The organism is Pseudomonas persica (genome assembly GCF_900291015.1).
Lineage (GTDB): Bacteria > Pseudomonadota > Gammaproteobacteria > Pseudomonadales > Pseudomonadaceae > Aquipseudomonas.
The window spans coordinates 112,877-170,547 of sequence record NZ_OLKL01000048.1 but is presented as its reverse complement, the minus strand read 5'-3'; the positions used below and the strand labels follow the sequence as shown (position 1 = coordinate 170,547).

The window sequence follows — 57,671 nt, the reverse complement described above, 5'->3', positions numbered from 1 at the left end:
GTATCGGCCGCTGTGTCCTGCGCGCGCTGTTCGAGCGGGGGGCAAAGGCCGGTTTCGAGATCGTCGCGTTGAACGACCTGGCCGACCAGGCCAGCTTGGAATACCTGACACGCTTCGACTCCACCCACGGGCGTTTCCCCGGTGAGGTGAAGGTCGACGGCGACTGTCTGCATATCAATGGCGACTGCGTGAAGGTGATGCGCAGTGCCACCCCCGAAGGCATCGACTGGGCCGCCCTGGACATCGACCTGGTGCTGGAGTGCTCCGGCGCCTACCACACCCGTGCCGATGGCCAGCGCTTCCTCGACGCCGGCGCGCCGCGGGTGCTGTTCTCGCAGCCGATGGCCAGCGAGGCCGACGTCGATGCCACAGTGGTCTACGGCGTCAACCAGGCCTGCCTGACCGGCAGCGAACGCCTGGTGTCCAACGCCTCGTGCACCACCAACTGCGGCGTGCCGCTGCTGCGCGTGCTGGACCAGGCGTTCGGCATCGAATACGTGCAGATCACCACCATCCACTCGGCGATGAACGACCAGCCGGTGATCGACGCCTATCACCACGAAGACCTGCGCCGCACGCGTTCGGCCTTCCAGTCGGTGATCCCGGTGTCCACTGGTCTGGCACGTGGCATCGAGCGCCTGCTTCCGGAACTTGCCGGGCGAATCCAGGCCAAAGCGGTACGTGTACCGACTGTCAACGTCTCGTGCCTGGACATCACCCTGCAGACCGCCCGCGATACCAGCGCGGCCGAAGTCAACCGGGTGCTGCGCGAGGCGGCGCTGGAAGGCCCGCTGAAAGGCTTGCTGGCCTACACCGAGTTGCCCCATGCCAGCTGTGATTTCAACCATGACCCGCATTCGGCGATCGTCGATGCCAGCCAGACCCGTGTTTCCGGCCCCCGCCTGGTGAACCTGCTGGCCTGGTTCGACAACGAATGGGGGTTCGCCAACCGTATGCTCGACGTTGCCGAACACTATCTGCACGTCGTTCAACCAACCCGCAACAAACAGCCCTGAAGGACTGCATTCATGACCGTGTTGAAGATGACCGACCTCGACCTGCAAGGTAAGCGCGTACTGATCCGCGAAGACCTCAACGTGCCTGTGAAGGACGGTGTGGTAGCCAGCGATGCGCGTATCCTGGCAGCGCTGCCGACCATCAAGCTGGCCCTGGAGAAGGGCGCGGCGGTAATGGTCTGCTCGCACCTGGGCCGCCCGACCGAGGGTGAGTTCTCTGCCGAAAACAGCCTCAAGCCGGTCGCCGACTACCTGAGCAAGGCCCTGGGTCGTGACGTGCCGCTGGTTGCCGACTACCTCGGCGGTGTCGAGGTCAAGGCTGGTGACCTGGTGCTGTTCGAGAACGTGCGCTTCAACAAGGGCGAGAAGAAGAACGCCGACGAGCTGGCGCAGAAATACGCCGCCCTGTGCGACGTGTTCGTCATGGATGCGTTCGGCACTGCGCACCGTGCCGAAGGTTCGACCCATGGTGTTGCCAAGTTCGCCAAGGTCGCCGCTGCCGGCCCGCTGCTGGCAGCCGAGCTGGATGCCCTGGGCAAGGCGCTGAAGGCACCGGCCAAGCCGATGGCGGCCATTGTTGCCGGCTCCAAGGTCTCCACCAAGCTGGACGTGCTGAACAGCCTGAGTTCGGTCTGTGACCAGCTGATCGTTGGTGGCGGCATCGCCAACACCTTCCTGGCCGCAGCCGGCCACCCGGTGGGCAAGTCGCTGTACGAGCCTGATCTGGTCGATACCGCCAAGGCCATCGCCGCCAAGGTCAGCGTGCCTCTGCCGGTCGACGTGGTGGTTGCCAAGGAGTTCGCCGAGAGTGCCGAAGCCACGGTCAAGGCCATTGCCGACGTTGCTGCTGACGACATGATCCTGGACATCGGCCCGCAAACCGCAGCCAACTTCGCCGAGTTGCTGAAGTCGTCGCAGACCATCCTGTGGAACGGCCCGGTCGGTGTGTTCGAGTTCGACCAGTTCGGCAACGGCACCAAGGTGCTGGCCAAGGCCATCGCCGACAGCGCCGCGTTCTCCATCGCCGGCGGCGGTGACACCCTGGCAGCCATCGACAAATATGGCGTTGGTGCCGATATCTCCTACATTTCTACCGGTGGTGGCGCCTTCCTCGAGTTCGTCGAGGGCAAGGTCCTGCCAGCCGTGGCAATCCTGGAAGAGCGGGCCAAGGCCTGATGACCTCGGCGCTTGGCAAAGGGAGTGGCCTGATGGTCAAGCAATTGCCTGTGATGATGCTGGCTGGTCTGCTGAGCGCATGCGCCGGCAGCCCGGCCTCGGATGCCGACCCGGCGCGGTCGCCCAAGGGCGGTTGCTACCAGTCCGAGTGGCAGGCCGAGACCGTGCCGGTCATCAGCAAGCGCGTGGGCCCGGAAGGCCTGGAAAAGTACGACGAAGACCACCAGCGCAAGGCGCCGGGTTGCCCTTGAGCCCGCATTTCGTCGGGCCGGGCAACCAAGCGACCTCTTCGTGGTCATCTAGAGGATATTCAATGAAAGCGCTCTTGGCCGTTACGGCCCTGGCGACACTGGCAGGATGCTCACTGCTGCAGCCGGCGCAACCCGCCCCGGCAGACGACTGGACCCGATGGGTCTGCGACACCCAGGCTGAAGTGCTATGGCGTTTCGCCGATGCGCAGCGCGACCAGGTCGATGTGCGCCTTGGTGGTGGTGATCAGGTCTATCGGCTCAAGGCCGAGCCGGGCGCCTCGGGCGCGCTGTACAGCGATGGCATGCTGGCCTTCCACACCAAGGGCGAAGAAGGCCTGGTGTACTGGGTGGCAACCAACGATCTGATTGGGCGGGGCTGCAAGGCACCGTGACTGGCCGGGCCGCGAGGGTGGCCCACACTACTTGAACAGCAACCGCCCCTGCGGCAGGCTTGCACGAAACAGACGACGCTTGTCGGGAGAGAGATACACAATGGCACTCATTAGCATGCGCCAGATGCTGGACCACGCCGCCGAGTTCGGTTACGGCGTACCAGCTTTCAACGTCAACAACCTCGAGCAGATGCGCGCCATCATGGAAGCGGCCGACAAGACCGACTCCCCGGTGATCGTCCAGGCTTCGGCCGGTGCCCGCAAATACGCTGGCGCCCCGTTCCTGCGTCACCTGATCCTGGCGGCCATCGAAGAATTCCCGCATATCCCGGTGTGCATGCACCAGGACCATGGCACCAGCCCTGACGTTTGCCAGCGCTCGATCCAGCTGGGCTTCAGCTCGGTGATGATGGACGGCTCGCTGGGTGAAGACGGCAAGACCCCGACCGATTACGAGTACAACGTCCGCGTTACCCAGCAGACTGTTGCCATGGCACACGCCTGCGGCGTTTCGGTAGAAGGCGAGCTGGGTTGCCTGGGTTCGCTGGAAACCGGCATGGCCGGTGAAGAAGACGGTATCGGCGCGGAAGGCGTGCTGGACCACAGCCAGATGCTGACCGACCCGGAAGAGGCCGCCGACTTCGTCAAGAAGACCCAGGTCGACGCCCTGGCGATCGCCATCGGTACCAGCCACGGTGCCTACAAGTTCACCAAGCCACCAACCGGTGACGTGCTGGCCATCGACCGCATCAAGGAAATCCACAAGCGCATCCCCAACACCCACCTGGTGATGCACGGTTCGTCCTCGGTACCGCAAGAGTGGCTGGCGATCATCAACCAGTACGGCGGCGACATCAAGGAAACCTACGGTGTACCGGTCGAGGAAATCGTCGAAGGTATCAAGTATGGCGTGCGCAAGGTCAACATCGACACCGACCTGCGCCTGGCTTCTACCGGTGCCATGCGCCGCCTGATGGCGCAGAACCCGAGCGAGTTCGACCCGCGCAAGTTCTTCGGTGAAACCGTCAAGGCCATGCGTGACGTGTGCATCGCCCGTTACGAAGCCTTCGGCACCGCTGGCAATGCCTCGAAGATCAAGCCGATCTCCCTGGAAGGCATGTACCAGCGCTACCTGAAAGGTGAGCTGGCCGCCAAGGTCAACTGATCTTCTGGCATAAATGAAAAAGCCCGCAGCGATGCGGGTTTTTTCATTTTCGGGTGATAGAACCTTACGCCTGTGCCGGCCTCTTCGCGGGTAAACCCGCTCCCACAGGGTACTCACTGGCCTGGAAAACAGTGATGAACCTGTGGGAGCGGGTTTACCCGCGAAGAGGCCGGCACATATTCCCGGCAAACCGACCGTTAGTCGGCTACCGTACAGTTGAGGCACTGATAGCGTTCTGATTGCATTGCGTGTTATCCGCTCAGGTCTAGAGTACTAGTGGATCCAAGCGTACCTTGAAGTCGGTCACATAACAGAGAAGCAGCATGGATGGCGCTCACCCTCACCCTCAGCCACTGGATGGCAACTCGGTTCTTCTGGTGGTAGATGATTACCCCGAAAACCTCATCAGCATGCGGGCATTGCTGGCCCGTCAGGATTGGCAAGTATTGACGGCAAACTCGGGGATGGAAGCCCTGAGCGCGTTGCTCGAACACGATGTCGACCTGGTCCTGCTGGATGTACAGATGCCGGAGATGGACGGCTTCGAAGTCGCCCGGCTGATGCGCGGCAGTCAGCGCACCCGGCTGACTCCGATCATTTTCCTCACCGCCAATGAACAGTCCGAGGCGGCCGTGCTCAAAGGCTACGCCAGCGGCGCCGTGGACTACATGTTCAAACCGTTCGACCCGCAGATCCTCAAGCCCAAGGTTCAGACCCTGCTCGACCAGCAGCGTAACCGACGCATGCTGCAGCGCCTGACCCGCGAGCTGGAAGCGGCCAGGGCGTTCAATGCGTCGATCCTGGAGAACGCCGCCGAGGGCATTCTGGTGGTGGATGCCCTCGGCGTCATCAGTTTTGCCAATCCGGCCATTTCCCGTTTGTTGTCAACGCCGGTGCAGCAGTTGCAGGGCGCCCATCTGCTCGACCTGGTGCAACTGAGCGGTGCCAGCCTGTGGAACGAATCGGATTTCTACCAGGCCTATCTGGCGCGGCGCATCTTCCGCGTGCACGATGCCCAGCTGCGCACCCTTGGCGGCGAGCTGGTGCCGGTGGCGTTGTCCTGTGCGCCGCTGCCGGCCGACCAGCAGGCCATGGTGGTCACCGTGCTGGACATGTCGGTGGTGCGTAGCCTGCACCAGCAGCTGGAATACCAGGCCGTCACCGACCCGCTCACCGGCCTGCTCAACCGCCGCGGTTTCTACCAGGCCGCCGAAGGTGCGCTGCTGCGCAACGAGCGCTCGGACAAGTCGCAGGCACTGATGTACATGGACCTGGATGGCTTCAAGCGCATCAACGACTCACTCGGCCATGACGCGGGTGACCGGGTGCTGCACTGGGTGGCCGAACAGCTCAAGGATTGCCTGGGCAGTGAAGCGTTGCTGGCGCGCATGGGCGGGGATGAGTTCACCGCGCTGTTTGACAGCCTGCCTTACCCGGAGCAGGCCGGGCGCTATGCCGAGCGGTTGCTGGAACGCATTTCCATCAGCCACCAGGTGGAAGGGCTGGATGTGAGCCTTGGGGTGAGCATCGGCATCGCCACCTATCCGGACTGCGGGGCCAATGTCGAAGGCCTGCTGCGCGCGGCCGATGCGGCGATGTACGCGGCCAAGCAGGCCGGGCGCCAGCAGTATCGCTTCTACGATCAGGAGCTCAACGGCCGGGCGCGCTCGCGGCTGATGCTTGAAGACAGCGTACGCACGGCCGTCGAGCAGCAGGATTTCACCTTGGTTTACCAGCCGCAGGTTGGCTTCAACGATGGCCGCCTGCGTGGCTTCGAGGCCTTGCTGCGCTGGCAGCATCCCAGTGTTGGTGATGTACCGCCGGGGCTGTTCATCCCGTTGCTGGAAGAGGCGCGCCTGATCAACCGCCTGGCCAGCTGGATCTACCGCCAGGGCGCGGCCCAGCGCCAGGCCTGGTGCCAGCGTTTTCCGGCGGACCTGGTGCTGGGTATCAGCCTGAGCCGCGCGCAGTTCGCCATGCCCAGCCTGGTCGACGAACTGCATCGGGTCATCCAGCTTTACCAGCTGGACCCGGCGCAGCTGGAAGTGGAAGTGGCGGAAACCTCGCTGATGTACAACATTGATGCGGCGGTGAAACAGATACACCGCTTGCGTGAGCTGGGCGTGCGGGTGGCGCTGGATGATTTTGGTGCCGGCGACTGTTCGTTGCGCATGTTGCGCGATCTGCCGATCGATACCCTCAAACTCGACCGCCACCTGGTGGCGCGCCTGCCCGACTCGGCGGTGGATGCCGCGTTGGCGCGCAGCGTTATCGGCCTGTGCGTCGACTACCGTATCACGGTGATTGCCGAGGGCGTGGAAACCCCGGCCCAGGCAGCCTGGCTCAAGGCCAATGGCTGCGAGTACGTGCAGGGTTTTTTGGTGGCTTACCCGATGACTGCGACGGATGCCAGTGGCTTCCCGGCGATTTTCTCCTGGCCTGGGCCATGATTGGCTAGAATCGGCATTCGTTACACCGAATGCAGCGCCATGACCGTATTACGTTACTTGCAAGCCTACCCCCCGCACCTGCAACAGCAGGTGCGGCAGATGATCGATAGCGACCGCCTGGGCGAGTACCTGCAGCGCCGCTACCCTGACCGCCATGACGTGCAAAGCGACAAGGCGTTGTACGGCTATGCCCAGGATTTGCGCCAGCAATACCTGCGCAGCGCGCCGAACCTGGACAAGGTGCTGTTCGACAATCGTCTCGACCTGACCCATCGGGCCCTGGGCCTGAACACGGCGGTATCAAGGGTGCAGGGCGGCAAGCTCAAGGCGAAGAAGGAAATCCGCATTGCCTCGCTGTTCAAGGAGGCCGCGCCGCAATTCTTGCGCATGATCGTGGTGCACGAACTGGCGCACCTGCGCGAGCGCGAGCACAACAAGGCGTTCTATCAGCTCTGCCAGCACATGGAGCCGGACTATCACCAACTGGAATTCGACCTGCGCGTCTACCTGACCTATCGGGAGCTGCCGGGCAACTGTTAAGGACCACGCAGCATGGAAGTGAGCAAGACCAAGAGCAGCTTCTACCGCCGCCTGTACGTAGCCTGGCTGATCGACAGCCAGACCGCGACCAGCGTGCCGGCCCTGATGGAGGCCACCGGCATGCCCCGGCGCACTGCCCAGGACACCATTGCGGCGCTAGCCGACCTGGATATCGTCTGCGAGTTCGAACAGCAGGAAGGCGCGCGCAACCACGCCGGGCATTACCGCATTCACGACTGGGGGGCGATCGACAAGCAGTGGATCATCCAGCACCTGCGGCAGATCCGCGAAGTGCTGGGTTATCCATGAGCAATCTGCGGCGGCGGCCAAAATAGAGGCAAAATGACACTATTGGCCGCTGCCCTCGGCAATGGCTTTGTGTAATCTCATCGGCAGTGTGTGCCCTCCATATGCGAAAGGACGTGAGCATGCGGCCACTGCTTTGTGTTGTGGGATTTCTGGCATTGATGCTGGCAACACCTGTCCTGGCCAAGGACAAGTTGCGCCTGGTGGCGGACAACTGGCCGCCGTTTACCGATGCCAGCATGCCGGGCGGTGGCCTGGCGACCAGCATCGTCACTGCGGCGCTGACCCGGGCCGGCTACACCTGCGGGTTCGAAGAAGTGCCTTGGGCGCGGGCGTTGCGGGGGGTGAGTGAAGGGCGCTACGACGTGCTGATCAACGCCTGGTACAACGACTCGCGCGCCCGCATCGGGCAGTTTTCCTCCGCCTACCTGACTAACCGCATTCGCCTGCTGCAGCGCAAGGGTGAGGCGTTCCGCTACAAGCGCCATTCGGACTTGTATCCCTACAGCATCGCCGTGGTGCGGGATTATGCCTATTCCCCCGAGTTCGACCGCGACACCCGTCTGCACAAGGTGGCGGTGCGCAACTTTTCCTCTGCGGTACGCATGCTGGCGGCAGGGCGGGTGAAGCTGGCAGTGGAAGACGAGTACGTGGCCCGTTACAACCTGCAGCGCGAGCCTCAGAATGTGCGTGATGGGGTGATGTTGGTGGAGCCGCCGCTGGGGGAGAACACCCTGCATATCCTGGTCAGCCTGAAGCATCCCGAGCATGAGCGGATCGTCGAGCAGTTCGAGCGGGCGATTGCGGCGATGAAGGCCGATGGCAGCTATGCGCGGCTGCTGCGCCAGCACGGTTTCTGACCGTTAGCGCCTGTACCGGCCCTTTCGCGGGTAAACCCGCTCCCACAGGGACTGCGCAGGTCTCAAGCTGTATGTAATCCTGTGGGAGCGGGTTTACCCGCGAAGAGGCCGGTACAGGCGAGAGTACAACTCAGGCCGGTGCACCTTCCTTGATCAGGTGTGCAGCCAGGGTCCGCAACGGCCCCAACTGTCGGCAGATCAATGCCAACTGCGTCTGTACCAGCCGCTGATGCTCGTCCAGTTCTTCAGGCATCTGCTCCAGGGCATTGGCCAGCGCCTCTTCGGCATCACTGTGAATCGCCACCGGCAGCCGCGCGGCCAGGCCGTTGGCTATCTCGTCCAGGCTGCTGGCCAGGCTCTGCCCGGCGCCTTCGATCAACTGCTCCTGCACCTCCGCCGGCAAGGCCGTGTCGCGGTGCGCGCCCAGTCCCGAGAGATAGCTGAGCAAGGTGTGCGACAGCACCAGGAAACGGAAGCCGACGTCGGCCTCCTTCCGGAAATGCCCCGGCTCCATCAGCATGTTGGCCAGGGTGGTGGACAGCGCCGCGTCGGCGTTGTGGGCGTTGCGCCGGGCCAGGCGGTAGGCCAGGTCATCGCGCTTGCCGTGGGCGTACTGCTGCATGATCTGCCGCAGGTACACGCTGGCGCAGGCCAGGGTATTGGCCAGCGCCTTGTTCAAGCGCCGCCCCTGCCAGTCAGGCAGGAACAGGAATACCGCGAGGATGGCGATCAGGCTGCCGACCAGGGTATCGAACAGGCGCGGCAGGAACAGGCCGTAGCCATCGCCGATCTGGTTGAAGCAGAACAGTACCATCAGGGTGATCGCGGCCGTGGCCAAGGTGTAGCGGGTGGTGCGGTTGACGAAGAACACCACCCCGGCGACCACGGCGAACAACGACTGGATGACCGGGTTGGGGAACAGGTCGAACAACGCCCAGCCGACTGTCAGGCCAACGGCCGTGCCGAAAATTCGCTGCACCAGCTTGCGCCGGGTTGCGCCGTAGTTGGGCTGGCAGACGAACAGTGTGGTGAGGATGATCCAGTAGCCTTGGGTCGGGTGGATCAGGTGCACCATGCCGTAGCCGATCGATAGCGCCAAGGGCAGGCGCAAGGCATGGCGGAACAGCAGCGAAGTGGGTGTGAGCTGGGTGCGCAGGCGGGTCCACACGTCCTTCAGCGAGCGTGGCGAGCGGTCGAGCAGGCTGCTATCGCTGGCGTCGGCCAGGCTGTCCGGGTTGCTGGCGGCGCTGAGCAGGCGGTCCAGCGTGGCCAGGTTGGCGGCCAGTGCCCGCAGCGAGCGCAACAGGCCGCGCCAGGCCGGGTTGCTCTGGATGCGCAGGTGCTCCAGCGAAGCGTTGAGGTCTTCCAGGGCTTCGGGGTAGCCGCTAGCCAGCACGAACGGCTGGCGCAGGCGGATCGAGCGGGCCAGTTCCTGGCAGGATGAGCCTTGCTTACGCAGCAGGCGCTGGCAGCGGAACATCACATCGCTGTGGAAAAAAGCCTCGGTCAGGGCGTTGTAAGGGTAGTGCGAAGCACTGACCCGTTCATGGATGTCCTGGGCCAGGAAGTACAGCTTGAGGTAGCGGCTGACCTTGGAGTTCGGCTGGCTGTTGCCCACCCGGTGCAGGATGATTTCCTTGGCCGCGTTGAGCGCTGCCACCACCTTGCCGTTCTGCTGGGCCAGTTCCAGGCGCCGGGCTTCGACGTCAAGGGTGCGGACGGGTTCGAACAGGCTGGCCTTGAGCTTGAGGTAGCTGCCCAGTTCGAAGAACAGCTTGGCCAGGCTCTGTTGTACCGGCTGGTTGGAAAACAGCGCCTGCCACAGCACCGACAGCAGCCCGTACCAGGCCGCCCCCGCCACCAGCAGCAGCGGTTCGTGCCAGAAGTCGGTGACCTGGCCGCCGCGCTGGTCCACGCCGATCATGGTGTATACCGCGGTGATCAAGGTTGCCGAAGCGATGGCGCCATAGCGCTCGCCCAGGGCACCGAGCATGGTCAGGCCGAAGGCAGCCAAGGCCAGGGCAATGACGAAGATCCAGGGGTAGGGGAACAGCAGCTCGACCGCCAGCGCGGCGATGGCAAAACACCCCAGGGTAACGGCCAGGGCGCTGAGACGGCCCTGCCAGCTATCATCGGTTTCGGCCAGGGCGCTGGCGATGATGCCGAGGAACAGTGGAATCAGCAGGGCCATCTCGTTCTGGTACCAGCACAGGGCCAGGCTGCCGGTGAGGGCGATGGTGACCCGGATGCTGTAGCTGAACTTGTCTTGGCCCCACAGGCGACGCAGTGACTGACGGAACGAGCTCGATGACATGATGGCCTGCTAGGCAGTGATCAGAGAAATACCGTTCAAGGCCGTGTCATTGGGGCGCGGCAGCGGACCCAATGCTTTTCCGGCACTCCAGCACGGGCCAGCAAGAAGCGTTCCGTGCTGCTGAATGGATTCTACTCTACACGAACTGCGCAGCGGCGTTAGCGGAGGCCCAGGCCCACTGGAAATTGAAACCGCCCAGGTGGCCGGTCACATCCAGCACTTCGCCGATGAAGTACAAGCCGGGACTTTTCAGCGATTCCATGGTTTTGGACGACACCTCGCGGGTGTCCACGCCGCCCAGGGTCACTTCGGCAGTGCGGTAGCCCTCGGTGCCGGCCGGCACTACTTGCCAGTTCGCCAGTTTCTCGGCGATCTGTGTCAGTTCCGCCGGGGTGTACTGCTTCATGGGCCTGGACTCGAACCACTGTTCGGCCAGCAGGTTGGCCAGCTTGCGGGTAAACACCTCGCCCAGCACGGTCTTCAGCTCGGCGTTGGCGCGTTCGGCCTGCATCTGTTGCAGCCAGGTCAGTGCATCACGGTCGGGCAGCAGGTTGATCTCGACCGTGTCACCGGCTTCCCAGAACGACGAAATCTGCAAAATCGCCGGGCCGCTCAGGCCGCGGTGAGTGAACAGCAGGTTTTCGCGGAAGCTGGTGCCGTTGCAGCTGGCGGTGCAATCCAGCGAGGTACCGGACAACTCGCTGCACAGTGCCTTGAGTTGGGGCTCGGTGATGGTGAAGGGCACCAGCCCGGCGCGGGTCGGCAGCAGGGTGTGGCCGAACTGGCGGGCCACCTGGTAGCCGAAGCCGGTGGCACCCAGGGTCGGGATCGACAAGCCGCCGGTGGCGATCACCAGCGACTGGCAGGCGAACTGGCCGCCGCTGGTCTGCAGCAGGTAGCCGCCTTCGGTCTTCTCGATCTGCTCGATGCTGGTGTGCATGCGGATCTCGGCACCGGCCTCGTCGCATTCGGCCAGCAGCATGTCGAGGATGTCGCTGGCCTTGTTGTCGCAAAACAGCTGGCCGAGCTTCTTCTCGTGGTAGGCCACGCCGTGCTTGCACACCAGCTCGATGAAGTCCCACTGGGTGTAGCGGGCCAGGGCCGACTTGCAGAAGTGTGCGTTGTGCGAGAGGAAGTTGCCCGGCTCGGTGTACATGTTGGTGAAGTTGCAGCGGCCGCCACCGGACATCAGGATTTTCTTGCCCGGTTTGTTGGCGTGGTCGAGCACCAGTACCCGGCGGCCACGGCGGGCGCTGAGCTGGGCGCACATCAGGCCGGCGGCGCCGGCGCCGAGGATGATCACGTCGGTGGAGTGCACGGTGTAAACCTTATGAGAAAGAAACACAGAACCCTGTGGGAGCGGGTTGATCGGAGCGCCGAACCGCCGCGAAGACGGCAGTGAGCCCACCATCGCATTCGCGGGTGAACCCGCTCCCACAGGTTAGGGTTATTGCCTTAGATAATGCGGACTTTCAAGGCGCGGCCCTTGATCTTGCCGCTGTTCAAGCGCTGCATGGCCTGCTTGGCCAGCGCCCGTTCCACGGCCACGAACGCCTGGAAGTCGAAGATGGCAATCTTGCCCACCTGCTTGCCGGGGATCCCGGCATCACCGGTCAGCGCCCCGAGGATATCGCCCGGGCGCAGCTTGTCCTTGCGCCCGGCGGCGATGCACAGGGTGCTCATCAGTGGCAGCAGCGGCTCGCCGCCCTTGTGCTTCAGGCTGTCCAGCTGGTCCCAGCGCAGCGGGCTCTTCTGCAACTCTTCGATGGCTTGGGCGCGGTGCCCTTCGGCCGGAGCCACCAGGCTGATCGCAATACCTTTCTCGCCGGCACGGCCAGTACGGCCCACGCGGTGCACATGGATTTCCGCATCGCGCGCCAGTTCGACGTTGATGACCATGTCCAGGCCATCGATATCCAGACCGCGCGCGGCCACGTCGGTCGCCACCAGCACCGAGCTGCTGCGGTTGGCGAACATGGTCAGCACCTGGTCGCGGTCGCGCTGTTCCAGGTCGCCGTGCAGGGCCTGGGCAACGATGCCCTTGGCGGTCAGGTGGGCGACCACATCCTCGCACTGCTGCTTGGTGAAGCAGAACGCCACGCAGGACTGTGGGCGGTAGTGGCCGAGCACGCGGGTGACGGCTTCAAGGCGTTGTTGCGGGTCGATCTCGATGAAGCGCTGCTCGATCTGGTTGTCGGCGTGCAGGCTCTCGACCTTGACCTGCTGCGGGTTGCGCATGAAATCAGCGGCCAGTTGCTTGATGCCGGCCGGGTAGGTGGCCGAGAACAGCAGGGTCTGGCGGCGCGACGGGGTCTTGCCGATGATGCTGGCGATGGCGTCGAAGAAGCCCATGTCGAGCATGCGGTCGGCTTCGTCCAGCACCAGGGTGTTCAGCCCGTCGAGTACCAGGGTGCCCTTGTCCAGATGTTGCTGGATGCGCCCCGGGGTGCCGACGATGATGTGCGCGCCGTGCTCCAGCGAAGCGATCTGCGGGCCCAGCGAAACGCCGCCGCACAGGGTCAGGATCTTGATGTTGTCCTCGGCGCGGGCCAGGCGGCGCAGCTCCTTGGCCACCTGGTCGGCGAGCTCGCGGGTGGGGCACAGCACCAGTGCCTGGCAGCCGAAGTAGCGCGGGTTGAGCGGGTTGAGCAGGCCGATGCCGAAGGCGGCGGTCTTGCCGCTGCCGGTCTTGGCCTGGGCGATCAGGTCCTGGCCCTTGAGGATGACCGGCAGGCTCTGGGCCTGGATCGGGGTCATCGAGGCATAGCCGAGGGCGTCCAGGTTGGCCAGCATGGCAGTGGACAGCGGCAAGGTGGCAAAGGCGGTGGAATCGGTGGTCACGAGGCGGGCCTGCGGTGCGAAGCGAAAAATGTCGCACAGTCTACCAGCCTCATGGCCGTTCGCCCTACGACTCCATGTGTTGTTCCGGACGACGGGCACGCCTTCCGTCCGTCGGCGCCAGCTGCAGGAAGATCGCCGCCGCCAGCATGGCCATCACGCCGATGGTGACGAAAGTCAGCTGGAACGCGCCCAAGGTGGTTTCCACGCCTTCGGCGCTGCCCGCTGCGGTAAAACCGCCGAGCAATGCACCCGCACAGGCCACGCCGAGGCTCAGGGCCAACTGCGCGACCACTGATAGCAGGCTGTTGCCGCTGCTGGCGCTGGCGTCGTCGAGGTCGATGAGCGTAACGGTGTTCATTGCGGTGAACTGCATGGAGTTCACTGCGCCCAGAAGACCGAGTTGCACCAGCAGCAGCCAATAGGGCGTCTGCTCGTCCACCAGCCCCAGGCTGGCCAGCAGCACGCCCAGCAGCAAGGTATTGCCGGTGAGGATGATGCGGTAGCCGAACCGTTCGATCAGCGGCCGGGCAATGGACTTGGCCAGCATCGCCGCCGCCGCCAGCGGGATCATGCTCATGCCGGCCTGGGCCGGCGAGTAGCCCAGCGCCACCTGCAGCAGCAACGGCACCAGGAACGGCAGGGCGCCACTGCCCAGGCGGGCGAACAGGTTGCCGAGGATGCCGATGGCGAAGGTGCGCACACGGAACAGGCTGGGCGAGAACAGCGGCTCCGGGTCGCGCCCGGCGCGCAGCCAGTAGGCCGCCAGGCAGGCCATGCCGGCGAACAGCAGCAACATCACCCGCAGGTGCGGCAGGTGCAGTTCGCCCAAGCCTTCCATGGCAATGGTGATCAGTACCATCGCGGCGCCAAACAGCAGGAACCCGGGGCCGTCGAATGTGGTGCGCTCGGCGCCGCGCAGGTCGGGGATGAACTTCCACACGGCATAGCAGCCGACCAGGCCAACCGGCAGGTTGAGCAGGAAGATCCAGTGCCAGCTCAGAATTTCCACCAACCAGCCGCCAACCGTTGGGCCCAGTAGCGGCCCGAGCAGGCCGGGGATGGTGATGAAACTCATGATGCGCACCAGCTCGGTGCGCGGGTAGGCGCGCAGCACCACCAGCCGCCCGACCGGCAGCATCAGCGCCCCGCCCAGGCCCTGCACGACGCGGGCGAAGATCAGCAAGCCGAGGCTGTTGGCGGCGGCGCACAGCAGCGAGCCGAAGCTGAACAGCAGGATGGCACTGAAGAAGATGCGCTTGGTGCCGAAGCGGTCGGCGATCCAGCCTGAGGCGGGGATCAGCAGGGCCACGGTGAGCATGTAGGCGATAATCACCCCCTGCATGCGCAGCGGGTCTTCGGCCAGCGAGCGGGCCATGGCTGGCAATGCGGTGTTGAGGATGGTGCCGTCCAGGGATTGCATGAAGAAGGCGATGGCCACCACCCAGGGAATCCAGCGGGCGGTGACGGGGTCCAGCGGGGTTCGTTCGGGCATGACTTCCTCGTTTGTCAGTGCCGGCCTCTTCGCGGGTGAACCCGCTCCCACAGGGATATCACTACATTCAAGGGCAGTGGAGTTCCTGTGGGAGCGGCTTTAGCCGCGAAAGGGCCGGCAAGTCCAGTCACAATGTCAGAGTCAGGCCTTTGACCAGTGCACCTGGCAAATGACTCGACCCGGTACTGCGCTGTCCATAGGTGCTGGTCGACAGGATCATCTCGCGCTCGCGGGTCAGGTCTTCCAGCTGGCTACCCAACAAGCTGTAAAGGCTGTCATCGAAGCGCATGGTGCTCACCGGCCCCTGGATCTGCCCGTTCACCACCCAGAAGGTGGCGAAGCGGGTCAGCCCGGTCATGCGCGCGGCCGGCAGGTCAGAGTAGTTCAGGTACCACAGGTTGCTGATGTACAGCCCGGTGCCGAGCCGCTCAAGGACCTGCTCGCTGGGCAAGCTACCCGGTGCAAGGCTTAACGCGCACGGCGATTCGTAACTGTCGGCACCATTGGCCAGCAGCTCGAATTCGGCCGCACTGCGCGCACTGATAAGCCGTTGCCGGGCCTCGCCTTGCTGGATCAACGGCACATCCAGGCGCGGTGAGCCTTCATCGGAAAACGCCGGGCTCAGCGAGCCGCTGACCTGCTCGGTGAAACTGACCAGCGGACTGAGCCGCGCATCGCCGTTGTACAGGCGCTGCAGGGCGCTGTTGCCAGTGGCCAGGGCCTGTGCGGAAAAACCGCCCCAGCACAGCATGCCGGCTATTTCGTCCATGGCCGCCGGGGCCAGGTAGGCGCGGTAGCTGCCAGGTTTTAGCGTGACTGCCGGGCGGCCAAGGAAGCCCAGCAGTTCCCGCGCCTGGCGCAGGCGTGCGGTGAAGTCGTCGGCGCTCCACTGCTGCCCGGCGTAGTTGGCCTTCACCGCCTCGCCGTTTTCGTGGAACAGGCTCCAGTCGAAGTTGAAGCTGTTGGCCTGGTGCCAGCCGAAAGCCCCGAACGAGCTGGCGAAGCCCCGGCAGATAGGGCCGGCGGCATAGATGCCGACCAGGTCCAGGTCACCGGCCTCGCGGTCGAGCAGGGCCAGTACTTCGCTCAGTTCGGGCAGCGGCTGCTCCTGCTGGCTTTGGCTGTGCCAGGCAGTTTCGTCCAGGCGCAGGTACGGGTCGACAGCCAGCAGCGGCAAGGTCTGGCGCAGTTGCTCCAGGGCCGCGATCAGGCGCTGACTGTCCAGTTGCGCGTCACCACTCAAGGTCAGCTGCTGCTCTGCCTGGCGGCCATCGCGTATCAGCCGCAGTTGTGCGCTGGCCTGGCTTACATCGCCAGCCTGGCGCACCTTGGCGTGGTTGAAGCGTACGAACTGTGACTGTTCGGCGCTGTAGCCGAGAGTGAACTGCTCGCCCGCTTGCAGGGCCTTGCGTACATCCCCGACCAAGGTTTCGAAAGCGTTTTTCATCAGGCGTCTCCTCCGAATACGTCGATCTGGCGGAATACGCAGGCCGGCGAGGCGTGGCCAACCCGCACCACCTGGTTGGGTTCGCCCTTGCCGCAGTTGGGCGTACCCAGCACCTGGAAGGTACTGCGGTCACCGACCGCCGCCAGGTTGCGCCAGAACTGCGCGGAGATGCCGCGGTAGTTGGGGTTCTTGACGATGCCCTTGAGCTGGCCGTTTTCGATCAGTTGGCCCCATTCGCAGCCGAACTGGAACTTGTTGCGTGCATCGTCGATGGACCAGGAGCGGTTGGTGCGCATCAGGATGCCGTGCTCGATGCCCTGGATCAGTTGATCCAGGCTCTGGTCGCCCGGCTCGATGTTGAGGTTGGCCATGCGGTCGATAGGCGCACGGTTCCAGCCGCAGGCACGGCTGTTGGCCACGCCATCCAGGCCGGAGCGGAACTGCGATAGCGCACCGCCCAACGGGCGCAGCAGCAGGCCGTCGCGGATCAGGAACTGCTTGCTGGCCGGGGTGCCGTCGTCGTCATGGCTGTAGCTGGCCAGCTCTTCGCCGATGGTCGGGTCGAAGGTCACGTTCAGCAGGCTGGAGCCGTATTGCAGGTGGCCGAAGTCGCTGGCTTTGATGAAGCTGGTGCCAGCGTAGTTGCGCTCGTCGCCGAGGATGCGGTCCATCTCCAGCGGATGGCCGATGGATTCGTGGATCTGCAGCATCATCTGGTCGGGCATCAACAGCAGGTCACGCGGGCCGCTGGGGGTGTTCGGTGCCAGCAGCAACTGCAGGGCCTCGTCGGCTACCCGGTGGGCAGCGCCGACCAGGCCGCAGCGCTCGATGATCTCGAAGCCGCCCTGCTGGCCGAAATTGTCGCGGCCCAGGCTGCGGCTCTGGCTGTCCTGGCCGTCGCTGGCGGTCACGCCCAGGCCCGGGAACAGGAAGCGCTGGGCGTGGCGCAGCTCGGCGCCGGCCGAGTTCAGGTAGGTCTGCTCGACCAGGCTCAGGCCCAGACTGGCCTGCCAGTCCACCAGGCGGCTGTCCTTGGGCACGCTGGCCGATTCGGCGGCGAGCAGGCCGAGGCAGTCGGCGAGGGTAGGTACGGGCTGGTCGAAGTTGGGCGAGATATGGTCGTGGCGTGCGCTGGTCACTGGCTGGTTGCGCAGGTCCAGCAGGCTGTGTCGGGCAATCTGCCGGGCCAGCGCCTCGGCTTGCTCCAGGGCGCGCTGCAGGCCAGGCTGGGACAGGTCGGCGGTGGCTGCATAAGCCTCCACGCCATTGACCCGCACGGTGAGCATGGCGCCTTCGTCCTGGCTGAAGCAGGGCGGTTCGGCGACGTTGCGGCGCACCGACAGCGCCTGGTGCGACTGTTTCACATGGCGCAGGGAAAACAACTCGGCCGTACTGCGCAGCGCGGCAAAGCGCTGGCGCAGCAGGGCGCTGGAATCGAACATTCGGAAGCCTCCGTGTACACGGTGGCTCCCCCTAGAACCACCCGTCTTGCATGGCGAGGCAGGTATCGTCGCGCGCCTCGGGCAATGCCAGCTCATTATGGCAGCCTGGTACTTCCCAGGTCAGGAAATAACGTGCGGCGGGCAACGATCAGGCGTTGTTCCCCCCTCTTTCTGGATGGCGGTCTTCAACATCCCGTTCAGATGCAACGCGACATGGTGAGAGGTATCCGTCAGCAGGTAGACATGATGCTCGGCAAGATCGGGCAAGCCCATCCCCTCCACGAGCGTGAGCGATGCATCACCGTTCTCCAGCCCTTCGACAATACCGACTGCCAGGCCACTCCTCATGCAGGCCAACACCGCATGCCAGTTGGCGCTTTCCAGCAGGATACGGTACGCAATGCCGTGGGCCTTCAGGGCCTGCAAGGCCGCCTCCCGGTACGGGCAGCCCTTCAACTGCAGTGCCAGCGGCAAGGGGCGGCCAGGATCGTGGTGGAAGCCAGGGGCCGCCGCCCAACGAGGTTTGGTCGAACGAAGCCACTCCCCTTGTTCCCAGGCCTCGCTGCTGACCGCCACTGCCAGGTCCAGGCGCTGTCGCGCAAACAGGTCGATGAGCTCTGCGCTGGACCGCGCCACGGCCTCCAGCTCCAGTTTCGGATTGCTGGCGACGAACACGGGCAAAAAGTCGCTCATGAGGTTGGCGGCATAGCCGTCGGGTACCCCCAGGCGCACCTTGCCGGTGATCTGCTGTGGCGACAGCGTAGCCAGCAGCCGGTCATGGGCCATCAGGAAGCGGGTCGCCTCGCCCAGTAGCTGCCGGCCTGCCGGGGTCAGCTCCACCGACTGGTTGCTGCGGGCGAACAGCTGTTGCCCGACCTTTTCCTCCAGCTTCTGGATTTGCGTGGTCACCGCCGACGGGCTGCGATGGACATAGTCGGCGGCATCCTTGAAGCGGCCCAGCCGGGCTACTGCCTGGAAGGTTCTCAGTACGTTGATGTCGAGGCCTTTGCCCATTGAGCCACCTGATTTAGCTGGATCGAACCAGCGCTTCGATTTATTCAACTGTACAGGCTTTATACCCCCTCTTACTGTGTGGGCAAGGCATAGCTCCCCCCGAAATTGCAAAGGAATGATACGGATGAGCCTGAACGACTTCGTTGTAGATGCACTTGCGCGCACCCCCTCGTACCAGCACGCTCGCTTATGGACTGTCGAGAACCATGAGAAGTACTCGACCCTGGCCCAGCCTGAGCCCCACCTTGAAGATGGGCATCGTTTCAACCACGAGATATTTCTGCTCATGCGTGCCTTGAATGAACAAGGTGTGGGTGAGGACGGGCTTTGTGCCGACGCGCGGGGGCAGGGTGCGCTCAAAAGTGTCATCGACAATGTTGCCGAGCGGTTGGCGGCGTTGAGCAGTGGGCGCCGACTGCACTACGTCGAGCTGGGCCCCGAGCCGATCAAGAGCACCTGCTTGCTGAAGCGAATAGCCCAGACTTCAAGCTCCATCCGCTACACCGCCATCGATATCAACCAGACCTCGGAACCCGCGATGAGCGAAGCTGTGCGTCCCATCGTGCAAGCCGATGGCAGCTTCAATTACATCGCCGCCGATTATCGCACCGTTACCCATGACGCTTTGCGTCATGATCAAGAGCTCACCCTGATCACCCTGCTTGGTTTTCAGGAGGGTAATGAGCTGCCGGTGAGCACGGGGAGACTGATCCGTAACCTTGCCGGTGACACCACCTACATTCTTTCGGAAATGCAGGTCTACGAGGAAGGTCTGGAGCGGCCCATTCTTGAGTTCTACGCCAACCCCAACATGCTGCAGTTCTCCCGAATGGTTGCGCTGCAACAAGGCTTTACCCCGTCGGGCGAGCACGAAGCCATCCTCGTACCTCTACGAATCCTGGATGAACCGATCCATGTGGCCGTGACCCTGCAGCCTGTGCAGCGCCTGCGGCAACAGGGGTACCTGCTGACCAACATCTGCCTCAAATACACGGCCGAACAGTTCCGTCGCATCAGGGCCCGACACTGCAACTGCAGTGTAGTGGACGAGTTTGTCAGCGGGGACGGCTCGGTGCGCTATCAAATCGCGAAGTACCTCCAGTAGCGACCACCCACAGGGACTGAACATCATGAACAACTCGGATACCTTACCCTTGTTCGAGCGCGGCGTAGGCCGCGTGAAGCTGGCGCTCAAGTCAACGTTGAGGCGCACGCCGCGAGCGTCGTCGCTCTGCCTGGGCGAGCAGTTTGCCTGGCGGGATGATCTGCTTCGACGACAAGGGCCCACCGTCACGGACACCCGAACGCTGGGGGAACTGGGTTATAGCCAAAGCCCGCACGCGAAAGTGGCGGTGGATACCATTACCGGGGTCGCTGTCGTCCATCGGTTGTTCACGCCCGAGGGTGTCGCGGCCTTGCAAGACATCTGCACCCGCCTGGAGGAAGGGGCGGGCGACAGCGACTGGATCATTTCCCGGCGCACACGAGGGGTGACGAGGTTGTCGTCGTTCATCAACGACATGATGTGCAGTCGCTCATTCCTGCTGGCCATCTCGCGCATCGCTGGCGTGCCGCTCGTGCCTTACCCCATGCTCAACGCCCGCTCGCAGATCAACTACTACTACCCCAAGCCTGTCGAGCAACAGCAGCAACTGGGCATGTGGCACACGGACGGCACCAATTATGTGCTGAACATCGTGCTGTCGGGGCCTGCCGACTACAGCGGTGGCGAGTTCCTGTTCCACAACGGTACTGTCGATACCTTTGATGCCCTGGATTACCGCACCTTCGAAGCCGCACGCCAGGACGAGCCCGGCGATGCCTTGTTCATCTATGGCAGCCGCCTGTTCCACGGCGTTCGCCCGGTGCTCAGCGGGCGGCGCATGTCACTGGTGCTGTCCTTCCATTGCCCTTACTTCGGTGACGACTCCAACCGTTTCTGGCACCTGGCCTCCGACGACGGCATTCCCGCGACCATCCCCAACTGGTTGGGGTTGCGCTGGGCCCTGCACCGCTCGGCTGCCCGACACTATGCACGTATAGGCATCAAGCCGATTACGTTCGAGGAATTGCATCACACAGGGGCGTGAATATGCCAAGCAGTGCGCCATACCTGATCCTGCTGCAAGTCATCTTTGTCCTTTCCTGGAGTTCCGGCTTCATTGGCGCCCGGCTGGGCACGGAGGACGCTGGTGCGATAAACCTGCTGTTCTGGCGTTTTTTGCTGGTCTGCATCTGCCTGCTGCCCTTTGTCTTGCACCGACTGCGTGTACTGTCATGGGCGCAGATACGTTACAACGCCGTGATCGGTTTTCTGGCCCAGTTTGCCTACCTGGTAAGCGTTTACATCGCCATCCGGGGCGGCCTGCCGGCGGGGATTGCTGCCATCATTTGCGCCTTGCAGCCATTGATCACGGCATCGATGAGCAGCAGGGACCACGGTGAACGCAGTGGCCGTCAGGAGTGGCTGGGGCTTGTGCTTGGGTTTGCGGGCGTCAGCGTAGTCATTCTGGGGGAGTACAGCCTGTCGACGGCCCGGCTTGACCTCTGGCTGTACGCGCTGCCGCTGATCGCTGCCATCACGCTGTCCATCGCCACGCTTTACCAGCGACGGCAGTCGGTTCTGGAGACAGACCACAGCAAGGATGGTTTGCTGATGCCACTGTTTCTGCAATCGACCGCGACGCTGGTGCTCCTCACCGCTACAGGCTTGCCGTTGGGCTTGATCGAAGTGCCTGCCAGCACCCAGGCCTGGGTGGCTGTCGCCTGGCTGACACTGTTCTCAACGTTCATCGCCTATTTGAGCCTGTGGATGTTGCTGACCAAGCTGACGGCGACCCGCGTGTCGGCGCTGGTTTATCTGGAACCACCAGTGACGTTGTTATGGGCTGCGTTGATGTTCGGCGACGCGATCCATTGGACAACCTACCTGGGCATTGCGGTAGTCGCTGCAGGAATCGCTATTGCTCGCAACCCCCGCAGTTCGGCATCGCCCGCCAAGTGTGCTCAGTGATGCAGTTAACAGGCGCGGTCTAGAACCACTCGTCTTGCATGGCGAGGCAGGTGTCGTCGCGCGCCTCGAGCAAGGCCAGCTCATTGTGGCAGCCCGGTAGTTCCCAGGTCAGGAAATAACGTGCGGCCTGCAGCTTGCCAAGGTAGAAGTCGCGGTCGGCGGGGGGGCCCTTGAGCAGGCCGAGTTCGGCTTGAATCGCCTGCTCCAGCCAGCGCCAGCCAATCACGCAGTGGCCGAAGGCTTTGAGGTACAGGGCCGAGTTGGCCAGGGCGTCGGCGACTTTGCCCTGGGCCAGGTCACCCAGCAGGGCCAGGGTCACAACTTGCAGGCGGTTGACCAGTTGCTCCAGCGGCTGGCGCAGCGGGTCGAGGTTCGGATGTTGGCTGGCGCGCTCGCCGGTGGCGGCGATTGACCGGATCAACTGCTTGAGGCCGGCGCCATTGTTCTGTGCCAACTTGCGGCCGAGCAGGTCGAGTGACTGGATGCCCTCGGTGCCTTCATGGATCGGGTTCAGGCGGTTGTCGCGATAGTACTGCTCCACCGGGTACTCGCGGGTGTAGCCGTGGCCGCCAAGGATCTGGATCGCCAGTTCGTTGGCCTTGAGGCAGAACGCCGAGGGCCAGGATTTGACGATCGGGGTCAGCAGGTCGAGCAGTTCCTGCGACTGTTTGCGGGTGCTTTCATCGCTGGCGGTCTGGGTGTCGTCGAACAGGCGCGCGGCATACAGGCCGAGGTCGAAGGCGCCTTCGACATAGGCTTTCTGGGCCAGCAACATGCGTTTCACATCGCTGTGCTCAATGATCGGCACTGCTGGGCTGTGCGGGTCCTTGTTGTCCGGTAGCCGACCCTGCGGGCGTTGGCGGGCATATTCCAGCGAATACAGGTAGCCGGCGTAACCGAGCATCACCGCGCCCATGCCGACGCCGATACGTGCCTCGTTCATCATCTGGAACATGCAGGCCAGGCCCTGGTGCGGCTGGCCGACCAGGTAGCCGACGCACTGGCCGTTGTCGCCGAAGTTCAGCGCGGTGGAGGTGGTGCCGCGCCAGCCCATCTTGTGGAACAAGCCGGCCAGCAGCACATCGTTGCGCGGGCCACGGCTGCCGTCCGGGTTGACCAGGTACTTCGGCACGATGAACAGCGAAATGCCCTTCACCCCGGGTGGTGCGTCCGGCAGCTTGGCCAGCACCATGTGCACGATGTTTTCCGACAGCTCGTGGTCACCGCCGGAGATGAAAATCTTGTTGCCCTTGAGCCGGTAACTACCGTCACCGGCGGGTTCGGCGCGGGTGCGGATATCGGCCAGCGACGAGCCGGCGTGGGGTTCGGTCAGGGCCATGGTGCCGAAGTAGCGGCCTTCGATCATTGGTTGCAGGAACAGACGCTTCTGTTCTTCGCTGCCGAAGCTCTCGATCAGGTTGGCCGCGCCCATGGTCAGGAACGGGTAGGCCGTGGTGCCGGCGTTGGCGGCCTGGAAGTGGGCGAAGCAGGCCTGTGAGACCAGGCTCGGCAGCTGCATGCCACCGACCTCGAAGTCACGGTTGGCGTTGAGGAAGCCGGCTTCGAGAAAGGCGTCGACGGCGGGTTTTACTTCGGGGATCAGCTCTGCGCGGCCGTCGACGTAACGCGGCTCGTTTTCGTCGGCCTTGCGGTTGTGCGGGACGAAGAACTTCTCGGCAATGGTGCGGGCAGTTGATAGCGCCGCATCGAAGGTTTCGCGGTTGTGCTCGGCGAAGCGTGGGCGCTGGGTCAGGGCCTCGGCGTCGAGGACTTCGTAGAGTTCGAAGGCGAGGTTGCGGGGGCTGAGCAGGGTCTCGGGCATGGTGGCGGTCCTGAGGCGGGATGCTGCGAGTGTAGGAGCGTCGTGGGTGGTAGGGACAGGTTAATTGGTTTGGGTGATATGGGTTTAGAAAAGGCGCTGCAACTGTCTTCGCGAACACCTGCCAGCCCCACCGCATTCCGGTCAGCATCCCGGCAGGTTTTTAGGTTTTTGCCTATTCCATGTAGTCCATTTCCCAAACATACTCCCAACCCCTCCTGGCCATTGCGCGGCTCTGGGTAGGGCCCTAGTCTCGGGTGGTCGCTGCCAAATCAGTGACCGGCTTTGACAGGCCGACCAGAAAATTCTCATGGCTTTCGCTTTTATGGCGGCTGTGTATGGGGCACCTCGTGTGCGCCGGGTTTTTTGGATTTTTCTACCGGTCTGTCAACCCATGCACAGCTGCCACCCTCCTGTTTGACAGCAGATGGTGGTGGCCCTTACCGAGAAAAATACCAATGCTGAAAATTGTCCCCGATCCACCCCTGAACACCCATTCACTCGAGATGCCCTCATCCAGGCCACGGACTACGCACTGAGGCTTATTGATGTGTCGCCTCGGCCGGCCCTTTCGCGGGCATGCCCCCTCCCACAGGTACGGTGCAAGTCTTGAAGCCTGTGGTGATCCTGTGGGAGCGGGCGTGCCCGCGAAAGGGCCGGTCCAGGCAGTCGAGAACTATCAGGGGATTGAACAATGACAACAGAAGACACCCAATTCACCGTCGGCAAGACTACCTCCTACCAGGGCGAGAATGGCACACACCCGCTTTTCCGCATCGAGCCCGGTATCCCGTGCAGGGACGCCCGCGAGCAGTCTTCGGAGTTGATGGGGTATGTCCGTGAATTGACCATTACCGGGCTGATGGATGAGAAGCCGATGATGATCTGGGCTGCCCATTACCTGAGTGCGATGGCCAAGGCACTGATGGATGATGCTGAGTTGGGGATGAAGCAGTGAGGGATTGGCTTCAGGTCGAGTGAAGGCCGCGAGGTGTTCGCCACAAAATTTTCTGCGCTTGGGAGATCGAGCGCCGCGCGGGCGGCGCTCGATCTCCCAAGCGCAGAAAATATTGTGGCAAAAACCTGGCAAACCACCCCAAATCTCAAGCCAGGCACCCATAAAAAAAGGAGAGCCAAAGCTCTCCCTTTTCTTCAACAACCTTCAGCCTCAGCCAATGGTCATCAGGCTGGCGTTACCACCCGCCGCAGCAGTGTTCACACTCACTGCCCGCTCGATCACCAGACGCTCCAGCGCAATCTGATGATCGCCGCTGGACAGCCCGTGCACACCCACGATCGCCCCGGCACGCTTGGCCACCTGCTGGCACACGCCGCGCAGCTGGTCCGAGTCGCCATGGTGGATCACGGCGTCGAACGCCACTTCATCCTTGTTCCAGTCCGCCACCAGCTTGACCTTGGCCTGCAGCTCGCGCGGCAGGCGGGCACGCAGGGCCTTGCCCGGCTCGCCGTCAGCCCATACCGCCGAGCTGCCAACCGCCAGCACTGCGGCGAACTGCGCCAGCAGATCGGCCTCGTTGTCGGCCAGGCACAGCACGTGCTCGCGCGGCAGGATGGTGTAGCTGTTGCGCTCGCCGGTCGGGCCAGGCAGCAGGCGGGCGATACCGCTCTGCGACTGGCTGGCGAACTGGCTGCACAGTGCGGCCAGGTCGGCCAGCTGATTGCTTTCGGCCCAGGCCTTCAGGCCGTGCAGCGGCTTGATCAGCTGCTCGTGCAGGGCGCGGTCAGGCTTGCCTTCGCCGTCCTGCTGCTGGAAGTGGCGGCCAATCGCGTCGGCCGGGCGGGTCGACAGCAGGCGGTACAGGTACAGCGGGCCGCCGGCTTTCGGGCCGGTGCCGGACAGACCTTCACCACCGAACGGCTGCACGCCCACCACCGCACCGACGATGTTGCGGTTGACGTACATGTTGCCGGCATTGGCGGTTTCCACCACCTTGGCGATGGTCTCGTCAATGCGGGTGTGCACGCCGAGGGTCAGGCCATAGCCGGAGTTGTTGATCTGCTCGATCAGCTGGTCCAGGTTGCGGCGGTTGTAGCGCACCACGTGCAGCACCGGGCCGAAGATTTCACGCTTCAGCTCGTCGAAGCTTTCCAGCTCGATCAGGGTCGGCATGACGAAGGTGCCGCGCTTGATCTCGGCAGCATCGGCAATGGCCACCTGGTAGACCGAGCGGCCTTTCTCACGCATGCCCTGGATGTGCTTCTCGATGCCGGCCTTGGCTTCGGCGTCGATCACCGGGCCAATGTCCACGGCCAGACGGTCCGGGCTGCCCAGGCGGCTTTCGGCCATGGCGCCCTTGAGCATTTCGATCACGCGGTCGGCGGAATCCTCCTGCAGGCACAGCACGCGCAAGGCCGAGCAACGCTGGCCGGCGCTGTCGAAGGCCGAGGACACCACGTCGATAACCACCTGCTCGGTCAGTGCCGAGGAGTCGACGATCATCGCGTTCTGGCCACCGGTTTCGGCAATCAGCGGGATCGGGCGGCCCTGGTTGTCCAGGCGGCCGGCGACGTTGCGCTGCAGCAGGCGGGCCACTTCGGTGGAACCGGTGAACATCACGCCTTTGACGCGCTCGTCACCGACCAGGCCGGCACCGACAGTTTCACCGCGGCCTGGCAGCAGTTGCAGTACGCCTTCCGGAATACCGGCCTCCAGCAGCAGGCGCACGGCCTGGGCGGCGATCAGCGGGGTTTGCTCGGCCGGCTTGGCCAGTACCGGGTTGCCGGCGGCGAGCGCTGCGGCCACCTGGCCGGTGAAGATCGCCAGCGGGAAGTTCCACGGGCTGATGCACACCACCGGGCCCAGCGGACGGTGGGCGTCGTTGCTGAAGTCGTTGCGTGCCTGCACCGCGTAGTAGCGCAGGAAGTCCACGGCTTCACGCACTTCGGCGATGGCGTTGGCGAAGGTCTTGCCGGCTTCGCGGATCAGCAGGCCCATCAGCGGCTGGATTTCGGCCTCCATCAGGTCGGCGGTGCGCTCCAGAATGGCAGCACGTTCGGCTGGCGGGGTGGCCTGCCAGATCGGTGCGGCATTCAATGCGCACTGGATGGCGTTGTCGACGTCGGCGACAGTGGCTTCCTGAACATGGCCGACCACGTCGCGGTGGTCCGCCGGGTTCAGCACGGGTGCGGCTGCGCTTTCGCTGGCGGCGCAGGCCAGCAGCGGGGCGGCTTTCCAGTCGTTGTGGGCGGTGGCCAGCATGGCGCAGGACAGCGAGGCCAGGCGGTGTTCGTTGGCCATGTCGATGCCGGCCGAGTTGGCCCGCTCGCTGCCATACAGTTCACGCGGCAGCGGGATACGTGGGTGCGGCAGGCCGATGCTGCCTTCCTGGGTGCCCATGCGCTCGATGCTGGCGACCGGGTCGGCGACCAGTTCCTGGATGGAGATCGAGTGGTCGGCGATGCGGTTGACGAACGAGGTGTTGGCGCCGTTTTCCAGCAGGCGACGCACCAGGTAGGCCAGCAGCGTTTCGTGGGTACCTACCGGTGCATAGACGCGGCACGGGCGGTTCAGCTTGCCTTCGGAAATCTTGCCGACCACCTGCTCGTACAGCGGCTCGCCCATGCCGTGCAGGCACTGGAACTCGTACTGGCCCGGGTAATAGTTCTGACCGGCAATGTGGTAGATGGCCGACAGGGTGTGGGCATTGTGGGTGGCGAACTGCGGGTAGATGGCTTCTGGCACGGCCAGCAGCTTGCGGGCGCAGGCGACGTAGGACACGTCGGTGTACACCTTGCGGGTATAGACCGGGTAGCCTTCCAGGCCTTCGACCTGGGCGCGCTTGATCTCGCTGTCCCAGTAGGCGCCTTTCACCAGGCGGATCATCAGGCGGTGGCGGCTGCGCTTGGCCAGGTCGATGACATAGTCGATCACGTATGGGCAGCGCTTCTGGTAGGCCTGGATGACGAAGCCGATGCCGTTCCAGCCCGCCAGTGAAGGCTCGAAGCAAAGACGCTCGAGCAGGTCGAGCGACAGCTCCAGGCGGTCGGCTTCTTCGGCGTCGATGTTCAGGCCGATGTCGTACTGCTTGGCCAGCAGGGTCAGCGACAGCAGGCGCGGGTAAAGCTCTTGCATCACGCGCTCGTACTGCGCGCGGCTGTAGCGCGGGTGCAACGCCGACAGCTTGATCGAGATGCCCGGGCCTTCATAGATGCCACGGCCGTGGGAGGCCTTGCCGATCGAGTGGATGGCCTGCTCGTAGGACGCCAGGTACTTCTGTGCGTCGTGCTCGGTCAGTGCGGCTTCGCCGAGCATGTCGTAGGAATAGCGGAAGCCCTTGGACTCGAAGCGGCTGGCGTTGGCCAGGGCTTCGGCAATGGTTTCGCCGGTGACGAACTGCTCGCCCATCAGGCGCATGGCCATGTCGACGCCCTTGCGGATCATCGGCTCACCGCTCTTGCCGATGATGCGGGTGAGCGAGGAGGTGAGGCCGGATTCGTTGTGGGTGGACACCAGCTTGCCGGTCAGCAGCAGGCCCCAGGTGGCGGCGTTGACAAACAGCGACGGGCTGTTGCCCAGGTGCGGTTGCCAGTTGCCGGTGCTGATCTTGTCGCGGATCAGCGCGTCACGGGTGCCCTTGTCGGGGATGCGCAGCAGGGCTTCGGCCAGGCACATCAGCGCCACGCCTTCCTGGGACGACAGCGAGAACTCCTGCAGCAGGCCCTGGACGATGCCGGCACGGCCACCAGCGCTCTTCTGGTTACGCAGTTTTTCGGCGATGCCGGCGGCCATCTTGTTGGTCGCTTCGGCCAGCGGGGCGCTCAGACGCGCCTGCTCCAGCAGCATCGGTACCACTTCCTGCTCGGGGCGACGGTAGGCGGCGGTGATCGCCGAGCGCAGTACCGACTGCGGCAGGATGCTCTCGGCGAACTCGAGGAAGCACTGGTGGCTGTGGTCGGGTTGAACTTCACCGGCGTCGTCGGTCAGGCTACCGGCATGGCCGTTGAGTTCGGTCAGGGTGGCACCACCCTCGAGCTTCTCCAGGTAGTTGAAGATCGCTTGCTTGATCAACCAGTGCGGTGTGCGGTCAATCGACTGCGCAGCTGCCTTGAGTCGCTCACGGGTCGGGTCATCGAGTTTGACCCCAAGGGTGGTCGTCGCCATTTCTTATCCTCGTTATTGCCACGGGCGTGGCCTAAGCTGATGTCAAGAGTAGCTGTAGGACAATTCGGGTGCAACCAGGTGCAACCCTAATTTTTCGTGTAAAAGGTGCAACTCGTCCGGCAGCTGTCTGCGCCCCCTGAAAACGCTGTTTTTTGGTACGTTTTGTTCTGAAAGGTCCGGTGACTTGCTCCAAAAGGGAGCAAGAACGCGGCTTTGTCGGAAAATGTCGGGGAAGGTGCAACTCGCAGGTGAAAAATGGTTGCACCTGCTTTGCGTTGTTGCATAGCATTCGCCGCCTGGGTGCAACCGCTTGCACGTGGTTGTGCATGAGATAAAAACAAACGCCAGGGCACACATATGGGCAATCCACTAACGATCACCTTCGTGATCTACATCGCGGCAATGGTGCTGATCGGCTTCGTGGCCTATCGCTCCACCAAGAACCTCTCCGACTACATCCTCGGCGGTCGCAGCCTGGGTAGCGTGGTTACCGCGCTCTCCGCCGGCGCTTCCGACATGAGCGGCTGGCTGTTGATGGGCCTGCCGGGCGCCATCTACTTCGCAGGCCTTTCCGAAGCCTGGATCGCCATCGGCCTGACCGTCGGTGCCTACCTGAACTGGCTGTTCGTTGCCGGTCGCCTGCGCGTGCAGACCGAGCACAACGGCGATGCGCTGACCCTGCCGGACTACTTCGCCAGCCGTTTCGAAGACCACAGTGGCTTGCTGCGGATCATCTCGGCCATCGTCATCCTGGTGTTCTTCACCATCTACTGCGCGTCCGGCATCGTTGCCGGTGCCCGCCTGTTCGAAAGCACCTTCGGCATGTCCTACGAAACCGCCCTCTGGGCCGGCGCCGCAGCCACCATCGCCTACACCTTCGTCGGTGGTTTCCTGGCGGTGAGCTGGACCGATACCGTGCAGGCCTCGCTGATGATCTTTGCACTGATCCTCACCCCGGTGATCGTGCTGATCTCCACCGGTGGTTTCGACACCACCTTCGCTGCCATCGAAGCGGTGAGCCCGGCGCACTTCGACATGCTCAAAGGGGCTACCTTCGTCGGCATCATCTCGCTGATGGGCTGGGGCCTGGGCTACTTCGGCCAGCCGCACATCCTGGCGCGTTTCATGGCCGCCGACTCGGTCAAGTCGATCGCCAAGGCGCGCCGCATCTCCATGACCTGGATGATCCTGTGCCTGGCCGGTACCTGCGCCGTTGGCTTCTTCGGCATCGCCTACTTCTCCGCGCACCCTGAACTGGCGGGCCCGGTCACCGAGAACCACGAACGTGTATTCATCGAGCTGGCGAAGATCCTGTTCAACCCGTGGGTGGCCGGCGTGCTGCTATCGGCGATCCTGGCGGCGGTGATGAGCACCCTGAGCTGTCAGCTGCTGGTGTGCTCCAGCGCCCTGACCGAAGATTTCTACAAGTCCTTCCTGCGCAAGAACGCCTCGCAGGTCGAGCTGGTGTGGGTCGGCCGCCTGATGGTGCTGGCCGTCGCCCTGATCGCCATCGCCATGGCCGCTAACCCGGAAAACCGCGTGCTGGGCCTGGTGGCCTACGCCTGGGCCGGCTTCGGTGCCGCCTTCGGTCCGGTGGTGCTGATTTCGGTGCTGTGGAAAGGCATGACCCGCAACGGCGCGCTGGCCGGCATCGTGGTTGGGGCGCTGACCGTGATCCTGTGGAAGAACTTCGACACCCTCGGGCTGTACGAAATCATCCCGGGCTTCCTGTTCGCCAGCATCGCCATCATCCTGGTGAGCAAGCTGGGCAGCCCGTCGCAGGCAATGGTCAAGCGCTTCGAAACGGCTGATGCGGCGTATCACGCTGACAAGTAATGCCCGTTGAATCAGTGGCGGCTTCTTCGCGGGTTTACCCGCGAAGAAGCCATCGCCGATCGACAGCCAGGCCTGACTCCGCCTGCAAGGCAAGGTAAACTTGCCACCCCCGCAGGAGTTGCCATGAACTATCGTCACGCCTTCCACGCCGGCAACCACGCCGACGTCCTCAAACACATCGTGCTGACCCGCCTCATCGCCCTGATGTCGCGCAAGGAGCAGCCGTTCGCCTACATCGATACCCACGCAGGGCTCGGCCTGTACGACCTGCAAGGCGACCAGGCGACCCGCACCGGCGAGTACCTGGAAGGTGTCGCCCGCCTGTGGAATCGCGATGACCTGCCGGCCATGGCCGATGACTATCTGCGTATCATCAGGCGCCTGAACGCCGATGGCGAGCTGCGCTACTACCCCGGTTCGCCCGAGCTGGCCCGCCGCCTGATGCGCCAGCAGGACCGCGCGCTGCTCAACGAAAAGCATCCCGAAGACGGGCCGCTGCTCAAGGAAAACATGAAGAAAGACCCGCGTGTGGTCGTGCACCTGGGCGAAGGCTGGCATGTGCCGCGGGCCTTGCTGCCCGTGCAGGAAAAGCGCGCGATCATGCTGATCGACCCGCCGTTCGAGCAGGCTGACGAACTCAAGCGCTGCACCACCGCCATGAAAGAAGCGATTGGCCGTATGCGCCAGACCGTCGCGGCCATCTGGTATCCGATCAAGGACCAGCGCTCGCTGACCCGCTTCTATCAGGACCTGACCAGTACTGGCGCGCCGAAGCTGCTGCGGGTCGAGCTGTATGTGCACCATCAGGACAGTCCGCAGGGGCTCAACGGCTCCGGCCTGGCCATCGCCAACCCGCCGTGGGGGCTGGAAGAAGAGCTTCAAGAGCTGCTGCCATGGCTGGCCAAAGAGCTGGCGCAGACCGCCGGCAGCTTCCGCATGGACTGGCTGGTCGCCGAATAATGTTGATTGCCTGTCCCAGCCTCATCGCCGGCAAGCCAGCTCCCTCAGGTACACCGCAGGTCTCAAGGGCGATGGTGTACCTGTGGGAGCTGGCTTGCCGGCGATGAGGCCAGTACAGGTTGCCGCGTTGCACACATGTTTGCGTTATAATCCCGCCCTTTAGCCGCCACCCGCCCAAGAGGCCGCTGGCGCATTTTTACCGAATGAAGAGGCTAATCCCTTGGCATTGACGATTCTTGGCCTGTCCGGCGCCCTTAGCCATGACCCTTCCGCGGCCTTGTACATTGACGGCAAGCTGATTGCCGCCGCCGAAGAAGAGCGCTTCGTGCGTGACAAGCATGCGAAGAACCGCATGCCCTACGAGTCGGCGAAGTTCTGCCTGGAACAGGCAGGCATCAAGCCATCCGACGTCGACGTGGTAGCCATCCCGTTCGCCCCGATCAGCCTGTTCGGCAAGGCGCGCTGGCACTATGCCAAGCGCTACTGGTACGCCCCGGACCGCGCTCTCGACGCCATCCTGATGGGCAACCGTCGCTACAAGCGCTACCGCAAGAAGATCGTCTGGTGCCTGGAGCAACTGGGTTTCGACCCGAAAAAGGTCAAGATCGAGCCAGTCGAGCACCACCTGGCCCACGCTTCCAGCGCCTACCACTGCTCGGGCTTCAAAGAGAAGACCGCAATCCTCGGCATCGACGGTAAAGGCGAATACGCCACCACCTTCTTTGGCTACGGCGAGAACGGCAAGATCCACAAGATCAAGGAATTCTTCGACCCGGACTCGCTGGGTGGCCTGTACGGTGCAATCACCGAGTTCCTCGGCTTCGAGATGCTCGATGGCGAGTTCAAGGTTATGGGCATGGCGCCGTATGGCGACGCCAGCAAGTACGACTTCTCGCGCCTGGCCAGCTTCGAAAATGGCGAACTGGTGATCAACACCGAGTACGCCAACGTCATCGGCCTGCGCCGCTATAAAGAGAAGGGCAAGGGCTTCTACTTCTCGCCGAAGCTGATCGAATGGCTGGGCCCCAAGCGCGAAGGCGATATCGCCGACGAGCCGTACATCCATTATGCGGCCAGCATGCAGGCACTGTTCGAGAAAATCGCCCTGCAGATGATCGACCACTATCTGGGCGACATCCTGCGTGAAACCGGCAAGCTGGCCTTTGCTGGCGGCTGCGCGTTGAACGTCAAGCTCAACCAGAAGATCATCGCCCGTCCAGACCTGAAAGAGCTGTTCGTCCAGCCGGCTTCCGGTGACGCCGGTACCGCCGTGGGTGCCGCCGCCTACGTTTCTCACGCCCGTGGCGTGCCGGTCGAGAAGATGGAGCATGTCTACCTCGGCCCCTCGTACTCCAATGAAGACGTGATCGCTGCCTGCGCCCGTCACCCGAACGCGCCGAAGTGGCGCAAGCTCGACGACATGCCGCAGCGCATCGCCAAAATCATGGTCGATGGCAACCCGGTGGCCTGGTTCCAGGGGCGCATGGAGTTTGGCCCGCGTGCCCTGGGTGGCCGTTCGATCATCGGTTGCCCGAGCGTGCCGAACGTGGCCGACCGTATCAACGAGCAGATCAAGTTCCGCGAACGCTGGAGACCTTTCTGCCCGTCGATGCTCGACACCGTCGCCCCGCAGATGATCAAGGTCGACCACCCGGCGCCGTTCATGACTTTCACCTTCGAAGTGGCTGAAGAGTGGAAGACCCGTGTGCCGGAAGTGGTCCACGAGGACGGCACTTCGCGTGCCCAGGTGCTCAAGCGCGAGTACAACCCGCGCTACTACGACATGATGAAGGCGCTGGAAGACCTGACCGGCAACGGCGTGTCGCTGAACACCTCGCTGAACCGTCGTGGTGAACCGATGATCTGCTCGCCGACCGACGCCCTGAACATGTTCTTCGGCTCGGACCTGCAGTACCTGATCATGGAAGACATCCTGGTTGTGAAGGACGGCGCGGCCCCGTATGACCAGCCGCTCTGAGCCGCGCATCCTGCAGTTCTGCCATGGCTATGACGGGCCGTTCCTGGACTGCGCCCGTCAGTACGCCAGCCTGTTCCAGGGGCGTGGCTACCAGGTCACCACGGTGTTCCTCACCGGTGCAGCCGACCCGCAGGTAGCGGTCGGCTGCGCGTCGGACGAGGTGCTGTTCCTGGAGTTCAGCTCCAAGGCCGTACGCGGTCTGAAGCTTGGCGCCATCCGTGCATTGCGGCGGATTGCGGCCGAGCGCAAGTTCGCCTTCTGCATTGCCCATCGCTTCAAGCCGATCTACGTGGCGTTGCTGGGCACCGGCTTGCCGGTGATCGGCGTGCACCATGCTTTCGGTGACTACCAGCGCAAGGGGCGACGCATCTTCGCCAACCTGTTCAGCAAACGCCTGAGCCTGCTGGGCGTGTCGGACGCAGTGCGTGACGACATGCGCCGCTGTCTGCCGCAGTGGCCGGCAGAGCGTATCCAGACCCTGTATAACCGTATCGACATCGACGCCCTGCAAGCGGCCCTGGTGCCGCGCGCCGAGGCCCGTCAGGCCTTGGGCCTGGATGCCCAGGCGTGGATTGTCGGCAACGTCGGGCGCCTGCATCCGGACAAGGACCAGGCCACCCTGCTGCGTGGCTTTGCCGAAGCGCTACCGGGGCTGCCGGCCGGTGCCCGCCTGGCGCTCCTCGGCAAGGGCCGCCTGGAAGCCAGGCTCAAGGCCCTGGCCGCCGAGCTGGGCATTGCCGGGCAAGTGGACTTCCTTGGCCAGGTGCCGGATGCGCGCCATTACTTCCAGGCGTTCGACGTGTTCGCCCTGAGCTCCGACCATGAGCCGTTCGGCATGGTCCTGCTTGAAGCCATGGTTGCCGGCGTACCCGTGCTGGCCACGGCCTGTGGCGGTGCCCGTGAAGTGGTCGAGGGTGTTGGCGTGCTGTTCCCGCTGGGCGATGCCGGGCAGCTGGCCCAGGCCCTGAAGCACATGGCCGTGCTCGATGGGCAGCAGCGCCAGGCCTGTGCCGAGCACATGCTGCAGCGCCTGCGTGAACGCTTTTCCGACCAAGCGGTGCGCGAAGCCTTCTGGCAGCTGCCGCAGGTCCGTGCGCTGGTGGGGAAGGCCTGATGCTCAACCGTATCCAGGCCTTCCGCGAGCGCGGTTGGCAAGTGATCGACGCCAAGGCCTACGCTGAGGCATGGGCCCGCTTTGGCGGTAGTGTCGCCACCCATCCGCTGGTGGTCGAGCAACTGGCGGACCTGGCGCAGATCCCGGTGCGTTACCTGGGCTGGCATCAGGCCGGCGAGCTGAAGGCCGCCATTCCCACCTGGGGGCGCCACCTCGCGCTGTCCAAGGACGTGCTCAAGCGTGCCGGCAAAAAGGCCCTGTTCGACCTGGGTAACGCCGAGATCATCCTGCCAGCAGCGGCCGATGCCGCCGCGCCGTTGCGCCATGCCGCGCGCTACCTGTCCGAACTGAACCAGGGCCGCTTCAGCGGCCTCAAGGCGCAGAAAGAACAGCTGGCCATGGCTCGCGCCCATGAAGACCTGTCGAAGAAGTTCCGCTACAACCAGCGCCGCGAGCTTCGCCTGCTGGAAGAGGCGGGCGGCGTGGTACGCCCGATCAGCGACTTCAGCGCACAGGAAATCGCCAGCATGTACTGCGACCTGTTCCAGCGCCGCTGGGGCTTCCCGGCCACCGGTGCCGAGCGCATGGCCGAGGTGCTGGAGCGCCTGCGCGAGTTGCTGATCGGCTCGGTGCTGCTGCTGGACGGCAAGCCGATTGCCATCCAGCTGGTGTACCGTGTCGAAGCGCCGGAATGGGTCAGCGTCGAGTACATCAATGGCGGTGTCGATCCTGAAACCAAGGCCTTCAGCCCCGGCAGCGTGCTGAGCTTCCTCAATACCCAGGCCGCCTGGGAAGACGCCCGAGCGCGCAACAAGCCGCTGCGGTTCTCGTTCGGCCGTGCCGACCGCGAGTACAAGGACCGCTGGTGCAACCCCGTGCCGGTGTATCAGGCGTGAGCCGCAAGCAGCAGTTGCTCAAGCGCCACCGGCGCAACAAGCGCCTGGGCCTGTTGGCGGGCCTGGTCACGCTGGTGGCCGTCGGTGTGTTCAGTTGGTGGTGGTTGCCGCTGCTGCTGTTGCCGCTGCTGTGGGCGGCCCATGAAGCCTGGTTTGCCGACCACCTGTTCTATGCGCCAGGTGAGGATTACGCCTACGATTTCGGCGACCAGACCCGGCAAGCCCCTGCCAGCCTGAACGGCGGCCTGCTCAAGGCTGAATGCGCGCTGCAGGGCGACGAAACCCTGATCCTCGAGCTACGGGTAAAAAGCAGCTGGCTGGGGCGTTTCCTCGACCCGCGGGTCGAGTTGCTGGCTGGTGAGCAGGCGGACCGGCAAACCTTCGAGCGCGGCGTCGATGGCGTGCGTTTTCTCAACTTGACCGGCTTTGCCGCACCTCTGCAGGCTGGCGCGCTGCGCCTGCGTGGACGGCATTGCTGGCTGCCGGGCCAGCCGCGCTTGTGGATAACCCCGGCGGTCGAGCTGCAACGGCGCCGGGTGATGGTGATCGCGCCGCATGCCGATGACGCCGAGCTGGCCGCGTATGGCCTCTACAGCCAGGCCGACGAAACCTGGGTAGTGACCCTGACCGCGGGTGAGATCGAGGCCGAGCACTATCAGCAGATGGGCCTGGCAAAGGCCGAGGCCGCGCGCCTGAAAGGCCGCCTGCGGGCCTGGGACAGTATCGCCGTGCCGCGCTGGGCCGGTGTGGCGCAGGCGCGTTGCGTGCAGTTGGGCTACTTCTGCCTGCAACTGCCTGCCATGCAGGCCGCGCCAGACCAGCCGGCCGCTTCCCGCGAGGCCGACCTCGCCGACATCCGCGTATTCCGCCAGTTCAACCCGTTTCCGCTGCCGGCCGACGGCGATGGCGCGCCGACCTGGCACAACCTGCAGGCCGACCTACGGGCCTTGCTGGAAATGGCCAGGCCAGAGGTGCTGGTGATGCCGCACCCGCAGCTCGACCCGCATCCCGACCACATCTGTGCCCAGGCTGCGGTGCTGGAAGCCTTGCAAGGCCTGGCCTGGCAGCCGCAAACCCTGCTGTGCTATGCCAACCATCTGCATGACAACGACCGCTGGCCGATGGGCGACAGTGGTGATGGCGTGGCCTTGCCGCCGCAGCTGAGCGCTGCCCAGGCCTGGGCACCCTGCAGCCTGGTGCTGGACCTGGCGACCCAGCGCGACAAGGCCATGGCCCTGGGCATGATGCACGACCTGCAGCCGCCGGCGCCGTTCAAGCGCCGCCTGCGCCGCTTGTTGCAGCGCTGGCTGGCCGGGCGGCGGCCGTCGCCTTACGGCGAGAACGAATTCTTCCGCAAGGCCGTGCGCCGACATGAACTGTTCTGGCGGCGTGAGCTGTAACCACGCCCCATGGTTGACCGCGATGGCGCAGAGCGCCCAAGGAACGCAATGAAAGTCCTATTTTTGGTGCAGAAGGAACAGCGGGCGATTCTCGACCGCCTGTACGATGGCGTCGCGGCCAACTGCGAGTGCGACCTGCGCTGGCTGAGCAGCGAAGACCAGCGTAACCTGCGCCGCTATTTCAAGCGTGAAGTGCAGGTCGAGCGCTATGACCGCATTGTGTTCTTCCTGCGCTTCAAGCAGGAAATCCGCCAGGCGGCGTTCATCCGCACCGTGCCGAACCTGGTCATCCTCGAGCACGATGCCTACCAGAACTACATCCCGTGCAAGTACACCGGCAAGTTCAGCGCCCATTACCGCAAGCTGCCCTGGGCGCGAGTGATCAGCTCCGGCTACATGGTCAGCGAGCGTCTGCGCCAGGAAGGTTTTGATGCCGTATTCGTGCCCAAGGGCTACGACGAGCAGTTGCTGGCTGACCAGGGGCGTGAGCGCGACATCGAGCTGGCCTTCGTCGGCAGCACCAACAGCGTGGCCTACAGTGGCCGCAAAGCGTTGCTGGACGAGCTGGGCCGGGTCGAGAGCCTGGTGGTGACCCGTACCAAATCGGGTGAGGACTACTGCAACACGCTCAACCGGATCCGCTTCTTCGTCAGTGCCGACGTCGGCATGGGCGAATACATGATCAAGAACTTCGAAGCCATGGCCTGTGGCTGCGTGTTGCTGGCGTATGACCAGGGCGCGGAAGAGAACCGCGCGCTGGGCCTGCAGGACATGCACAACGTGGTGTTCTATGACAGCATTCCCACCCTTCAGGAAAAGCTCCGCCGTTTGCGTTCGGACCCTGAGCTGGCCCGGCAGATTGCAGAAAATGGCCGCCATCTGGCGGTTTCCCGTTTCAGTTTCGCGGCAGTTGGACGTAGCATCGTCGACCACATGCGTCCGGCGCTCAGGCCCCACCCGCCGTTGTCTGCATGGCAGCGGCTGCGCCTGAAGCTGGGCATCTAACATAAGAACTTTCGCGCCTACGGAACGGGTGCTGAAAGTCGATAGTCGCAATGCGGAGGGAATCCGGTGCGCTTTTCAAATGAGAGTGACGTCACGCTTGTCGTGACCAGTTGTGGGCGGTTCGATCTGCTCAAAGATACCCTTGAGAGTTTCGATCGCTACAATACCGCGCCCATTCGCGAAGTGTTCATCACCGAAGATTCCGGTGACGATGCCGTGCATGCCGCGGTGCCTGAGCATTGGAAGCCGCACTGCAAGGTGTTCGTCAACCGGCCCAAGCTGGGCCAGCTGCCGTCTATCGACCTGGCCTACAGCCACGTCAAGACACCCTACATCTTTCACTGCGAGGACGACTGGCACTTCTATCGCCAGGGCTTCGTCGAAGACTCCCTGGCCATCCTGGAGGTCAGCCCCGACCTGTTGCAGGTCTGGCTGCGCAGCCATGCCCATGACCTGGTCATTCACAGCCCGTACATCCACCTGGGCGATCGCCAGGTGATCGCCGGCGTGCCTTGCTACCCGCTGCTGTCCGACAAGGCCGAGTGGCAGGCGTTTTCGCTCAACCCCGGGCTGCGTCGTTTGAGTGATTACCAGCGTTGCGCGCCATTTGCCGCCTATGCTGGGGAGAAGGCACTTTCCCGACGCTACGCCGAGTTAAATCTGACAGCGGTCACCTTGGAGGGTGATGCAGTATTGCATACTGGATTTGGTAATCACGTGACCTTGCCCATCGAAGTGGAGCGCAAGACCAAACGTCGTAAACGTGATCGGATTAAGTTGGCATTGACGCTGGTGGCGGGTGTCGTGATTGGCATGGGAATCACCATTTTTGTTCAATGAAGTCGCTGCCCCACCTGGCATGAGCGGGAGAGGGCCCATGAACATCGTCAATGTGATGTGGGCGGGTGGAACGCCGTACATGTCCATCCACAAGGTGCATCGGCAGGTGCTGTCGCACGCGGGGGCCGATGCCCGGATCAGTAACTGGCTGCTACTGGGTAGCGGGCTCTGCTGTGGGCTTGGTTCCACCCGGGAGTGGCATATGCCGTCACGGGCGCTGAAAGGGCGGCACTTCTGGCGCCTGTTGCGCCCATGGTTGCGCATGCGCTTGCGCAAGGCGCTGAACGAAGCCCAGGCTGAAGTCGTGTTGCTCGACGGTGTCGGTGTGGCGCGGCTGGTGTTGCCGCTGTTGGAGCAGGTTCCGCAGGTACGTGCCAAGGTGCTGTTTCACGGCACGACGCGTCTGAGTGCCAGTGATGTTCGCCTGCTGCGCATGTTCCCGGCCGAGCGGCTGAGCATTGCCGCGGTTTCGCAGACACTTGCCGCGTCAATCGAACAGGACCTGGGCAGGCCGGTGCAGACCTTGCGCATGGCCCTTGACCCGCGGGCTTTCGCCGAGCCGTTGCTAAGCCGGGAGGAGGCCAGGCAGGCCCTGCAGTTGCCACAGGTAACCGGGGTGACGCTGGGCGCGGTCGGGCGGCTGGTGGAGAGCAAAGGTTTCGAGATGCTGATCGAGGCATTCGCCAAAGCCAGTGCGCGCCAACCGGGCCTGCAATTGGCAATCATCGGCGAAGGCCCCCTGCGTACGGTGCTGCAGGCCCGTATCGACGCGCTGGGCCTGGCCGGGCGTGTTCACCTGAGCGGTCACCGCGACGACCTGCAGCAGCTGTACCGGGCATTCGACTGGCTATTGGTGCCTTCGCGCTCCGAAGGCCTGGGGCTGGTGGTGCAGGAGGCGGTCATGGCCGATGTGCCGGTGGTGTGCAGCGATCTGCAGGTGTTCCGTGAGCAGTTGCAGGACACTGGTGGCTACCTGCCTGTTGCCAATGAAAATGCCTGGGCCGAGGCGATGGAGCGTTGCACGGCGCTCAGTGCCCCGGCGGTAGCTGCCCGGCAGCGTAAGGCGTTGGCCCCGGAGCAGGCCTGGCAGGCATTCTGCAACGGCTCGCAAAGCCTGCTGCGCAGCTGACCCTCAGCGTGCCAGCAGGGCTGCCTCGAAGGCGGCAAGGGGAAACCGGTCGCCCAGGCTCTCCCGCTCGATATAGCGCACCATATGCTGCACATTGCGCCGAATCATGCGCGCCGACAGTGGCGGGCGCAGGAAGCGCATGTCGGCCACGTCGATCAGCCCCAAGCGCTGGTCGGGAGTAACCACCACATTGCCCAGGTGCAACGAGCGGAAGTACACGCCGCTGCGGTGCAGTTGTCGGATCAGCTCGATCAGGCGCGGCAGGTAGGTATCCCAGCTGAAACCTTCATCGCGCGACATCTGCAGCAAGGTGCGCCCTGGCAGCGGGCGGTACAGCACGGCAGTGCGACCTGGCAGGTCGAGCTTGTGCTGGCTGATCACTTCCAGGGTGGGGATGCCCAGTTGGGCAAGGCGCGCGGCATTGTCGACGAAGCGCTGCGAGTACGGGCGCAGCAGTGCAGATGAAATCAGCCGCTTCCTACGAAAAACCTTGAGGAAATTACCATCCGCGAGCAGGTAGACTTTGGCGCCATGGCTATCTGCCTCAAGCACCTGTGCGCCTTGTGTCAGCTGATCGAAGTCGACCTGGGGGAGCCGGGAGCATTGCATGAATAGAGCCTTGTCGTCGGGCGAACAGAATGACCGGCAATAATGCCGAAAATAATGTTGTAGCACCATTGGATGGTGTCTTTGATTCATCGGGGGAAAGGATGTTGTATGAAAAAAACTGGGCGCGAGCCTGGTTGGGGTTTGGTCTGGTCTGGTTCCTGGCAGCGATTGCCCTGGCACCGAGCAACAAGGTCTATCAGCAAGGCCTGGTGCTGTTCCTGTGGCTGCCGACGCTGGTACTGGCGTGGTCCGCAAGGCAAGTAATCGTGCAGGCCTGGCGGCGTCAGCCGGCCTTGTGGGGGAGTGTGTCGTTGCTGCTGGCGTGGAGCGGGCTCAGCCTGGTCTGGTCGGCCGCAGAGGACCCGGGGCGCGAGGCCAAGCGCCTGCTCTACATCCTGGTTTTCCTGCTGGCGTTCCCGCTGCTGGCCCAGCTTGGCCTGGCCCGCATTCGTCAGCTGCTGCTGGCCGGCAGCGCCTTGCTGGCCGTTGCCGCGCTGGTCTCGGTCATTCATTTCTACGGCGTGCTGGGCATGCCTTTGCTGGCCCGCCTGGAGGGCATCGGCGAGATATCGCACCCGATCCTGGGCGCCTATGTCATCGGTTCGGCCGTGCTCTTCCTGCTTTACGAGCCGCCGCGGCAACGTGGCCTGCAGTTGTTGTGGCTGGCAGCACTGGTGTGCCTGGGGCTGTTTGCCATGCTCAGCCAGAGCCGTGGGGCGGTCCTGGCCCTGGTGCTCACCGTGATCATGGCGCCGCTGTGGTTCCGTGACCGCCACAGCCGGGTGTTTGCCATGCTGGCGGCCATTGCCACCGGCCTGGCCTTCTATCTCGTGTACGACCTGATCGCCCAGCGCGGCTCGTCCTACCGGCCGGAAATCTTCCATGCCGTGGTCGACATGATCGCCGCGCGTCCGTGGACCGGGCTTGGCCTGGGGGCTGCCTATGACGTGAGTGCAGTGGGCAAGCACTTCGACCATACCCACAACATGTTCACCCACATCGCAGTGGAGATGGGCCTGCCCGGTATGCTGCTGTGGGTCATGGTGTGGCTGTACACCCTGGGTGAAATCATCCGCGCCCGCGGTACGCTGTTCGGCAAGATTCTGCTCGGCTTCTGGGTCTACTCGACCCTGGCCATGCAGTTCGATGCCGCCAGCCTCACCGGTACGCCACGTGCCGAATGGTTCATCAGTTGGCTGCCCGTGGGCCTGGCGATGTTGCTGCCATGGGTGCGTGCCGAAAATGACGCCTGTGGTAAAATTTCCGGTTCAACCTGAACAGCGAGCTTGATAATGGCCGAAACACCGCGACCGGCGGAGCACACCTCCAGCCTGAAGATCTACTTCCGGCTGCTGGGCTATGTGAAACCCTATGTCGGCATTTTCCTGCTGAGCATCATCGGTTTCGTGATCTTTGCCTCGACCCAGCCGATGCTGGCCGGGATTCTCAAGTATTTCGTCGATGGGCTGAGCAACCCCGAAGCGGTGTTGTTCCCCAACGTCCCCTACCTGCGCGACCTGCAACTGCTGCAGGCGGTGCCGCTGCTGATCATCCTGATCGCCGCATGGCAGGGCCTGGGCTCGTTCCTCGGCAACTACTTCCTGGCCAAGGTTTCCCTGTGCCTGGTGCACGACCTGCGTGTGGAACTGTTCAACAAGCTGCTGGTGCTGCCTAACCGCTACTTCGACAACCACAACTCCGGGCACCTGATTTCGCGCATCACCTTCAACGTGACCATGGTCACCGGTGCCGCCACCGATGCGATCAAGGTGGTGATCCGCGAAGGCCTGACCGTGGTGTTCCTGTTCGGCTACCTGCTGTGGATGAACTGGCACCTGACCCTGGTAATGGTCGCCATCCTGCCGGTGATCGCGGTGATGGTCAGCGTCGCCAGCAAGAAATTCCGCAAGCAGAGCAAGAAGATCCAGGTGGCCATGGGCGACGTCACCCACGTCGCCTCGGAAACCATCCAGGGCTACCGCGTGGTGCGCAGCTTCGGCGGCGAGGCCTATGAGGAGCAGCGTTTCAGCAAGGCCAGCCAGAGCAACACCGACAAGCAGCTGCACATGACCAAGACCGGCTCGCTGTACACGCCGATGCTGCAACTGGTGATCTACACCGCCATGGCCGCGCTGATGTTCCTGGTGCTGTTCCTGCGCGGTGACTCCACTGCCGGTGATCTGGTGGCCTATATCACTGCCGCCGGCCTGTTGCCCAAGCCGATTCGTCAGCTTTCGGAAGTCAGCTCGACCATCCAGAAGGGCCTGGCCGGTGCCGAGAGCATCTTCGAGCAACTGGACGAAGCCCCTGAAGTGGACCGCGGCACCGTCGAGAAGGAGCGGGTGGAAGGGCGCCTGGAAGTGCGCAACCTGAGCTTCACCTATCCGGGTACCGAGCGTGAGGTGCTGAGCGACATCAGCTTCGTCGCCGAGCCGGGGCAGATGATTGCCCTGGTCGGTCGCTCCGGCAGCGGCAAGTCGACTCTGGCGGCGCTGATTCCGCGCTTCTATCACCACGATCAGGGGCAGATCCTGCTCGATGGCGTGGAGATCGAGAGCTATCGCCTGCGCAACCTGCGTCGCCATGTTTCGCAGGTGACTCAGCACGTCACCTTGTTCAACGACACCGTGGCCAACAACATCGCCTATGGCGACCTGGCCGGCGCCCCGCGCGCCGACATCGAAGCCGCTGCGGCCGATGCTTACGCCAAGGAATTCGTCGACCGGCTACCGAAAGGCTTTGATACCGAAGTGGGTGAGAACGGCGTGCTGCTTTCCGGCGGCCAGCGCCAGCGCCTGGCCATCGCCCGGGCGCTGTTGAAGAACGCGCCGCTGCTGATCCTCGATGAAGCCACCTCGGCGCTGGATACCGAGTCCGAGCGGCATATCCAGGCTGCCCTGGACCATGTGATGCAAGGCCGTACCACGCTGGTGATCGCCCACCGCCTGTCGACCATCGAGAAAGCCGACCAGATCCTGGTCATGGACCAGGGCCGCCTGGTCGAGCGCGGTACCCATGCCGAGCTGCTCGCGGCCAATGGCCATTATGCCCGCCTGCATGCCATGGGCCTGGATGAACCGGCCAAGGCCGATATCACCTGAACCCTCGTTGATCGGGGCCATCGCGGCCCCGATTGTCACGGGAATTTTCCTGGGGTGATCTGGCCATAAAGCGGTCGTCTACCCTGTGCTAATATCCTGCCCCTGTTCATTATTTCCATATGGGTTGCCCATGAAGTTGTCCATGCCGCGTTTCGATCAAGCCCCGGTACTGGTGGTCGGCGATGTCATGCTCGACCGCTACTGGCATGGCGGTACTTCGCGTATCTCGCCTGAAGCGCCAGTCCCGGTGGTCAAGGTCGATCAGATCGAGGATCGCCCCGGCGGCGCGGCCAACGTTGCCTTGAACATCGCCGCCCTGGGTGCACCGGCTTCGCTGATTGGCGTCACCGGCCAGGACGAGGCCGCCGACAGCCTGGCCAACAGCCTGCAGGCTGCAGGCGTGCGCTCGGTGTTCCAGCGCATCGCGCACCAGCCGACCATCGTCAAGCTGCGGGTCATGAGCCGTCACCAGCAGTTGCTGCGCATCGATTTCGAGGAACCGTTCGCCACCGACCCGCTGTCGCTGGGTGCCGAGGTCGACAGCCTGCTCGAAGGCGTCAAGGTGCTGGTCCTGTCCGACTACGGCAAGGGCGCACTGAAAAACCACCAGAGCCTGATCCAGGCGGCGCGGGCCAAGGGTATTCCGGTGTTGGCCGACCCCAAGGGCAAGGACTTTTCCATCTACCGCGGCGCCAGCCTGATCACCCCCAACCTCAGCGAGTTCGAGACCATCGTCGGCCGTTGCGCCGATGAGGCCGAGCTGGTCGCCAAGGGCCTGCAACTGCTGCAGGACCTGGACCTGGGCGCCTTGCTGGTGACCCGTGGCGAGCACGGCATGACCCTGCTGCGCAGCGGCCAGCCGGCACTGCACCTGCCGGCGCGGGCGCGTGAAGTGTTCGACGTGACCGGTGCCGGTGATACCGTCATTTCCACCCTCGCCGCGGCCATCGCTGCCGGCGAGGACCTGCCCCACGCGGTGGCCTTGGCCAACCTGGCGGCGGGCATCGTGGTCGGCAAGCTGGGTACGGCTGCGATCAGCGCCCCCGAGCTGCGCCGGGCGATCCAGCGTGAGGAAGGCTCCGAGCGCGGCGTGCTGGGCCTGGAGCAGCTGCTACTGGCCATCGATGACGCGCGGGCGCACAAAGAGAAGATCGTCTTCACCAACGGCTGCTTCGACATCCTGCATGCAGGGCATGTCACCTACCTGGAGCAGGCGCGGGCCCAGGGCGATCGGCTGATCGTCGCGGTCAACGACGATGCCTCGGTCAGCCGCCTGAAAGGGCCGGGCCGGCCGATCAATAGCGTCGACCGGCGCATGGCCGTGCTGGCCGGGCTGGGGGCGGTGGACTGGGTGATCAGCTTCCCCGAGGGCACGCCGGAGAACCTGCTGAGCCAGGTCAAGCCGGATGTGCTGGTCAAGGGTGGTGACTATGGCATCGACCAGGTGGTGGGTGCCGATATCGTCAAGGCCTATGGCGGTATCGTGAAGGTGCTGGGGCTGGTCGAGAACAGCTCGACCACGGCGATTGTCGAGAAGATTCGCAAGAACTGATCGAACCCCGGGGCCGCTTTGCGGCCCTTGTGGGTAGCTGTCTTGCTCAAGATTTGAAAGCGGGTGCAATCCTTTGTGGGAGCGGCTTTAGCCGCGAACACCGGCAACGCCGGTGCCATCCACCGCGTCGCCTGCTTCGCGGGTGAACCCGCTCCCACAGGTTCGGTACAAGCCCCAGCATCTTACTTGTGCAGTGAAGTACGCGCCCGCTCCAGCAGCGCTCGCGCCTTGTCGCCAAACCGTTGCAGGTGCGATGCCCGCACCGGCTTGCTCTCCACCAAGCCCTGCTGTTTCAGCCAATCCTTCCAGCGCACCCGCTCGTCCGTGACCACCCAGCCTTCCTGCCGGGCAAAACTCTCGGCCAGGTACAGCCCACGGGTGCTCGCCGGTACCAGCTCATCCTTTTTCAACGTATACAGCTCAGCCTGTGGCTGGCCGTCCTTCAACGGCATCAGGTACAGGTCCGGTTGTTTGCGGTTGAGTCGCGCCACCAGTTGGTCGCCCTCCAGCCGCTCATCAACGTGGAACAGGCTGAGCTTCTTGGCGTCCCGAGGTACCTGCAGGCGCATGTCATAGATCAGTTGCAATGAGGCGGTGGGCAAGTGCACATACGCCCGTGGCCGTTCCAGCAGCATCAGCTTGCCACAGTGCACCGGGCGCGCGGCACCGGACTCCGGGGCCAGCACGAAGTGCGGCGTTTCGCGGTAGTGCAGGGCGGCAGCGTAGGGCACCGGTAGCCAGGTGTCGTTGAAGCGCCCGCCCAGCCAGCCTTCCGGGGTTTCCAGCAGGCATTCCTCGGCCACTTCCTGCACGGCCGTGTGCAACGGCAGGTTCAGCTCCTGCGCCGGTACATAGCCGGAAATCAGTTTCAGCACCACATCGCCGCGGTCTTGCCGGCGTTGGCGCACCAGCACCCAGTAATCGCGGTTCTGCCAATGCAGGGTCAGCCGCACCGACACGCCCAGGTTGGCCAGTTCGACCACGAATCGCTGCACGTCGGGCAGCTGGATGGCCTTGCGCCGCTGTTGGGTCTGGGCAAAGTTCAGCGGCATGCCGATGCTCTGGTAGGTCAGCCCTTCGGCCGTGGCCTCGACATGCAGCGGCAGTGTCTTGAAGTTGCTCGGGTTCTTGCGGATCAGCGTTCGCGCCACGAGGCTCCTCCTTGCGTCGGGTCAGTCTCCAGGCCCTTGGGCCTGGGGCAACTCAATGCCGGCCCAGGATACGGGCGACGGTGGCCACGTTATGGGCCAGGTGCAACGGATTGATGGTGCCGACGATAGCACTGCTGACGCCCGGGTGGGCGAACAGCAGTTCGAAGCTGGCCTGCACCGGGTCAACGCCCGGGGCCAGGCAGATATGCCCGCTGGCCAGGGCCTTCTTCACCAGGATGGCCTTGCCGTGTTCGGCAGCGTAGTCCAGCACCGGGCGTTCTGCCTGTTCGTTGAGGTTGTAGGTGACCATGGCGCAGTCGCCTAGCTCCAGCGCCTTCAGGGCGCCGGCGACGGTCTTGCCGGACAGGCCGAAGCCGAGGATCTTGCCCTCCTGCTTGAGCTCGGCCAAGGTCTGGTAGACCTCCTGCTGCTCAAGGATCGCCAGGTCGTTGCCGTCGGAATGCACCAGCACCAGCTCGATGCGGTCGGTTTCCAGGCGCCGCAGGCTGCGCTCCACCGAGCGGCGGGTGTGGGCGGCGCTGAAATCGAAGTGCGATTGGCCGTTGTCGAATTCTTCGCCAACCTTGCTGACGATCACCCATTCATCGCGCTGGCCGCGCAACAGGGGGCCCAGGCGTTCTTCGCTGCGGCCGTAAGCCGGGGCGGTGTCGATCAGGTTGATGCCCAGCTCGCGGGCCTGGGCCAGCAGCAGGCGGGCTTCGTCATCGCCGGGGATGGTGAAGCCGGTGGGGTACTTCACGCCTTGGTCGCGGCCCAGCTTGACCGTGCCCAGGCCTAGCGGAGAAACCTTGAAACCGGTGCTGCCCAAGGGGCGATGGAAGTCGTGCAGGGTAGGCAGGCTCATGGCAGCAGTTGCTCCCAGGCCGGCACGCCCAGCGGTGGGCGTGGCAGGTCGGCCAGGTCGGCCTGCGCCTGTGGGCGGATGCCGTCGCGCTCCAGGTGGCTGATGACCCGGTCGCTGAAGTCCGGTGCCAGGGCCAGCTTGGTCGGCCAGCCGACCAGCAGGCGTTGCTGGTCGGCGAGGAAGGCGTTGTCCGGGCGTACCAGGCCTGATTGCGCCGGTTCCGCACGGTTGACCCGCAGGGTGGCCCAGCGCACCTGGCTCTGGTCGACCCATGGCAGCAGGCTGGCGATTTCTTTCTGTGCTGCGGCGATTTGCGCAGCCGGCTCGCGGGCCACGCCATCGGCTTCGGCCAGGTCGCCGCCCAGATACCAGACCCACTGGCCGTCGGCGGCCGGGTGGGTGGTAACCGTCACTCGTGGCTTTGGCCCGCCACCCAGGCAATGGGCATAAAGCGGTTTCAGGTTGGCACCCTTGGCCATGACCATGTGCAATGGGCGTGTCTGCATGGCCGGCTGGTTCAGGCCCAGGGCATGCAGCAGGTCTTCGGTGCCGGCTCCGGCGCTGAGTACGATGCGCTGGGCGCGGATGTTGCGCTCGTCCACGCGCAGGCCGACCAGCTCGTCGCCCTCACGCAGCGGCTCGATGCGCTCGCCGGCGAGCAGGCTGTCACCCGCCAGCTCGGCCAGATTGGCCAGCAGGCTGGGCACGTCCACGACCAGCTCGGCCAGGCGATAGACCTTGCCCTTGAAGGCACGGTCCTGCAGCGCGGGTGGCAGTTGCGCGCCCTTCACCTGGTCGACCCGGCCGCGCACGGCCTTGCTGGCGAAGAAGCTGGTGAGGTTGCCGGCCAGGGTGCCTGGCGACCACAGGTAGTGGGCGTCGGACAGCAGGCGGGTGCTGGTCAGGTCCAGTTCGCCGCTGCCACTTAGCGCTTCGCGCCAGCGGCGCGGCATGTCGGCGATGGCTTCCGAGGCGCCGGTAAGGGCGCCGTGCAGGGCGTACTTGGTGCCGCCATGGATGATGCCCTGCGACTTGATGGTCTGCTCGCCGCCAAGGCTGGCGCGTTCCACCAGTACTGTCGAATAGCCCAGGCGGCGCAGGCGGGCATTGAGCCAGAGGCCTGCGACCCCGGCGCCGACGATCAGCACGTCAGTGGAAATGGCGGATGGCATGGCGGTACCTCGAAGACTGGGACAGCTGGCAAGTATACAGGGTCGGGCACAAGGGGGTTGCTGCGCAGCCCATCGCGACACGAGATCTACCGTCTTGAGGTTTTCAATGCCTGCGAGATCGCGCGCCGCCCGCGCGGCGCATCGCGAGCTGCGCTCGCTCCTACGTTTGTTTCGGGCCAGTTACGCTTGTGACAGGCGCGCGCGACCGCCTTGTTCATACGACACGAGATCGTGCCGTAGACCAAAACGTCCGCGCGCAAATCCCACAGGACTCACTGGCCCGAAACAAACGTAGGAGCGAGCGCGGCTCGCGATGCGCCGCGCGGGCGGCGCTCGATTTCTGCCACACCACAAAAATCAGGGCAAACCCTGACACAACCCCCTTCCAGGCAAAAGGCAAACATCAATGCCCAGCCGTCTTCGAAAACAGCTGAATCACCACCACCCCACCCACAATCATGGCCATCCCCAGCATCGCCGGCACATCCAGCTTCTGCCCATAGATCACCAGCGCCGCCACACTGATCAGCACAATCCCCAGCCCCGACCAGATGGCATAGGCGATCCCCACCGGAATGCTGCGCACTACCAGGGTGAGCATCCAGAACGCGATGCCATAGCCAACCACCATCAGCAGCAACGGCAAGGGCGTGCTCAGGCCTTTCACCGCTTTCATGGACGCGGTGGCGATGACTTCGGCGCAGATGGCGATGGCGAGGTAGGTGTAGGCATTCATGGCGGGATCCTCCGGTAACTGGGGGGCATTCTAGACGTTACCTGAATGGGGTAAAGTCATTACCTATCACTATGGGAGATAGGTTGATGGCCGAGCAGTGGAACCTTGAACAGCTACGTACCTTCCTGCGCGTTGCAGAACTGCGCTCGTTCTCTGCCGTGGCCCGCGAGCAGCGCAAGGCCCAGTCGGCGATCAGCAGCGCGATCGCCCTGCTCGAAACCGACCTTGGGGTCACCTTGTTCGAGCGCAGCAGTGGCCGGCAACCCAAACTGACCGAGAACGGCAGCGCGCTGCTGGAGGATGCCCGCGAACTGTTGCGCCAGTGTGAGCGCCTGGATGGCCGTGCGTTGGCGCTGATGCGCGGGCAGGAGGCGTTGTTGCGGGTTGCCCAGGACGAAGCGATGCCCTATCAGCCGGTCATCGACAGCCTCGACGAGCTGGCCAGCCGCTACCCGTTCCTGGAGGTGCAGCTGGCCAGCGGCGCCCAGGGCGACGTGGCGCGCAAACTGGTGGAGCGGCGCGCCGACCTTGGCCTGTTCTTCCACCACGAGAGCATCCCTGCCTCGCTGGAGCGGCGCGCCCTGGGCAGTGTGGAAATGGTCACGGTGTGCGCGGTCGGCCACCCGCTCGCCGGCGAAGGCCGGGTCACCCGCCAGCAACTGGCGCGCCACCGGCAATTGCTGATCACCCCGCAGCAAAGCGGCTACCCTGGCGGCGAGGCGATCAGCCCGCAGGTGTGGCGCGCCGACAGCTTCTACGCCATGGCCGAACTGCTGATGCGCGGCCTGGGCTGGGCCTGGCTACCGCGCCACGTGGTGCAGTACCCGACCTACCAGGCGCACATGGTCGAACTGGACAGCGAGTGGCGGCCACCGGCCCTGGTGGTGGAACTGGCCTGGCGCCGCGACGAGCCACTGGGGCCGGCGGCGCAGTGGCTGGCCGAGCGCTTTGCGGTACACCTGCGCGCGATCGGGTAAACTCCGCGGCCATGAACAGAACACTCTATACCTTGCTGTTTCACCTGGGCCTGCCGCTGGTTGCGCTGCGCCTGTACCTGCGCGCGCGCAAGGCGCCGGCCTATGGCCAACGCATCGGCGAGCGCTTTGCCTTCAAGCTGCCGGCCATGCGCCAGGGCGGCATCTGGGTGCATGCGGTATCGGTGGGCGAGAGCATTGCAGCGGCACCGATGGTGCGTGCCTTGCTCAAGGCCTACCCGGAGTTGCCGATCACGCTTACCTGCATGACCCCGACCGGGTCCGAGCGTATTCGCGCCATGTTCGCCGACGAACCACGCGTGCAGCATTGCTACCTGCCCTACGACCTGCCTTGGGCGGCGGGGCGTTTTCTTGATCATGTGCAGCCGAAGCTGGGCATCATCATGGAAACCGAACTGTGGCCCAACCACATTCATCAGTGTGCGAAGCGCGACATTCCGGTAGCGCTGGCCAATGCCCGCTTGTCGGAGCGCTCGGCCCGTGGCTATGGGCGCTTGGCCAAGCTGACACGGCCGATGCTGGCCGAGATGAGCCTGATTGCCGTGCAGACCGAAACCGAGGCCCGACGCTTCCGTGACCTGGGGGCTCGCCCTGAGTGTGTACGGGTCACCGGTTCGATCAAGTTCGACCTGAAGATCGACGAGCAACTGCTACCGCGTGCCAAGGCACTGCGTGCGCAGTGGGGGGCTGAGCAGCGCCCGGTGTGGATCGCGGCCAGTACCCATGAAGGCGAGGATGCGCTGATCCTGCAGGCGCACCGGCAGTTGCTGCAGGTGCATGGTGATGCCTTGCTGGTCCTGGTGCCGCGCCACCCCGAGCGCTTCGCTGCAGTGCATGCGCTGTGCAGCGAACAGTTCATCACCGTGCGCCGCTCTGCCGGCACGCCGGTTGATACACAGACGCGGGTCTTGCTCGGCGATACCATGGGCGAGTTGCTGTTCCTCTATGCCCTGGCCGACATCGCCTTCGTTGGTGGCAGCCTGGTGGCGACCGGCGGGCATAACCCGCTGGAACCGGCGGCGCTGGCCTTGCCGGTGCTGATGGGGCCGCATGTGTTCAACTTCCTCGAAATCAGCGCGATGCTGCGCGAGGCGGGGGCGTTGCAACCGGTGGACGATGCCGACGGGCTGGCCGAGGCGGTGCGGCGGTTGGTCGAGTTGCCGCAGGATGCACAGCGCATGGGCGAAGCGGGCAGGGCGGTGATGCAGGCCAATCAAGGGGCGTTGCAGCGCTTGCTCGATGGCCTGGGTGCGCTTATCCGCTGAATTCCGTGTTGGGTTTTCTGGCCTCATCGCCGGCAAGCCAGCTCCCACAGGTACTGCACAAGGCTTAAGGCCAGTGGAGAACCTGTGGGAGCTGGCTTGCCGGCGATGAGGCCATCAAAAGCAACCCAGCCTGTGAAAGATACACCCCTATCTCAGGGGCGACGCTCGAAGTTCTTCGCCGCTGCGGCAGCCAGGTCCGGTGGCAGGAAGTCCTTGTCCGGGTTGTAGTCCGGCTTCAGGTACTGCTTGAGGTCCTGCAGGTCCTGCGGGCTCAAGGTGCCGGCCGCCTGCTTCAGGCTCAGGTTGTCGAGGATGTAGTCATAGCGGCTGTTGTTGTAGTCGCGCACCGAGGTGTACAGCTGGCGCTGGGCGTCGAGCACGTCGACGATGTTGCGGGTACCCACCTGGTAGCCGATTTCAGTGGCTTCCAGCGCACTCTGGTTGGAGATGATCGACTGCTTGCGCGCCTGCACCTGTTCCACATCGGTATTCACCGCGCGGTGCAGGTTGCGGGTGTTTTCCACCACCTGGCGGCGCAGGCTTTCGCGCTGCTGCTCAGTCTGGCTCAGGCGCTGATAGGCCTCGCGCACCTGCGAACTGGTCAGGCCACCGCTGTAGATCGGGATATTCAGTTGCAGGCCGATGCTGGTCTGCTCGACGTCGCCGCCGTATCGCGTAACGGGGGCCGGTGCGGGGTTGGTGAAACCGAAGTTGTCGTTGTCACCCTTCTGATACTTGGCCACTGCGTCGAGGGTCGGCGCATGGCCGGCCTTGCGCTGACGAAGGGTTTCTTCGGCGGCGGTGACCGCGTGGTTGGTGGCCAGCAGGTTGAGGTTCTGGCGCCCGGCGGTTTCGACCCAGGCCTTGGCGTCGTTGGGCGTGGGGACCTGCACCGGCAGGGTATGGACCACCCCTTGAATCGACGTGTATTCCCGGTTGGTCAGGGTTACCAGGGCCTCGAAGGCATCCTGTACCTGGCGCTCGGCAATGATCCGGTTGGCCCGTGCCGTGTCGTAGCTGGCTTGGGATTGCAGCACGTCGGTCTTGTCGGAGAGGCCGACGTCGAAGCGTTCGTTGGACTGGTCCAGCTGGCGCTTGAAGGCAGCTTCCTCGGCCTTGGTCGCGGCCAGGTTGTCCTGGGCGCGGAGCACGGCGAAGTAGTTTTGCGCGGTTTGCAGGATCAGGTTCTGCTCGGTCGCCGACAGCTCCAGTGCCGCCTGCTCGTTGACTGCTTCGGCAGCTTGCAGCTGGAACCAGCGGTCAGCACGGAAGATCGGCTGTGCCAGGGTTGCGCTCCAGGTATTGCCGCTGCGGTTGCTGGTGGCTGATGGTTCGTCCAGTTTGGTGCGGGTGTTCAGCATCTCGGCACCGGCCGACAAGTTAGGCAGCAACCCCGCGCGGGCCTGCGGCACCACTTCGCGGCGGGCGCCGTAATCGGCGCGGGCCGCAGCCAGGTCAGCGTTGTTGTCGACCGCTTCCTGGTAAACGCTGACCAGGTCGGTCTTCACTGATTGGGGCACGTCCGCTGCCCAGACCACTCCGTTGGACGCACAAGACACGGCTATCGCCAGTGAGAGTTTGCGCAGCATAGAGGCAATCCTTGTACGAAATTGAATTACTGAACTGTTGAGTATCGAGCGACGGGCCAGTGTAGTGCCATGCGCACCCGGCAACAATCGCTCGGGGTGCCTTTCATCATCCGCGCATTTACCCGCTTGGCTTTGCCGACCACTCCAGTCTAGACTGCGCATGTTCTTGTCGGGGTGCCTTGAAGCAAAGGCTGAGATCGCAAAGTTGCGGATCCCGTTGAACCTGATCAGGTTAGCGCCTGCGTAGGGAACAAGATTGCTCGCCTTCCCGGGGAGCCTCTTGTGCCAGGTCCGGGAATGTCACAGCTGCATGCAGCTTCAGGCACCCCCATATCCGGCACTGCATCCATAAAGGGTGCGTCCGCGCCTTTCAGGTTCACCCCGACATTCCACTGCTTAGGAAGCCGTCTGGAGAGCCTGTGATGAGCAAACAAGAAAAAGCGATCAACCTCAGCGAATCGGCACAAGTCGATCAGCAGTCCGTGCAACCGTTCCCGCGTTCGCGCAAGGTGTATGTCGAAGGCTCGCGCCCGGACATCCGCGTGCCCATGCGTGAAATCAGCCTGGACGACACCCCGACCGATTTCGGTGGCGAGTCCAATGCCCCGGTGCTGGTCTACGATACTTCCGGTCCGTACACCGACCCCAACGTGGTCATCGACGTGCGCAAGGGCCTGGCCGACGTGCGTTCGGCGTGGATCGAGGCCCGCGGTGACACCGAGCGCCTGGCCGGCCTGAGCTCCGACTTCGGCCAGCAGCGCCTGAACGATGCCGAACTGGCCAAGCTGCGTTTCGCCCACGTGCGCAACCCGCGCCGTGCCAAGACGGGCGCCAACGTCTCGCAGATGCACTATGCCCGCCAAGGCATCATCACCGCCGAGATGGAATACGTGGCCATCCGCGAAAACATGAAGCTGCAGGAGGCGCGCGCCGCCGGCCTGCTCGACGAGCAGCACGCCGGCCACAGCTTCGGGGCCAACATCCCGAAAGAAATCACCCCCGAGTTCGTGCGCCAGGAAATTGCCCGTGGCCGCGCGATCATCCCGGCCAACATCAACCACCCGGAAGTGGAACCGATGATCATCGGCCGCAATTTCCTGGTGAAGATCAACGGCAACATCGGCAACAGCGCCCTGGGTTCCTCGATCGAGGAAGAAGTGGCCAAGCTGACCTGGGGCATCCGCTGGGGTTCGGATACGGTCATGGACCTGTCCACTGGCAAGCACATTCACGAAACCCGTGAGTGGATCATCCGCAACTCGCCGGTGCCGATTGGTACCGTGCCGATCTACCAGGCCCTGGAAAAAGTCAACGGCGTGGCCGAAGACCTGACCTGGGAGCTGTTCCGCGACACCCTGATCGAGCAGGCCGAGCAGGGCGTGGACTACTTCACCATCCACGCCGGTGTACTGCTGCGCTATGTGCCGCTGACCGCCAAGCGCGTCACCGGTATCGTCAGCCGCGGTGGCTCGATCATGGCCAAGTGGTGCCTGGCGCACCACAAGGAAAACTTCCTGTACACCCACTTCGAAGAAATCTGCGAAATCATGAAGGCCTACGACGTCAGCTTCTCGCTGGGCGACGGCCTGCGCCCCGGCTCGATTGCCGACGCCAACGATGCCGCGCAGTTCGGGGAACTGGAAACCCTCGGCGAGCTGACCAAGATTGCCTGGAAGCACGACGTGCAGTGCATGATCGAAGGCCCCGGCCACGTGCCGATGCAGTTGATCAAGGAGAACATGGACAAGCAGCTGGAGTGCTGCGACGAGGCGCCGTTCTACACCCTCGGCCCGCTGACCACCGATATCGCTCCAGGCTACGACCACATCACCTCGGGCATTGGTGCGGCGATGATCGGCTGGTTCGGTTGCGCCATGCTCTGCTACGTCACGCCCAAGGAGCACCTGGGCCTGCCGAACAAGGATGACGTGAAGACCGGCATCATCACCTACAAGATCGCCGCTCACGCTGCCGACCTTGCCAAGGGCCACCCGGGCGCGCAGATTCGTGACAACGCCTTGTCCAAGGCGCGCTTCGAGTTCCGTTGGGAAGACCAGTTCAACCTCGGCCTGGACCCGGACACTGCCCGCGCCTACCACGATGAGACCCTGCCGAAGGAATCGGCCAAGGTCGCGCACTTCTGCTCGATGTGCGGGCCGAAGTTCTGCTCGATGAAGATCACCCAGGAAGTACGTGAGTACGCCGCCAAGATCGAAGCCGTGGACGTGACGGTCGAGCAAGGCATGCGCGAGCAGGCCGAGCGGTTCCGCCAGGAAGGTAGCCAGCTGTACCACAAGGTGTAATTGATTCAGGCAGGGTGAGCATCTGCCGCCCTGCTTTACATCTGCATCGAATCGGCCGGCCCTTTCGCGGGTAAACCCGCTCCCACAGGTACCCCACTGCCTTCAAGCCCAGTGGAGTACCTGTGGGAGCGGGTTTACCCGCGAAAGGGCCGGCCGGTTCAATACATATCTCAACCCTTTCGGCGATCACGACAATGACCACCCCCAGCCAGTTTACCCCCGACTACCCGGTCCCCATCGGCCAGCGCATCTTCGGCGCCCGCGACCTGTTCTCGCTGTGGTTCTCCCTCGGCATCGGCCTGATGGTGCTGCAGGTCGGCGCCATGCTGGCCCCTGGCCTGGGGCTTGCTGGCGCAGTGCTGGCCATCGCCCTGGGCACCGGCGTGGGTGTGCTGTTGCTGGGGGCTGCCGGTGTCATCGGCAGCGACACTGGCCTGTCGGCCATGGGCACCCTGAAGCTCAGCCTGGGCAGCCATGGCGCGCGCTTGCCGGCACTGCTCAACCTGCTGCAACTGGTGGGCTGGGGCGCGTTCGAGATCATCGTCATGCGCGATGCCGCCAGCCTGCTGGGCGCGCGGGCGTTCGGCGAAGCCAGTGCCTGGAACAGCCCGCTGCTCTGGACCCTGTGCTTCGGCGCCCTGGCCACCTTGCTCGCGGTCGGTGGGCCGTTGGCGTTCGTACGTAAAGTGCTGCGCGCCTGGGGCATCTGGCTGCTGCTGGGCGCTTGCCTGTGGCTGACCTGGAACCTGTTCGCCAAGGTCGACCTGGCGGCACTGTGGAACCGCGCCGGCGACGGTTCGATGTCGCTGGCCGTGGGCTTCGACATCGCCATCGCCATGCCGCTGTCCTGGTTGCCGCTGATCGCCGACTATTCGCGTTTTGCCCGTAACGGCAAGCATGTATTCGGCGGTACGGTGCTGGGCTACTTCATCGGCAACACCTGGTTGATGAGCCTGGGCGTGGCCTACACCTTGGCCTTTGCCGACAGTGGCGAAGCCAACGCCCTGCTGCTGGCCCTGGCGGGCGCCGGCATGGGCATGCCACTGCTGCTGATTCTGCTGGACGAGTCGGAAAAGGCCTTCGCCGACATCCACTCGGCGGCCGTTTCCACCGGTGTGCTGGTGCGCCTGAAGGTCGAGCACCTGGCGCTGGCCATTGGCGTGCTGTGCACGCTGATAGCCCTGCTGGCGCCATTGGCACAGTACGAGAACTTCCTGCTGCTGATCGGTTCGGTGTTCGCACCGCTGTTCGGTGTGGTACTGATGGACCACTACGTGATCCGTCGCCGCCGCCTGCCGGCCCAGCTGAATGGCTTGTACTGGCAGGCACTGCTGGCCTGGGTGGTGGGCGTGGCGGTGTACCATGTGATCGCCGCCCAGGCGCCGGACCTGGGGGCGACCCTGCCGGCATTGCTGCTGGCAGGGCTACTGTACGGGCTGCTGAGCTTCAGCCACGGCCGGGAAACAGTTCAGGCTTGAGCACGCCATTCAGGCGCGGGTAGGGGATCTTCAATTCCACGTGGCCCATGGAGTAGGGCGCGATGGTATAGACCTCGTACTTGACCACCACCGCGCCGTACGTCAGGGCGACGTGCGGCGACTGCCTGAACGGCCAGGTCTTGATGAACTCGGCGTCCTTGTCCATGCCCACGCTGATCAGCCAGGCGCGGTGCGATTCCTCGACGGTTTTCCAGAAGGTCTCTTCCTGGCCGGGCACCAGCATGTCCTGCAGGGTCAGCACCTTGTCCAGCTTGCGCGAATAGTTGATGAAACCACGCCCGGGCATGCCGTGGGCGCCGCCGCTGTCGAGGTAGCTGGACAGTTCGATGATCACCAGTCCGTCATGCTGCTCACGTACCTTGGCCTGCAGGTAGCTGCTGTTGCGCTTGTCGGCGCTGGCCAGGTACTGCTGTTCGTAGGCTTGCAGAGTGGTCGGTGCGTTGCCACGCTGGTTGTCTTCGGTCAGTTGCAGCAGGCGTTTTTCGACGATGCCATCGAGCTTGGGCAAGGCCGGAAAATGGATCATGTCGATGTTCACCAGCGGGCAGTCGCTTTCGCTGCAGCCGGGTTTGACATGCTCCCAGGCATCGCGCTTGACCTCGAGCGGCGCCCGGTAGTTGGGCGTGAACAGGCTTTGGCAGGCACCCAGGGCCAGGGCCAGCACAGCCACGGAAGTCAGTTTGACAAGTGTCATGGGGATCCTTGCAGAACAGGGAAAAGTCGGCCTTGGACCGTCTGCGCGGCCTTCAGTTCGCCACTAAGCTAACAGAGAGAAGGCGCGCTGTCCCGAGTGCGCGAACGGTTGCCGGAAAGGGGTGAAACCGGCAGGCGTGCAGAGTAGGATGGCGCGATGCGGTATTCGAGGTAATGAGGATTTCCATGTCAGACGCGTTGAACTCAGTGCCCAAGGGCTTCGAAATCATCGAGCGGACCAACTGCTTCCAGGGCTTTTACAAGCTCGACAAGCTACGCCTGCGCCACGAGTTGTTTGCCGGGGGCATGGGCCGCGAGATCAG

General features: G+C 63.9%; 46 protein-coding genes, 1 pseudogene and 1 riboswitch (2 of these 48 running past the window's edge). Of the genes and pseudogenes, 30 read left to right on the top strand and 17 right to left on the bottom strand.

What is annotated here, in order from left to right; all coding sequences use genetic code 11:
* From epd to FQ664_RS23570, 9 genes are all read left to right on the top strand, one after another.
* A protein-coding gene (epd, locus tag FQ664_RS23610) for an erythrose-4-phosphate dehydrogenase (RefSeq protein WP_144175274.1) crosses the window boundary here: on the top strand, positions 1–1,016 show its 3' portion. Its footprint begins 46 nt before the window's first position; 1,016 of the gene's 1,062 nt are visible here — the last part of the coding sequence; the start codon falls outside the window, past its left edge; it ends in the stop codon at positions 1,014–1,016.
* A 12-nt stretch (positions 1,017–1,028) separates the two neighbouring features.
* Entirely contained in the window at positions 1,029–2,192 is a 1,164-nt protein-coding gene (locus tag FQ664_RS23605) for a phosphoglycerate kinase (RefSeq protein WP_144175272.1), read from the top strand.
* The gene (locus FQ664_RS23600) at positions 2,192–2,443 is read left to right on the top strand and encodes a hypothetical protein (protein ID WP_144175271.1); all 252 of its coding nucleotides are present in this window, start codon (positions 2,192–2,194) and stop codon (positions 2,441–2,443) included. Before FQ664_RS23605 ends, FQ664_RS23600 begins: the two co-directional genes overlap by 1 nt.
* 62 nt (positions 2,444–2,505) lie before the next feature.
* Positions 2,506–2,835 carry an MliC family protein gene (locus FQ664_RS23595; RefSeq protein WP_063911976.1) on the top strand — a complete coding sequence of 110 codons (330 nt, stop codon included), beginning with the start codon at positions 2,506–2,508 and terminating at the stop codon, positions 2,833–2,835.
* A gap of 100 nt (positions 2,836–2,935) precedes the next feature.
* Positions 2,936–4,000: a class II fructose-bisphosphate aldolase gene (gene fba / locus FQ664_RS23590; protein WP_016712383.1), complete on the top strand. Its 1,065-nt coding sequence runs from the start codon at positions 2,936–2,938 to the stop codon at positions 3,998–4,000.
* A 323-nt stretch (positions 4,001–4,323) separates the two neighbouring features.
* Positions 4,324–6,450: a putative bifunctional diguanylate cyclase/phosphodiesterase gene (locus FQ664_RS23585; RefSeq protein WP_144175270.1), complete on the top strand. Its 2,127-nt coding sequence runs from the start codon at positions 4,324–4,326 to the stop codon at positions 6,448–6,450.
* A 39-nt stretch (positions 6,451–6,489) separates the two neighbouring features.
* The gene (locus tag FQ664_RS23580) at positions 6,490–6,990 is read left to right on the top strand and encodes a M48 metallopeptidase family protein (protein WP_144175268.1); all 501 of its coding nucleotides are present in this window, start codon (positions 6,490–6,492) and stop codon (positions 6,988–6,990) included.
* 12 nt (positions 6,991–7,002) lie between these two features.
* A complete protein-coding gene (locus tag FQ664_RS23575) occupies positions 7,003–7,299 on the top strand; it encodes a winged helix-turn-helix domain-containing protein (RefSeq protein WP_016395304.1) in 297 nt (98 codons plus the stop codon).
* Between the two features lie 119 nt (positions 7,300–7,418).
* Positions 7,419–8,156: a substrate-binding periplasmic protein gene (locus tag FQ664_RS23570; RefSeq protein WP_144175266.1), complete on the top strand. Its 738-nt coding sequence runs from the start codon at positions 7,419–7,421 to the stop codon at positions 8,154–8,156.
* A gap of 130 nt (positions 8,157–8,286) precedes the next feature.
* Here the strand turns inward: FQ664_RS23570 and yccS are convergent, their stop codons facing one another.
* The 8 genes and pseudogenes from yccS to FQ664_RS23535 form a co-directional block, all read right to left on the bottom strand.
* Positions 8,287–10,470, bottom strand: coding sequence for a YccS family putative transporter (gene yccS, locus FQ664_RS23565; protein WP_144175264.1), 2,184 nt, complete (start codon positions 10,468–10,470; stop codon positions 8,287–8,289).
* Positions 10,471–10,606: 136 nt separating this feature from the next.
* On the bottom strand, positions 10,607–11,788 hold the full coding sequence (locus FQ664_RS23560; protein ID WP_144175262.1) for a BaiN/RdsA family NAD(P)/FAD-dependent oxidoreductase: 1,182 nt from the start codon (positions 11,786–11,788) through the stop codon (positions 10,607–10,609).
* A 137-nt stretch (positions 11,789–11,925) separates the two neighbouring features.
* On the bottom strand, positions 11,926–13,263 hold the full coding sequence (gene dbpA, locus FQ664_RS23555) for an ATP-dependent RNA helicase DbpA (RefSeq protein WP_256676064.1): 1,338 nt from the start codon (positions 13,261–13,263) through the stop codon (positions 11,926–11,928).
* A 112-nt stretch (positions 13,264–13,375) separates the two neighbouring features.
* Entirely contained in the window at positions 13,376–14,803 is a 1,428-nt protein-coding gene (gene mdtD, locus FQ664_RS23550) for a multidrug transporter subunit MdtD (RefSeq protein WP_144175259.1), read from the bottom strand.
* A gap of 127 nt (positions 14,804–14,930) precedes the next feature.
* Positions 14,931–16,250 carry a TldD/PmbA family protein gene (locus tag FQ664_RS23545; protein ID WP_144175257.1) on the bottom strand — a complete coding sequence of 440 codons (1,320 nt, stop codon included), beginning with the start codon at positions 16,248–16,250 and terminating at the stop codon, positions 14,931–14,933.
* The gene (locus FQ664_RS23540) at positions 16,250–17,692 is read right to left on the bottom strand and encodes a TldD/PmbA family protein (RefSeq protein ID WP_144175256.1); all 1,443 of its coding nucleotides are present in this window, start codon (positions 17,690–17,692) and stop codon (positions 16,250–16,252) included. The genes FQ664_RS23545 and FQ664_RS23540 overlap by 1 nt, the downstream gene beginning before the upstream one ends.
* 31 nt (positions 17,693–17,723) lie before the next feature.
* Positions 17,724–17,837, bottom strand: a pseudogene (locus FQ664_RS28340) (hypothetical protein); the annotation flags it as partial.
* Entirely contained in the window at positions 17,813–18,706 is an 894-nt protein-coding gene (locus FQ664_RS23535; protein WP_144175254.1) for a LysR family transcriptional regulator, read from the bottom strand. The gene FQ664_RS23535 and the pseudogene FQ664_RS28340, both read right to left, overlap by 25 nt.
* A 124-nt stretch (positions 18,707–18,830) precedes the next feature.
* Here FQ664_RS23535 and FQ664_RS23530 point away from each other — a divergent pair, with 124 nt between their 5' ends.
* Genes FQ664_RS23530 through FQ664_RS23520 form a run of 3 tightly spaced genes read left to right on the top strand, consistent with a single transcriptional unit; the run spans position 18,831 to position 21,719 of the window.
* Positions 18,831–19,811: a hypothetical protein gene (locus FQ664_RS23530; protein WP_144175252.1), complete on the top strand. Its 981-nt coding sequence runs from the start codon at positions 18,831–18,833 to the stop codon at positions 19,809–19,811.
* A 25-nt stretch (positions 19,812–19,836) separates the two neighbouring features.
* Positions 19,837–20,796: a 2OG-Fe(II) oxygenase family protein gene (locus FQ664_RS23525; RefSeq protein ID WP_144175250.1), complete on the top strand. Its 960-nt coding sequence runs from the start codon at positions 19,837–19,839 to the stop codon at positions 20,794–20,796.
* A 2-nt stretch (positions 20,797–20,798) separates the two neighbouring features.
* Positions 20,799–21,719, top strand: coding sequence for a DMT family transporter (locus tag FQ664_RS23520; RefSeq protein ID WP_144175248.1), 921 nt, complete (start codon positions 20,799–20,801; stop codon positions 21,717–21,719).
* 19 nt (positions 21,720–21,738) lie between these two features.
* On the opposite strand, the gene FQ664_RS23515 is transcribed toward FQ664_RS23520, so the two are convergent.
* Entirely contained in the window at positions 21,739–23,541 is a 1,803-nt protein-coding gene (locus FQ664_RS23515) for an acyl-CoA dehydrogenase (RefSeq protein ID WP_144175245.1), read from the bottom strand.
* 691 nt (positions 23,542–24,232) lie between these two features.
* On the opposite strand from FQ664_RS23515, the gene FQ664_RS23510 reads away from it, so the two are divergent.
* On the top strand, positions 24,233–24,496 hold the full coding sequence (locus FQ664_RS23510; RefSeq protein ID WP_144175243.1) for a DUF3077 domain-containing protein: 264 nt from the start codon (positions 24,233–24,235) through the stop codon (positions 24,494–24,496).
* 210 nt (positions 24,497–24,706) lie between these two features.
* On the opposite strand, the gene putA is transcribed toward FQ664_RS23510, so the two are convergent.
* Positions 24,707–28,660, bottom strand: a complete 3,954-nt coding sequence (gene putA, locus FQ664_RS23505; RefSeq protein ID WP_144175241.1) for a trifunctional transcriptional regulator/proline dehydrogenase/L-glutamate gamma-semialdehyde dehydrogenase — start codon at positions 28,658–28,660, stop codon at positions 24,707–24,709.
* A 357-nt stretch (positions 28,661–29,017) separates the two neighbouring features.
* On the opposite strand from putA, the gene putP reads away from it, so the two are divergent.
* The 9 genes from putP (at position 29,018) to FQ664_RS23460 (ending at position 39,818) form a co-directional block, all read left to right on the top strand.
* Positions 29,018–30,496, top strand: coding sequence for a sodium/proline symporter PutP (gene putP / locus FQ664_RS23500; protein WP_144175240.1), 1,479 nt, complete (start codon positions 29,018–29,020; stop codon positions 30,494–30,496).
* A 123-nt stretch (positions 30,497–30,619) separates the two neighbouring features.
* The gene (locus FQ664_RS23495) at positions 30,620–31,456 is read left to right on the top strand and encodes a 23S rRNA (adenine(2030)-N(6))-methyltransferase RlmJ (protein WP_144175238.1); all 837 of its coding nucleotides are present in this window, start codon (positions 30,620–30,622) and stop codon (positions 31,454–31,456) included.
* A gap of 220 nt (positions 31,457–31,676) precedes the next feature.
* A complete protein-coding gene (locus FQ664_RS23490) occupies positions 31,677–33,434 on the top strand; it encodes a carbamoyltransferase family protein (protein WP_144175236.1) in 1,758 nt (585 codons plus the stop codon).
* Entirely contained in the window at positions 33,418–34,548 is a 1,131-nt protein-coding gene (locus FQ664_RS23485) for a glycosyltransferase (protein WP_144175234.1), read from the top strand. Before FQ664_RS23490 ends, FQ664_RS23485 begins: the two co-directional genes overlap by 17 nt.
* Entirely contained in the window at positions 34,548–35,444 is an 897-nt protein-coding gene (locus FQ664_RS23480) for an antimicrobial resistance protein Mig-14 (RefSeq protein ID WP_144175232.1), read from the top strand. Before FQ664_RS23485 ends, FQ664_RS23480 begins: the two co-directional genes overlap by 1 nt.
* Positions 35,441–36,844, top strand: a complete 1,404-nt coding sequence (locus FQ664_RS23475; RefSeq protein WP_144175230.1) for a PIG-L deacetylase family protein — start codon at positions 35,441–35,443, stop codon at positions 36,842–36,844. Before FQ664_RS23480 ends, FQ664_RS23475 begins: the two co-directional genes overlap by 4 nt.
* A gap of 48 nt (positions 36,845–36,892) precedes the next feature.
* On the top strand, positions 36,893–37,849 hold the full coding sequence (locus FQ664_RS23470; RefSeq protein WP_144175228.1) for a glycosyltransferase family protein: 957 nt from the start codon (positions 36,893–36,895) through the stop codon (positions 37,847–37,849).
* 66 nt (positions 37,850–37,915) lie between these two features.
* Complete coding sequence (locus FQ664_RS23465) at positions 37,916–38,689, top strand: glycosyltransferase family 2 protein (RefSeq protein ID WP_144175226.1); 774 nt, start codon at positions 37,916–37,918, stop codon at positions 38,687–38,689.
* Positions 38,690–38,726: 37 nt separating this feature from the next.
* Positions 38,727–39,818 carry a glycosyltransferase gene (locus FQ664_RS23460; protein ID WP_144175224.1) on the top strand — a complete coding sequence of 364 codons (1,092 nt, stop codon included), beginning with the start codon at positions 38,727–38,729 and terminating at the stop codon, positions 39,816–39,818.
* 3 nt (positions 39,819–39,821) lie between these two features.
* On the opposite strand, the gene FQ664_RS23455 is transcribed toward FQ664_RS23460, so the two are convergent.
* On the bottom strand, positions 39,822–40,427 hold the full coding sequence (locus FQ664_RS23455) for a serine/threonine-protein kinase (RefSeq protein ID WP_144175223.1): 606 nt from the start codon (positions 40,425–40,427) through the stop codon (positions 39,822–39,824).
* A 101-nt stretch (positions 40,428–40,528) separates the two neighbouring features.
* Here FQ664_RS23455 and FQ664_RS23450 point away from each other — a divergent pair, with 101 nt between their 5' ends.
* The 3 genes from FQ664_RS23450 to hldE all read left to right on the top strand — a co-directional run bounded on the left by FQ664_RS23450 (position 40,529) and on the right by hldE (position 45,080).
* Complete coding sequence (locus FQ664_RS23450; protein WP_144175221.1) at positions 40,529–41,704, top strand: O-antigen ligase family protein; 1,176 nt, start codon at positions 40,529–40,531, stop codon at positions 41,702–41,704.
* A 15-nt stretch (positions 41,705–41,719) separates the two neighbouring features.
* Entirely contained in the window at positions 41,720–43,528 is a 1,809-nt protein-coding gene (msbA, locus tag FQ664_RS23445) for a lipid A export permease/ATP-binding protein MsbA (protein WP_144175219.1), read from the top strand.
* Positions 43,529–43,658: 130 nt separating this feature from the next.
* Positions 43,659–45,080 carry a bifunctional D-glycero-beta-D-manno-heptose-7-phosphate kinase/D-glycero-beta-D-manno-heptose 1-phosphate adenylyltransferase HldE gene (gene hldE / locus FQ664_RS23440; protein ID WP_144175217.1) on the top strand — a complete coding sequence of 474 codons (1,422 nt, stop codon included), beginning with the start codon at positions 43,659–43,661 and terminating at the stop codon, positions 45,078–45,080.
* A gap of 182 nt (positions 45,081–45,262) precedes the next feature.
* Here the strand turns inward: hldE and FQ664_RS23435 are convergent, their stop codons facing one another.
* The 4 genes from FQ664_RS23435 to FQ664_RS23420 all read right to left on the bottom strand — a co-directional run bounded on the left by FQ664_RS23435 (position 45,263) and on the right by FQ664_RS23420 (position 49,004).
* Positions 45,263–46,231: a metal ABC transporter ATPase gene (locus tag FQ664_RS23435; protein WP_144175215.1), complete on the bottom strand. Its 969-nt coding sequence runs from the start codon at positions 46,229–46,231 to the stop codon at positions 45,263–45,265.
* Between the two features lie 52 nt (positions 46,232–46,283).
* Positions 46,284–47,096 carry an aldo/keto reductase gene (locus FQ664_RS23430; RefSeq protein ID WP_144175213.1) on the bottom strand — a complete coding sequence of 271 codons (813 nt, stop codon included), beginning with the start codon at positions 47,094–47,096 and terminating at the stop codon, positions 46,284–46,286.
* Positions 47,093–48,268, bottom strand: coding sequence for an NAD(P)/FAD-dependent oxidoreductase (locus tag FQ664_RS23425; RefSeq protein WP_144175211.1), 1,176 nt, complete (start codon positions 48,266–48,268; stop codon positions 47,093–47,095). Before FQ664_RS23425 ends, FQ664_RS23430 begins: the two co-directional genes overlap by 4 nt.
* 403 nt (positions 48,269–48,671) lie before the next feature.
* Positions 48,672–49,004: a DMT family transporter gene (locus FQ664_RS23420; protein ID WP_008095055.1), complete on the bottom strand. Its 333-nt coding sequence runs from the start codon at positions 49,002–49,004 to the stop codon at positions 48,672–48,674.
* Positions 49,005–49,090: 86 nt separating this feature from the next.
* On the opposite strand from FQ664_RS23420, the gene FQ664_RS23415 reads away from it, so the two are divergent.
* Positions 49,091–49,981: a LysR family transcriptional regulator gene (locus FQ664_RS23415; protein ID WP_085621807.1), complete on the top strand. Its 891-nt coding sequence runs from the start codon at positions 49,091–49,093 to the stop codon at positions 49,979–49,981.
* An 11-nt stretch (positions 49,982–49,992) separates the two neighbouring features.
* On the top strand, positions 49,993–51,264 hold the full coding sequence (gene waaA, locus FQ664_RS23410) for a lipid IV(A) 3-deoxy-D-manno-octulosonic acid transferase (RefSeq protein WP_144175209.1): 1,272 nt from the start codon (positions 49,993–49,995) through the stop codon (positions 51,262–51,264).
* Between the two features lie 152 nt (positions 51,265–51,416).
* On the opposite strand, the gene FQ664_RS23405 is transcribed toward waaA, so the two are convergent.
* Positions 51,417–52,853 (bottom strand): TolC family outer membrane protein, encoded by a 1,437-nt coding sequence (locus tag FQ664_RS23405; protein ID WP_144175207.1) that lies wholly within the window; start codon positions 52,851–52,853, stop codon positions 51,417–51,419.
* A gap of 160 nt (positions 52,854–53,013) precedes the next feature.
* Positions 53,014–53,120, top strand: a riboswitch (TPP riboswitch).
* 155 nt (positions 53,121–53,275) lie between these two features.
* Between FQ664_RS23405 and thiC the strand changes: the two genes are divergently transcribed.
* Both thiC and cytX read left to right on the top strand, forming a co-directional pair.
* Entirely contained in the window at positions 53,276–55,156 is a 1,881-nt protein-coding gene (thiC, locus tag FQ664_RS23400) for a phosphomethylpyrimidine synthase ThiC (RefSeq protein WP_144175205.1), read from the top strand.
* Positions 55,157–55,350: 194 nt separating this feature from the next.
* Complete coding sequence (gene cytX / locus FQ664_RS23390; RefSeq protein ID WP_144175203.1) at positions 55,351–56,634, top strand: putative hydroxymethylpyrimidine transporter CytX; 1,284 nt, start codon at positions 55,351–55,353, stop codon at positions 56,632–56,634.
* On the opposite strand, the gene FQ664_RS23385 is transcribed toward cytX, so the two are convergent.
* Positions 56,603–57,349, bottom strand: coding sequence for an RsiV family protein (locus FQ664_RS23385; protein WP_144175201.1), 747 nt, complete (start codon positions 57,347–57,349; stop codon positions 56,603–56,605). The two genes, cytX and FQ664_RS23385, sit on opposite strands and share 32 nt — an antisense overlap.
* Before the next feature lie 185 nt (positions 57,350–57,534).
* Here FQ664_RS23385 and FQ664_RS23380 point away from each other — a divergent pair, with 185 nt between their 5' ends.
* A protein-coding gene (locus tag FQ664_RS23380; RefSeq protein WP_144175199.1) for an NUDIX domain-containing protein crosses the window boundary here: on the top strand, positions 57,535–57,671 show its 5' portion. The gene runs 481 nt beyond the window's last position; 137 of the gene's 618 nt are visible here — the first part of the coding sequence; the start codon lies at positions 57,535–57,537; its stop codon lies beyond the right edge, outside the window.

Coding starts and splice junctions, on each gene's coding strand:
- FQ664_RS23605 (WP_144175272.1), top strand. CDS start 1,029: ATGACCGTGTTGAAGATGACCGACCTCGACCTGCAAGGTAAGCGCGTA.
- FQ664_RS23600 (WP_144175271.1), top strand. CDS start 2,192: ATGACCTCGGCGCTTGGCAAAGGGAGTGGCCTGATGGTCAAGCAATTG.
- FQ664_RS23595 (WP_063911976.1), top strand. CDS start 2,506: ATGAAAGCGCTCTTGGCCGTTACGGCCCTGGCGACACTGGCAGGATGC.
- fba (WP_016712383.1), top strand. CDS start 2,936: ATGGCACTCATTAGCATGCGCCAGATGCTGGACCACGCCGCCGAGTTC.
- FQ664_RS23585 (WP_144175270.1), top strand. CDS start 4,324: ATGGATGGCGCTCACCCTCACCCTCAGCCACTGGATGGCAACTCGGTT.
- FQ664_RS23580 (WP_144175268.1), top strand. CDS start 6,490: ATGACCGTATTACGTTACTTGCAAGCCTACCCCCCGCACCTGCAACAG.
- FQ664_RS23575 (WP_016395304.1), top strand. CDS start 7,003: ATGGAAGTGAGCAAGACCAAGAGCAGCTTCTACCGCCGCCTGTACGTA.
- FQ664_RS23570 (WP_144175266.1), top strand. CDS start 7,419: ATGCGGCCACTGCTTTGTGTTGTGGGATTTCTGGCATTGATGCTGGCA.
- yccS (WP_144175264.1), bottom strand. CDS start 10,470: ATGTCATCGAGCTCGTTCCGTCAGTCACTGCGTCGCCTGTGGGGCCAA.
- dbpA (WP_256676064.1), bottom strand. CDS start 13,263: ATGCTGGCCAACCTGGACGCCCTCGGCTATGCCTCGATGACCCCGATC.
- mdtD (WP_144175259.1), bottom strand. CDS start 14,803: ATGCCCGAACGAACCCCGCTGGACCCCGTCACCGCCCGCTGGATTCCC.
- FQ664_RS23545 (WP_144175257.1), bottom strand. CDS start 16,250: ATGAAAAACGCTTTCGAAACCTTGGTCGGGGATGTACGCAAGGCCCTG.
- FQ664_RS23540 (WP_144175256.1), bottom strand. CDS start 17,692: ATGTTCGATTCCAGCGCCCTGCTGCGCCAGCGCTTTGCCGCGCTGCGC.
- FQ664_RS23535 (WP_144175254.1), bottom strand. CDS start 18,706: ATGGGCAAAGGCCTCGACATCAACGTACTGAGAACCTTCCAGGCAGTA.
- FQ664_RS23530 (WP_144175252.1), top strand. CDS start 18,831: ATGAGCCTGAACGACTTCGTTGTAGATGCACTTGCGCGCACCCCCTCG.
- FQ664_RS23525 (WP_144175250.1), top strand. CDS start 19,837: ATGAACAACTCGGATACCTTACCCTTGTTCGAGCGCGGCGTAGGCCGC.
- FQ664_RS23520 (WP_144175248.1), top strand. CDS start 20,799: ATGCCAAGCAGTGCGCCATACCTGATCCTGCTGCAAGTCATCTTTGTC.
- FQ664_RS23515 (WP_144175245.1), bottom strand. CDS start 23,541: ATGCCCGAGACCCTGCTCAGCCCCCGCAACCTCGCCTTCGAACTCTAC.
- FQ664_RS23510 (WP_144175243.1), top strand. CDS start 24,233: ATGACAACAGAAGACACCCAATTCACCGTCGGCAAGACTACCTCCTAC.
- putA (WP_144175241.1), bottom strand. CDS start 28,660: ATGGCGACGACCACCCTTGGGGTCAAACTCGATGACCCGACCCGTGAG.
- putP (WP_144175240.1), top strand. CDS start 29,018: ATGGGCAATCCACTAACGATCACCTTCGTGATCTACATCGCGGCAATG.
- FQ664_RS23495 (WP_144175238.1), top strand. CDS start 30,620: ATGAACTATCGTCACGCCTTCCACGCCGGCAACCACGCCGACGTCCTC.
- FQ664_RS23485 (WP_144175234.1), top strand. CDS start 33,418: ATGACCAGCCGCTCTGAGCCGCGCATCCTGCAGTTCTGCCATGGCTAT.
- FQ664_RS23480 (WP_144175232.1), top strand. CDS start 34,548: ATGCTCAACCGTATCCAGGCCTTCCGCGAGCGCGGTTGGCAAGTGATC.
- FQ664_RS23470 (WP_144175228.1), top strand. CDS start 36,893: ATGAAAGTCCTATTTTTGGTGCAGAAGGAACAGCGGGCGATTCTCGAC.
- FQ664_RS23460 (WP_144175224.1), top strand. CDS start 38,727: ATGAACATCGTCAATGTGATGTGGGCGGGTGGAACGCCGTACATGTCC.
- FQ664_RS23455 (WP_144175223.1), bottom strand. CDS start 40,427: ATGCAATGCTCCCGGCTCCCCCAGGTCGACTTCGATCAGCTGACACAA.
- FQ664_RS23450 (WP_144175221.1), top strand. CDS start 40,529: ATGTTGTATGAAAAAAACTGGGCGCGAGCCTGGTTGGGGTTTGGTCTG.
- msbA (WP_144175219.1), top strand. CDS start 41,720: ATGGCCGAAACACCGCGACCGGCGGAGCACACCTCCAGCCTGAAGATC.
- hldE (WP_144175217.1), top strand. CDS start 43,659: ATGAAGTTGTCCATGCCGCGTTTCGATCAAGCCCCGGTACTGGTGGTC.
- FQ664_RS23430 (WP_144175213.1), bottom strand. CDS start 47,096: ATGAGCCTGCCTACCCTGCACGACTTCCATCGCCCCTTGGGCAGCACC.
- FQ664_RS23425 (WP_144175211.1), bottom strand. CDS start 48,268: ATGCCATCCGCCATTTCCACTGACGTGCTGATCGTCGGCGCCGGGGTC.
- FQ664_RS23420 (WP_008095055.1), bottom strand. CDS start 49,004: ATGAATGCCTACACCTACCTCGCCATCGCCATCTGCGCCGAAGTCATC.
- FQ664_RS23415 (WP_085621807.1), top strand. CDS start 49,091: ATGGCCGAGCAGTGGAACCTTGAACAGCTACGTACCTTCCTGCGCGTT.
- waaA (WP_144175209.1), top strand. CDS start 49,993: ATGAACAGAACACTCTATACCTTGCTGTTTCACCTGGGCCTGCCGCTG.
- FQ664_RS23405 (WP_144175207.1), bottom strand. CDS start 52,853: ATGCTGCGCAAACTCTCACTGGCGATAGCCGTGTCTTGTGCGTCCAAC.
- thiC (WP_144175205.1), top strand. CDS start 53,276: ATGAGCAAACAAGAAAAAGCGATCAACCTCAGCGAATCGGCACAAGTC.
- cytX (WP_144175203.1), top strand. CDS start 55,351: ATGACCACCCCCAGCCAGTTTACCCCCGACTACCCGGTCCCCATCGGC.
- FQ664_RS23385 (WP_144175201.1), bottom strand. CDS start 57,349: ATGACACTTGTCAAACTGACTTCCGTGGCTGTGCTGGCCCTGGCCCTG.